Source organism: Pseudomonas sp. B2M1-30, from assembly GCF_025447575.1.
GTDB classification, from domain to species: domain Bacteria; phylum Pseudomonadota; class Gammaproteobacteria; order Pseudomonadales; family Pseudomonadaceae; genus Aquipseudomonas; species Aquipseudomonas botevensis.
This window is the reverse complement of record NZ_JAOEJT010000013.1, coordinates 1-54,383: the sequence shown is the minus strand read 5'-3', so window position 1 is coordinate 54,383 and position 54,383 is coordinate 1. Positions and strand designations below refer to the sequence as shown.

General features: G+C 61.4%; 59 protein-coding genes (1 of these 59 running past the window's edge). 29 read left to right on the top strand and 30 right to left on the bottom strand.

Annotated elements, in window-relative coordinates; genetic code table 11:
- Positions 1-331: the 3' portion of an NUDIX domain-containing protein gene (locus N8H74_RS22645; protein WP_217830428.1), read on the top strand. It extends 260 nt beyond the left edge of the window; the window shows 331 of its 591 coding nt (coding positions 261-591); its start codon lies off the left edge, out of view; it ends in the stop codon at positions 329-331.
- An 80-nt stretch (positions 332-411) separates the two neighbouring features.
- On the opposite strand, the gene N8H74_RS22640 is transcribed toward N8H74_RS22645, so the two are convergent.
- Positions 412-921, bottom strand: coding sequence for a methylated-DNA--[protein]-cysteine S-methyltransferase (locus N8H74_RS22640; protein ID WP_262150450.1), 510 nt, complete (start codon positions 919-921; stop codon positions 412-414).
- A gap of 149 nt (positions 922-1,070) precedes the next feature.
- Here N8H74_RS22640 and ggt point away from each other — a divergent pair, with 149 nt between their 5' ends.
- The 3 genes from ggt to N8H74_RS22625 all read left to right on the top strand — a co-directional run bounded on the left by ggt (position 1,071) and on the right by N8H74_RS22625 (position 4,529).
- Positions 1,071-2,798, top strand: coding sequence for a gamma-glutamyltransferase (ggt, locus tag N8H74_RS22635; RefSeq protein WP_262150448.1), 1,728 nt, complete (start codon positions 1,071-1,073; stop codon positions 2,796-2,798).
- Positions 2,799-2,864: 66 nt separating this feature from the next.
- On the top strand, positions 2,865-3,398 hold the full coding sequence (locus N8H74_RS22630; protein WP_217830425.1) for a cysteine hydrolase family protein: 534 nt from the start codon (positions 2,865-2,867) through the stop codon (positions 3,396-3,398).
- A 111-nt stretch (positions 3,399-3,509) separates the two neighbouring features.
- A complete protein-coding gene (locus tag N8H74_RS22625; protein ID WP_262150446.1) occupies positions 3,510-4,529 on the top strand; it encodes a lysozyme inhibitor LprI family protein in 1,020 nt (339 codons plus the stop codon).
- Positions 4,530-4,559: 30 nt separating this feature from the next.
- On the opposite strand, the gene N8H74_RS22620 is transcribed toward N8H74_RS22625, so the two are convergent.
- Complete coding sequence (locus tag N8H74_RS22620) at positions 4,560-5,201, bottom strand: TetR/AcrR family transcriptional regulator (protein WP_262150444.1); 642 nt, start codon at positions 5,199-5,201, stop codon at positions 4,560-4,562.
- A 143-nt stretch (positions 5,202-5,344) separates the two neighbouring features.
- Here N8H74_RS22620 and N8H74_RS22615 point away from each other — a divergent pair, with 143 nt between their 5' ends.
- Both N8H74_RS22615 and N8H74_RS22610 read left to right on the top strand, forming a co-directional pair.
- The gene (locus N8H74_RS22615; RefSeq protein ID WP_262150442.1) at positions 5,345-5,803 is read left to right on the top strand and encodes a GNAT family N-acetyltransferase; all 459 of its coding nucleotides are present in this window, start codon (positions 5,345-5,347) and stop codon (positions 5,801-5,803) included.
- A 121-nt stretch (positions 5,804-5,924) separates the two neighbouring features.
- On the top strand, positions 5,925-6,539 hold the full coding sequence (locus tag N8H74_RS22610) for a hypothetical protein (RefSeq protein WP_217830419.1): 615 nt from the start codon (positions 5,925-5,927) through the stop codon (positions 6,537-6,539).
- Positions 6,540-6,600: 61 nt separating this feature from the next.
- On the opposite strand, the gene N8H74_RS22605 is transcribed toward N8H74_RS22610, so the two are convergent.
- Positions 6,601-7,146 (bottom strand): hypothetical protein, encoded by a 546-nt coding sequence (locus N8H74_RS22605; protein ID WP_262150438.1) that lies wholly within the window; start codon positions 7,144-7,146, stop codon positions 6,601-6,603.
- Between the two features lie 76 nt (positions 7,147-7,222).
- A complete protein-coding gene (locus tag N8H74_RS22600) occupies positions 7,223-7,519 on the bottom strand; it encodes a hypothetical protein (protein WP_262150436.1) in 297 nt (98 codons plus the stop codon).
- Between the two features lie 160 nt (positions 7,520-7,679).
- Here N8H74_RS22600 and N8H74_RS22595 point away from each other — a divergent pair, with 160 nt between their 5' ends.
- The gene (locus tag N8H74_RS22595; protein ID WP_217830416.1) at positions 7,680-9,125 is read left to right on the top strand and encodes a SulP family inorganic anion transporter; all 1,446 of its coding nucleotides are present in this window, start codon (positions 7,680-7,682) and stop codon (positions 9,123-9,125) included.
- Positions 9,126-9,189: 64 nt separating this feature from the next.
- On the opposite strand, the gene N8H74_RS22590 is transcribed toward N8H74_RS22595, so the two are convergent.
- A complete protein-coding gene (locus N8H74_RS22590) occupies positions 9,190-9,702 on the bottom strand; it encodes a carboxymuconolactone decarboxylase family protein (RefSeq protein WP_262150434.1) in 513 nt (170 codons plus the stop codon).
- A gap of 134 nt (positions 9,703-9,836) precedes the next feature.
- On the opposite strand from N8H74_RS22590, the gene N8H74_RS22585 reads away from it, so the two are divergent.
- On the top strand, positions 9,837-10,658 hold the full coding sequence (locus N8H74_RS22585; RefSeq protein WP_262150432.1) for an AraC family transcriptional regulator: 822 nt from the start codon (positions 9,837-9,839) through the stop codon (positions 10,656-10,658).
- Between the two features lie 3 nt (positions 10,659-10,661).
- Here the strand turns inward: N8H74_RS22585 and N8H74_RS22580 are convergent, their stop codons facing one another.
- Positions 10,662-11,555, bottom strand: a complete 894-nt coding sequence (locus N8H74_RS22580; protein ID WP_262150430.1) for a DMT family transporter — start codon at positions 11,553-11,555, stop codon at positions 10,662-10,664.
- A 90-nt stretch (positions 11,556-11,645) separates the two neighbouring features.
- Here N8H74_RS22580 and N8H74_RS22575 point away from each other — a divergent pair, with 90 nt between their 5' ends.
- The 3 genes from N8H74_RS22575 (at position 11,646) to N8H74_RS22565 (ending at position 14,203) form a co-directional block, all read left to right on the top strand.
- Positions 11,646-12,977: a PLP-dependent aminotransferase family protein gene (locus tag N8H74_RS22575; protein ID WP_262150428.1), complete on the top strand. Its 1,332-nt coding sequence runs from the start codon at positions 11,646-11,648 to the stop codon at positions 12,975-12,977.
- 63 nt (positions 12,978-13,040) lie between these two features.
- Positions 13,041-13,427 carry a cytochrome c family protein gene (locus tag N8H74_RS22570; RefSeq protein WP_262150426.1) on the top strand — a complete coding sequence of 129 codons (387 nt, stop codon included), beginning with the start codon at positions 13,041-13,043 and terminating at the stop codon, positions 13,425-13,427.
- Positions 13,428-13,504: 77 nt separating this feature from the next.
- Positions 13,505-14,203, top strand: coding sequence for a hypothetical protein (locus N8H74_RS22565; protein WP_262150424.1), 699 nt, complete (start codon positions 13,505-13,507; stop codon positions 14,201-14,203).
- Between the two features lie 9 nt (positions 14,204-14,212).
- Here N8H74_RS22565 and N8H74_RS22560 read toward each other — a convergent pair whose 3' ends face one another.
- Positions 14,213-15,856 carry a diguanylate cyclase gene (locus tag N8H74_RS22560; RefSeq protein WP_262150422.1) on the bottom strand — a complete coding sequence of 548 codons (1,644 nt, stop codon included), beginning with the start codon at positions 15,854-15,856 and terminating at the stop codon, positions 14,213-14,215.
- 173 nt (positions 15,857-16,029) lie between these two features.
- On the opposite strand from N8H74_RS22560, the gene N8H74_RS22555 reads away from it, so the two are divergent.
- The gene (locus N8H74_RS22555; protein ID WP_262150421.1) at positions 16,030-16,365 is read left to right on the top strand and encodes a hypothetical protein; all 336 of its coding nucleotides are present in this window, start codon (positions 16,030-16,032) and stop codon (positions 16,363-16,365) included.
- A gap of 73 nt (positions 16,366-16,438) precedes the next feature.
- Here the strand turns inward: N8H74_RS22555 and N8H74_RS22550 are convergent, their stop codons facing one another.
- Together N8H74_RS22550 and N8H74_RS22545 are read right to left on the bottom strand one after the other, a co-directional pair.
- Positions 16,439-16,918, bottom strand: a complete 480-nt coding sequence (locus N8H74_RS22550) for a phage infection protein (protein WP_262150420.1) — start codon at positions 16,916-16,918, stop codon at positions 16,439-16,441.
- 123 nt (positions 16,919-17,041) lie between these two features.
- Entirely contained in the window at positions 17,042-17,605 is a 564-nt protein-coding gene (locus N8H74_RS22545) for a chorismate mutase (RefSeq protein WP_262150418.1), read from the bottom strand.
- Between the two features lie 202 nt (positions 17,606-17,807).
- Here N8H74_RS22545 and N8H74_RS22540 point away from each other — a divergent pair, with 202 nt between their 5' ends.
- Positions 17,808-19,163 carry an MATE family efflux transporter gene (locus N8H74_RS22540; RefSeq protein ID WP_262150416.1) on the top strand — a complete coding sequence of 452 codons (1,356 nt, stop codon included), beginning with the start codon at positions 17,808-17,810 and terminating at the stop codon, positions 19,161-19,163.
- Between the two features lie 69 nt (positions 19,164-19,232).
- Here N8H74_RS22540 and N8H74_RS22535 read toward each other — a convergent pair whose 3' ends face one another.
- On the bottom strand, positions 19,233-20,669 hold the full coding sequence (locus tag N8H74_RS22535) for an amidase (protein WP_262150414.1): 1,437 nt from the start codon (positions 20,667-20,669) through the stop codon (positions 19,233-19,235).
- Between the two features lie 123 nt (positions 20,670-20,792).
- Here N8H74_RS22535 and N8H74_RS22530 point away from each other — a divergent pair, with 123 nt between their 5' ends.
- Both N8H74_RS22530 and N8H74_RS22525 read left to right on the top strand, forming a co-directional pair.
- Positions 20,793-21,686, top strand: coding sequence for a LysR family transcriptional regulator (locus N8H74_RS22530; protein ID WP_262150412.1), 894 nt, complete (start codon positions 20,793-20,795; stop codon positions 21,684-21,686).
- 54 nt (positions 21,687-21,740) lie between these two features.
- Positions 21,741-22,298: a YceI family protein gene (locus tag N8H74_RS22525; protein WP_262150410.1), complete on the top strand. Its 558-nt coding sequence runs from the start codon at positions 21,741-21,743 to the stop codon at positions 22,296-22,298.
- 6 nt (positions 22,299-22,304) lie between these two features.
- Here the strand turns inward: N8H74_RS22525 and N8H74_RS22520 are convergent, their stop codons facing one another.
- The 3 genes from N8H74_RS22520 to N8H74_RS22510 form a co-directional block, all read right to left on the bottom strand.
- Positions 22,305-22,517 carry a YXWGXW repeat-containing protein gene (locus N8H74_RS22520; RefSeq protein ID WP_217830390.1) on the bottom strand — a complete coding sequence of 71 codons (213 nt, stop codon included), beginning with the start codon at positions 22,515-22,517 and terminating at the stop codon, positions 22,305-22,307.
- A 42-nt stretch (positions 22,518-22,559) separates the two neighbouring features.
- Complete coding sequence (locus N8H74_RS22515; protein WP_262150405.1) at positions 22,560-22,871, bottom strand: YXWGXW repeat-containing protein; 312 nt, start codon at positions 22,869-22,871, stop codon at positions 22,560-22,562.
- 128 nt (positions 22,872-22,999) lie between these two features.
- Positions 23,000-23,485 (bottom strand): DUF3592 domain-containing protein, encoded by a 486-nt coding sequence (locus N8H74_RS22510; RefSeq protein ID WP_262150403.1) that lies wholly within the window; start codon positions 23,483-23,485, stop codon positions 23,000-23,002.
- A gap of 157 nt (positions 23,486-23,642) precedes the next feature.
- Here N8H74_RS22510 and N8H74_RS22505 point away from each other — a divergent pair, with 157 nt between their 5' ends.
- Positions 23,643-24,329, top strand: coding sequence for a GNAT family N-acetyltransferase (locus tag N8H74_RS22505; RefSeq protein WP_262150401.1), 687 nt, complete (start codon positions 23,643-23,645; stop codon positions 24,327-24,329).
- Positions 24,330-24,652: 323 nt separating this feature from the next.
- Here N8H74_RS22505 and N8H74_RS22500 read toward each other — a convergent pair whose 3' ends face one another.
- Positions 24,653-25,771, bottom strand: coding sequence for a P1 family peptidase (locus N8H74_RS22500; RefSeq protein ID WP_262150399.1), 1,119 nt, complete (start codon positions 25,769-25,771; stop codon positions 24,653-24,655).
- A gap of 60 nt (positions 25,772-25,831) precedes the next feature.
- Positions 25,832-26,935, bottom strand: coding sequence for an extracellular solute-binding protein (locus tag N8H74_RS22495; protein ID WP_262150397.1), 1,104 nt, complete (start codon positions 26,933-26,935; stop codon positions 25,832-25,834).
- Positions 26,936-27,044: 109 nt separating this feature from the next.
- On the opposite strand from N8H74_RS22495, the gene N8H74_RS22490 reads away from it, so the two are divergent.
- The gene (locus N8H74_RS22490; protein ID WP_262150396.1) at positions 27,045-27,818 is read left to right on the top strand and encodes a helix-turn-helix transcriptional regulator; all 774 of its coding nucleotides are present in this window, start codon (positions 27,045-27,047) and stop codon (positions 27,816-27,818) included.
- Positions 27,819-27,836: 18 nt separating this feature from the next.
- Here N8H74_RS22490 and N8H74_RS22485 read toward each other — a convergent pair whose 3' ends face one another.
- On the bottom strand, positions 27,837-28,784 hold the full coding sequence (locus N8H74_RS22485) for a class I SAM-dependent methyltransferase (protein ID WP_262150393.1): 948 nt from the start codon (positions 28,782-28,784) through the stop codon (positions 27,837-27,839).
- Between the two features lie 187 nt (positions 28,785-28,971).
- Here N8H74_RS22485 and N8H74_RS22480 point away from each other — a divergent pair, with 187 nt between their 5' ends.
- Entirely contained in the window at positions 28,972-29,382 is a 411-nt protein-coding gene (locus N8H74_RS22480) for a response regulator (protein ID WP_217830378.1), read from the top strand.
- Positions 29,383-29,445: 63 nt separating this feature from the next.
- Complete coding sequence (locus N8H74_RS22475; protein WP_262150391.1) at positions 29,446-30,114, top strand: HAD family hydrolase; 669 nt, start codon at positions 29,446-29,448, stop codon at positions 30,112-30,114.
- A gap of 44 nt (positions 30,115-30,158) precedes the next feature.
- On the opposite strand, the gene N8H74_RS22470 is transcribed toward N8H74_RS22475, so the two are convergent.
- Entirely contained in the window at positions 30,159-30,818 is a 660-nt protein-coding gene (locus tag N8H74_RS22470) for an isoprenylcysteine carboxylmethyltransferase family protein (RefSeq protein ID WP_262150389.1), read from the bottom strand.
- A gap of 160 nt (positions 30,819-30,978) precedes the next feature.
- Between N8H74_RS22470 and N8H74_RS22465 the strand changes: the two genes are divergently transcribed.
- Together N8H74_RS22465 and N8H74_RS22460 are read left to right on the top strand one after the other, a co-directional pair.
- A complete protein-coding gene (locus tag N8H74_RS22465; protein ID WP_262150387.1) occupies positions 30,979-31,896 on the top strand; it encodes a pyridoxal-phosphate dependent enzyme in 918 nt (305 codons plus the stop codon).
- 114 nt (positions 31,897-32,010) lie between these two features.
- Positions 32,011-32,610, top strand: coding sequence for a DinB family protein (locus tag N8H74_RS22460; protein ID WP_262150386.1), 600 nt, complete (start codon positions 32,011-32,013; stop codon positions 32,608-32,610).
- Here the strand turns inward: N8H74_RS22460 and N8H74_RS22455 are convergent.
- The 9 genes from N8H74_RS22455 to N8H74_RS22415 form a co-directional block, all read right to left on the bottom strand.
- Positions 32,525-33,451: a LysR substrate-binding domain-containing protein gene (locus N8H74_RS22455; protein WP_262150384.1), complete on the bottom strand. Its 927-nt coding sequence runs from the start codon at positions 33,449-33,451 to the stop codon at positions 32,525-32,527. The two genes, N8H74_RS22460 and N8H74_RS22455, sit on opposite strands and share 86 nt — an antisense overlap.
- An 80-nt stretch (positions 33,452-33,531) precedes the next feature.
- Positions 33,532-34,401: an oxaloacetate decarboxylase gene (locus N8H74_RS22450; RefSeq protein WP_217830370.1), complete on the bottom strand. Its 870-nt coding sequence runs from the start codon at positions 34,399-34,401 to the stop codon at positions 33,532-33,534.
- Positions 34,402-34,572: 171 nt separating this feature from the next.
- A complete protein-coding gene (gene astA / locus N8H74_RS22445) occupies positions 34,573-35,607 on the bottom strand; it encodes an arginine N-succinyltransferase (RefSeq protein WP_262150382.1) in 1,035 nt (344 codons plus the stop codon).
- 55 nt (positions 35,608-35,662) lie between these two features.
- Positions 35,663-36,679 carry an arginine N-succinyltransferase gene (locus N8H74_RS22440; RefSeq protein ID WP_262150381.1) on the bottom strand — a complete coding sequence of 339 codons (1,017 nt, stop codon included), beginning with the start codon at positions 36,677-36,679 and terminating at the stop codon, positions 35,663-35,665.
- A 117-nt stretch (positions 36,680-36,796) separates the two neighbouring features.
- Positions 36,797-38,146: an APC family permease gene (locus N8H74_RS22435; RefSeq protein WP_217830364.1), complete on the bottom strand. Its 1,350-nt coding sequence runs from the start codon at positions 38,144-38,146 to the stop codon at positions 36,797-36,799.
- A gap of 88 nt (positions 38,147-38,234) precedes the next feature.
- Positions 38,235-38,987, bottom strand: coding sequence for an N-formylglutamate amidohydrolase (locus tag N8H74_RS22430; RefSeq protein WP_262150380.1), 753 nt, complete (start codon positions 38,985-38,987; stop codon positions 38,235-38,237).
- Positions 38,971-40,302, bottom strand: a complete 1,332-nt coding sequence (locus tag N8H74_RS22425) for a glutamine synthetase (RefSeq protein ID WP_262150378.1) — start codon at positions 40,300-40,302, stop codon at positions 38,971-38,973. Before N8H74_RS22425 ends, N8H74_RS22430 begins: the two co-directional genes overlap by 17 nt.
- The gene (locus tag N8H74_RS22420; RefSeq protein ID WP_262150376.1) at positions 40,299-40,943 is read right to left on the bottom strand and encodes an isochorismatase family cysteine hydrolase; all 645 of its coding nucleotides are present in this window, start codon (positions 40,941-40,943) and stop codon (positions 40,299-40,301) included. The genes N8H74_RS22425 and N8H74_RS22420 overlap by 4 nt, the downstream gene beginning before the upstream one ends.
- Before the next feature lie 2 nt (positions 40,944-40,945).
- Positions 40,946-41,800: a MurR/RpiR family transcriptional regulator gene (locus N8H74_RS22415; RefSeq protein WP_262150374.1), complete on the bottom strand. Its 855-nt coding sequence runs from the start codon at positions 41,798-41,800 to the stop codon at positions 40,946-40,948.
- 321 nt (positions 41,801-42,121) lie between these two features.
- Here N8H74_RS22415 and N8H74_RS22410 point away from each other — a divergent pair, with 321 nt between their 5' ends.
- Together N8H74_RS22410 and cobF are read left to right on the top strand one after the other, a co-directional pair.
- On the top strand, positions 42,122-42,691 hold the full coding sequence (locus N8H74_RS22410) for a histidine phosphatase family protein (RefSeq protein WP_262150372.1): 570 nt from the start codon (positions 42,122-42,124) through the stop codon (positions 42,689-42,691).
- Positions 42,691-43,446 (top strand): precorrin-6A synthase (deacetylating), encoded by a 756-nt coding sequence (gene cobF / locus N8H74_RS22405; protein WP_262150371.1) that lies wholly within the window; start codon positions 42,691-42,693, stop codon positions 43,444-43,446. The genes N8H74_RS22410 and cobF overlap by 1 nt, the downstream gene beginning before the upstream one ends.
- Positions 43,447-43,564: 118 nt before the next feature.
- Here the strand turns inward: cobF and ftrA are convergent, their stop codons facing one another.
- Positions 43,565-44,539 (bottom strand): transcriptional regulator FtrA, encoded by a 975-nt coding sequence (ftrA, locus tag N8H74_RS22400; RefSeq protein ID WP_262150369.1) that lies wholly within the window; start codon positions 44,537-44,539, stop codon positions 43,565-43,567.
- A gap of 103 nt (positions 44,540-44,642) precedes the next feature.
- Between ftrA and N8H74_RS22395 the strand changes: the two genes are divergently transcribed.
- The 3 genes from N8H74_RS22395 (at position 44,643) to N8H74_RS22385 (ending at position 47,390) form a co-directional block, all read left to right on the top strand.
- Positions 44,643-45,065 carry a rhodanese-like domain-containing protein gene (locus tag N8H74_RS22395; protein ID WP_262150367.1) on the top strand — a complete coding sequence of 141 codons (423 nt, stop codon included), beginning with the start codon at positions 44,643-44,645 and terminating at the stop codon, positions 45,063-45,065.
- 240 nt (positions 45,066-45,305) lie between these two features.
- Complete coding sequence (locus tag N8H74_RS22390; protein WP_262150365.1) at positions 45,306-46,085, top strand: ABC transporter substrate-binding protein; 780 nt, start codon at positions 45,306-45,308, stop codon at positions 46,083-46,085.
- 192 nt (positions 46,086-46,277) lie between these two features.
- On the top strand, positions 46,278-47,390 hold the full coding sequence (locus N8H74_RS22385) for a succinylglutamate desuccinylase/aspartoacylase family protein (RefSeq protein ID WP_262150363.1): 1,113 nt from the start codon (positions 46,278-46,280) through the stop codon (positions 47,388-47,390).
- A 53-nt stretch (positions 47,391-47,443) separates the two neighbouring features.
- Here N8H74_RS22385 and N8H74_RS22380 read toward each other — a convergent pair whose 3' ends face one another.
- The gene (locus N8H74_RS22380; RefSeq protein WP_262150361.1) at positions 47,444-49,723 is read right to left on the bottom strand and encodes a hypothetical protein; all 2,280 of its coding nucleotides are present in this window, start codon (positions 49,721-49,723) and stop codon (positions 47,444-47,446) included.
- A 236-nt stretch (positions 49,724-49,959) separates the two neighbouring features.
- On the opposite strand from N8H74_RS22380, the gene N8H74_RS22375 reads away from it, so the two are divergent.
- Positions 49,960-50,676: a dienelactone hydrolase family protein gene (locus tag N8H74_RS22375; protein WP_262150359.1), complete on the top strand. Its 717-nt coding sequence runs from the start codon at positions 49,960-49,962 to the stop codon at positions 50,674-50,676.
- A gap of 3 nt (positions 50,677-50,679) precedes the next feature.
- Here the strand turns inward: N8H74_RS22375 and N8H74_RS22370 are convergent, their stop codons facing one another.
- Both N8H74_RS22370 and N8H74_RS22365 read right to left on the bottom strand, forming a co-directional pair.
- Positions 50,680-51,246: a hypothetical protein gene (locus N8H74_RS22370; protein WP_262150357.1), complete on the bottom strand. Its 567-nt coding sequence runs from the start codon at positions 51,244-51,246 to the stop codon at positions 50,680-50,682.
- A gap of 86 nt (positions 51,247-51,332) precedes the next feature.
- Entirely contained in the window at positions 51,333-52,109 is a 777-nt protein-coding gene (locus N8H74_RS22365; protein WP_217830327.1) for a hypothetical protein, read from the bottom strand.
- A gap of 147 nt (positions 52,110-52,256) precedes the next feature.
- On the opposite strand from N8H74_RS22365, the gene N8H74_RS22360 reads away from it, so the two are divergent.
- Both N8H74_RS22360 and N8H74_RS22355 read left to right on the top strand, forming a co-directional pair.
- On the top strand, positions 52,257-52,796 hold the full coding sequence (locus N8H74_RS22360) for a chalcone isomerase family protein (RefSeq protein WP_262150355.1): 540 nt from the start codon (positions 52,257-52,259) through the stop codon (positions 52,794-52,796).
- A gap of 112 nt (positions 52,797-52,908) precedes the next feature.
- The gene (locus N8H74_RS22355; RefSeq protein ID WP_217830323.1) at positions 52,909-54,228 is read left to right on the top strand and encodes an Nramp family divalent metal transporter; all 1,320 of its coding nucleotides are present in this window, start codon (positions 52,909-52,911) and stop codon (positions 54,226-54,228) included.
- The last annotated feature ends 155 nt before the right edge of the window (positions 54,229-54,383 follow it).

Below are 54,383 nucleotides of genomic sequence, written 5' to 3'. Positions count from 1 at the left end.
CGGGTTGCTGGAGGGGGCGGCGCCGGAGCAGCGGATTCGTGCCGAGGCCGAGGAAGAAACCGGCTACCGCGTCCATGATGTGAAGAAGGTGTTCGAGTCTTACATGAGCCCTGGCTCCGTGACCGAAAAGCTGCACTTTTTCATTGCTGAATACGATTCGGCGTCGAAGGTCGGCGACGGCGGCGGTCTGGAGGAAGAGACCGAAGAACTGGAAGTGCTGGAGTGGCATTTCGACGAGGCACTGGCGGCGTTCGCGCGTGGCGAGATCTGCGATGCCAAGACCATCATGCTGTTGCAGTACGCGGCGATGAACAAGCTCTTTAACAACTGATTGTCATGCTCCCGCATTGGCATGTGTTGCCTTTGTGGGAGTAGGCCTGCCCACGAGGGCGGCCTGCATCCAGAACGAGATCAGAACAGGTCGCCCGTACGACCTGTTTCGCGAAAACCTTCGAGCGTCAACAATCGCTCCTTGGCCTCAAGCCCACCCGCAAACCCGGTCAGTTTTCCTGACGCCCCAATCACCCGATGACAGGGTGCAACGATCGAAATCGGATTGCGCCCGTTCGCTGCGCCCACCGCACGTACTGCCGTGGGATGACCGATCTGGCGGGCGATTTCGCTGTAGGTCCGGGTTTCACCGAAGGGAATGGTCAGCAACGCCGCCCAGACCTTTTTCTGAAAGTCGGTGCCGACAAAGTCCAGGTCCAGCTCGAAGCCGTTGCGCGTGCCGGCAAAATATTCTGTCAGTTGCCGGGCGGTTTTCAGCAGCACCGGATTGTCCGGCGCCTCGCTCATCGGCCCCAGGCGTACCCGGTTCGGTTTGTCGTTTTCCCAGAGGATGGCCGCCAGTCGTGAACCGTTCGCGACCAGCTTCAGCTCGCCGACCGGCGAGGGCAGGGTGATGAACGTGTAGGCCATGGCGACAGACTCCGGATCGGTACGAAAACAGCCGCCAGCATACTGCCGGATCGGGGAGGCGCAAACCGCAATCCCGACCATACTGCTTGTTGCTCTCAAGTGTTCCCCCTGTGTGTTGCATCAATCCAAAACAAAAAAGAGATCGACTCATGAAGTACGAACCTTTTGCCAAGTCGCTGATAGCGACTTCCCTGATACTCAGTTGCCTCATGGCCCACGCCGCTTCTGTCGCGCCGGTCGCGGCGGAAAACGGCATGGTGGTCACCGCCCAGCACCTGGCCACCCACGTTGGCGTCGATGTATTGAAAAGCGGCGGCAACGCCGTCGATGCAGCGGTTGCAGTGGGGTATGCGCTGGCGGTGGTCTATCCCGCCGCCGGTAACCTCGGTGGTGGCGGTTTCATGACCATTCAACTGGCGGACGGGCGCAAGACCTTCCTCGACTTCCGCGAAAAAGCCCCGCTGGCGGCGACCGCCGACATGTACCTCGACAAACAGGGCAACGTCATTCCCGATCTGAGTACCCGTGGCCATCTCGCGGTGGGCGTGCCGGGCACCGTGTCCGGCATGGAACTGGCGCTGACCAAGTACGGCACCAAGCCGCGCAAGGACATGATTGCCCCGGCGATCAAACTGGCTGAAGACGGCTTTGCACTGGAGCAGGGAGATGTCGATCTGCTGGACTACGCCACCGACGTGTTCAAGAAGGACATGAAGGACTCCGGCTCGATCTTCCTGAGCAACGGCGAACCGATGCAGGTCGGGCAGAAACTGGTGCAGAAAGATCTGGCGAAGACCCTGCGGACCATTTCCGAGAAGGGCGCCGACGGCTTCTACAAAGGTTGGGTGGCCGACGCCATCGTCACTTCGAGCCAGGCCAACAAGGGCATCATCACCCAGGCCGACCTCGACAAATACAAGACCCGCGAACTGGCCCCGGTGGAGTGCGACTATCGCGGTTACCACGTCGTATCGGCGCCGCCACCGAGCTCTGGTGGCGTGGTGATCTGCCAGATCATGAACATCCTTGAGGGCTATCCGATGAAGGATCTGGGCTTCCATTCGGCCCAGGGCATGCACTATCAGATCGAGGCCATGCGTCACGCTTATGTGGATCGCAACAGCTATCTGGGCGACCCGGATTTCGTCAAGAACCCGATCGAGCACCTGCTGGACAAGAACTACGCGACCAAGCTGCGCGACGCCATCGCGCCGCAGAAGGCCGGTGTGTCCGCTGAACTCAAACCCGGGGTCGCGCCCCATGAAGGCAGCAACACCACCCACTATTCGATCGTCGACAAGTGGGGCAACGCGGTGTCGGTGACCTACACCCTCAACGACTGGTTCGGTGCGGGCGTGATGGCCAGCAAGACCGGGGTGATCCTCAACGACGAGATGGACGATTTCACCTCGAAGGTCGGCGTGCCGAACATGTACGGTCTGGTGCAGGGCGAGGCCAATGCCATTGCTCCGGGCAAGGCGCCGCTGTCGTCGATGAGCCCGACCATCGTCACCAAGGACGGCAAGGTGGTGATGGTGGTGGGCACACCGGGCGGCAGTCGGATCATCACCGCGACTTTGCTGACCATGCTCAACGTTATCGACTACGGCATGGGCCTGCAGGAAGCGGTCGACGCGCCACGTTTCCACCAGCAATGGATGCCGGAGCAAACCAATCTCGAAGATTTCGCGGCCAGCCCGGACACGAAGAAAATCCTCGAGAGCTGGGGGCACAAGTTTGCCGGTCCTCAGGACCCCAACCACATCGCTGCGATCCTGGTTGGCGCACCGTCCCTGGGTGGCAAACCGGTCGGCAAGAACCGTTTCTACGGTGCCAATGATCCGCGTCGCAACACCGGGTTGTCATTGGGTTACTGAGAGGCGTAAAAAGGGGGCGGACACGCGTCCGCCCCTGTCTCAAAGTTCGATCAAGGAAGGCACATCATGACCACCGCATTGCTGATCATCGACGTCCAGCGCGCCCTGTGCGCGGGCGAATACGAGTGCTACGACGTCACTCGCGTGATCGACACCATCAACGCTCTCAGTACACGCGCACGCAAGGCCGGGGTTCCGGTTGTGCTGATCCAGCACGAAGAGAAGGACAGTCCGCTGGCCCACGGCGCCGAGGGCTGGCAACTGGCCGAAGGCCTGGTCACGGCATCCAGCGACTTGCGTGTCGGCAAAACTACCCGGGATTCGTTCTACCAGACCAACCTGCAAAAACTGGTGCCGCTGGAAGACTTCGACCGCCTGGTGATCTGCGGCATGCAAACCGACTACTGCGTCAACGCCACCGTGCGCCAGGCCCATCAACTGGGTTACGACGTGGAGCTTGCAGCCGACGCTCACACCACGGTCGACAACGGCAACATGAGCGCCGAAGACATCATCGCCGAACACAACAAGGACCTGGCGCACCTGACCGGTTCGGTGGCGCGGATCGATGTCAAACCGGCTGCCGACATCCTTTTCTGAAGCACACCACACCCCGCTGTCCGGGGGAGCAGGCTTGCTCGCGAAGTCGAATCGTCGCTCCCCCAGAATTTCTGTGTCACTGCGACATCGTTTGAAGAATGGAATCCAGCAATGCCCGCTTTCAAGTGCCGGTACGCCGTCGTACTGGCGTACCTCTCGCTCACCCCGGTGGTCCATGCCAGCAGTTTCGATTGCACCAGTGCCGGCAATCCCGCCGAGAAGGCGATCTGCGCAGATCCCTACACCTCAAGCCTTGATGAAAAGCTTGGTGCACTCTGGCAGACAACGCTCCCCACAGTGTCCGACTCCAAGGCCCTCAAGGCCGATCAGCGCGAGTGGCTCAAGCAGCGCAATCGATGCGCAGAGGATATTTCCTGTTTGCGCCGCCAGTATCTGATGCGTATGAAAGCACTTGAATACGCGGCCAGGCCCTTCACCTGGAATGCGACCTGGCAAATGATTCCGTGGGGCACCTCCACGGCGGCGCAAGTGACCACATCACGTCAGGACGCTACGCACATCGCTTTTGATATCTCGGCGGCAAACGGCGGCAACTCTGGAGACATGGATGGCGTCGCCACGATTGCCGGTGCTGCCGCTCATTACGAAGGCGGGAATTGCACGTTGAAGTTCAGCGCATCCAACGGTCTGCTGGACGTTGAGCAGGAGGGGGGTGAAGGGGCGTGCGGCGGCGGGGTGGGCGTCTATTACGCCGGACGTTATGTCGCGTCAGAGCAACCCATATCGATCGACTACGATTTGCTCAGTCTGGGCGTGCTGCGCACGCCGCAGGAAGATCAAGCGTTGCGTGTTCTGCTCAAGGACGACTATCAAACCCTGCTCAATAACAGTGGTTCGATGGTGACGGGCGAGGCATCGGCCGATGTGCCGGATGGCGCGGTCGATGAGTTCTGGGTACGAGGCCTGGCTTCCAGCAATGCGGCGATTCTGATGCGTGCGCCGGGCAACCGGTTGTGGCTGGTGCTGTTGGTTTTTGACGAGCAGCGCAAAGTCAGGGCGCGCTACTACACCAACGTGGCGAAATGGAAAAAACAGGTGCCCGATGTGCTGCAGGCCTGGCACGTACGAATGACGCACGACGAAGCTCTGCCGCTGGATCTGATGCCGTAATCCATTGTGAGGCGGTGTCGCGTCCCCCGTTCAGGTCGCAAACATCAACATCCGGACATCCCTCACCGGCTCGGCCACCACGCCCTCCAGCACCAGTCGCGTGATGGTCTGCGCCGCGTTCTCATAATCCTCATCCTGCGGCACCTCCCGTCCGGTGATGCGGCCCATTTGCCAGCCGATGTTGGTGTAGGTGCGGGTCGCTGACCAGATGAACAGCATCAGATGCTCAGGGTCGACCGGCGCGAGCAAGCCCCGGTCGATCCAGCTGCGCAGGCAATCGACGTTGCGTCGGGCCTCTGCGTGCAGCAGGTCGCGGCATTCTTCGGGCAGTTGGCGGCCGCCGAGCAGCAATTCGCCGCTGAACACCTTTGCAATTGCCGGATGTTCGCGGGCGATGCGGATGCGGGCGGCGACATAGGCGCGCAGGCCGATCAGCGGGTCGTCGCTTTCGCGCAGCACCGCCGAGGCTTCCAGCAGCGGTTCGACAAAGCCGAGCAGCACTTTGCCGTAGAGGTTTTCCTTGCTCTGGAAGTAGTAATACAGATTGGCCTTGGGCACGCCCGCTCGAGCGGCGATATCGCGGGTCTGGGTCGCGTCGAAGCCGTTGGCGGCGAATTCCTCGCGGGCGGCGGCGAGGATGAGTTGTTGATTGCGTTCGCGGATGCTGCTCATGGAAGTACGGATTTCAGGGACGGCATGGCAAGGTTCTGGCGAATTCGGTTTCGCAATATACAAAACTATATAGCGGTTAAGCCAGCGCACTCGGTCGACAGCGCTATGCTGGTTCCATTATTGAAAGTCATCGGGGAGGGCATATGGGTATTCAGGCATTGCGCGCCAGTGCGGTTCATCTTGAGGCGGTCGCCACACTGTTTGACGCCTATCGCGGCTTTTATGGTCAGCCGCCGAACCTCGCCCAGTCGCGGGCGTTCATCGCCGAGCGCATGGCGGGTGGTGAGTCGGTGATTTTTCTGGCTGAGAACGAAAACGCTGAAGCGCTGGGATTCGTGCAGTTGTACCCGTCGTTTTCGTCCATCGATGCTCATCGCACCTGGCTGCTCAGCGACTTGTTCACTGCGCCTGCGGCCCGTGGGCGTGGCGTCGGCAGGCTATTGATGAACACCGCGCGGGACTTTGCGTTGGCGAGCGGCGCCAAGGGGCTGGTGCTGGAAACCGCCATCGACAATTTCACCGCGCAGGGTCTGTATGAATCGCTGGGTTATGTGCGCGATACCGGTTACTACACCTACAACCTCGATTTGCGAGGCGATTGATCGACTCTGACTTTTTTCGGGTTTTTCTGTTGTTTGGTCTTTTCCCGCAGACGGGCGATCACTAGAATCCGCCCCGGCTCTCCGCAATGGAGGCTCTTTGCTATCACTTAGGGAAGACATCATGCAATTCGGGAAAATCCTGGCGCTGGGCCTGGTGCTGACACTGGGCGGTTGCGCCAGTTTTACCAAGGACGAAGTGGCGCCGGTCACGCTGCCGTCGATGGCAAGCTATGCCAACAAGCCTAATGTCTATGTCGATTTCGATTTCTATCAGGGCGAGCCGAAAAGCGCTTCCGCCGTGGAGTTGCCGCAAGCGCGGGACATGCTCAAGCCGCAACTGCAAAAAGCCCTGACGGACTCCGGCCTGTTCGGTCGCGTCACGCTGGACGAATTCGAGAAGCAACCGGGCGACTACAGTCTGCGCCTGAAGATGTACAACCATCCGCCAAATGGTGGTGAGTTGGCGCTGGCGTTCATCAGTGGTCTGAGCATGACGATCATTCCGGCCTACGCCACCGACCAGTACACCCTGAGCCTGGAAACCCTCGATCAGCAAGGGCAGCCTCTGACCACAGCGAGCAATCATGACTCGGTCGGCACCTGGATGGGCATCTGGTTCATTCCACTGGCGTTCAATACGCCCAAGGCTGCGGTGAGCGATACTTTCACTCGTCAGGTTAATGCGTTGCTCAAAGAATGGGCTGACAGCAACCGCCCGAAATACTCGGCCCTCTGATCCGCGTTGCGCGGGTAAGCAGCCAAAAAAAGAGCCGCAATCGCGGCTCTTTTTTTTACCCTTATTTCAGGGCCTGAATGAATTGCGGATCGCTGTACAGATCCTTCAGCAAATCTTTCAGCATCGGGTTGTAGGCGTTGGCGGCGTTGGGAATGGCGATGAAACCGAAGAAGCTGCTGTTCCACTCGTGGCTGACATCCTTGGTCGTGTCGTACACCACGTCGTTGCCGTTGAGCAGCGTGAAGCGTGCGGCGATTTTGCCGTCACCGGTGCCCATGCCGGCATTCAACTGGTTTTTCACCACCAGCACTTGCAGGTGGCGGGCGGCGTTCGGGTCAAGCAGGCCGGCCTTGCGCAGTTCCTCGGTGATTGCGTCCTGAATGTGCGCCGGGATGCTGCCGGTTGGCGAGCTGATCGGGTTGGCCCGGACCATCAGCGAGCCTTCGCCGGAAGCGGCCGTCACTTGTGGATTGCTGATCGCGTGCAGCGGTGGCGTCTGCTTGAGCTTCTGAACGTTGTCGTAACTTGGCTCGTAGCGGGTCATGGTCACGCCACAACCTTGAAGCAGCAGGGCCAGCAGCGGGACGAACAGCAGAGATTTTTTCACGGCATTTCCTTGCGCGTAGAATAGGGGGGCGAATTATGGGCAGAGTGCCATCATCGAGCAAGGATGTTCGCCCGCCTCATTCGGCCCGGCGCAACAAACCCTCGATCTGCGCCAATTCCCAGGTGCTCAGCAGGCTGACCGGATCGGTGCCGAAACGTTGTCGGCTGTCGAGCGCCCATTCGCGGCCGTCCGGGCAGCAGCAATGGCCGCAGTGATGCAGATGCTTGCCGTCAAATTCGAGTTGCAGGCGCCAGCCTTCGATGTCGACCGATACCTGGCCCGTTCCCGTACCGATCACCTGCAACGGGCGAACGCCCAGCGCCGCGTCGCGCAAGTGCTGACAGACTTCGCGGCTGGTCAATTCGGTCGACATGCGGATTTCCCTCGATAAAAGCAGCGCGCAAGCATAGTGCGCGAGTCATTGGCTGTCAGCGATGACTGGCCCGATCCCGGACATTTCCGTAACATCCGCAACCCTTCTTTTCCCGCGAATATCAGCGGCCGTGCCCGTCGGCCGCTCTGTCAGGTATGCCATGAAACCGATTCGTCTGCGCGCCGATGTCCTGGCCGGACTCACCACCTCGTTTGCCCTGTTGCCCGAATGCATTGCGTTTGCGCTGGTGGCGCATCTCAATCCGCTGATGGGCCTGTATGGCGCGTTCATCATCTGTACGCTGACGGCGCTGTTCGGCGGCCGGCCGGGGATGATTTCCGGGGCGGCCGGTTCGATGGCGGTGGTGATCGTGGCGCTGGTGGTGCAACACGGCGTGCAGTACCTGTTGGCGACGGTGTTGCTCGGCGGGTTGATCATGGTGGCCTTCGGTGTGTTGCGCCTGGGCAAACTGGTGCGGATGGTGCCGCATCCGGTGATGCTCGGCTTCGTCAACGGTCTGGCGATCATCATTGCGCTGGCGCAACTGGAGCATTTCAAGAGCGGCGAACACTGGCTCAGCGGCACGCCGTTGTACCTGATGACCGGGCTGGTGCTGTTGACCATGGCCATCGTCTACATCCTGCCGCGCCTGACCCGCGCGGTGCCGCCGGCACTGGTGGCGATCCTCGGCGTGGGCCTGCTGGTCTATCTGCTCGGTCTGCCGACCCGCACCCTCGGCGACATGGCGCACATTGCCGGCGGTCTGCCGACCTTCGCCCTGCCGGACATCCCGTGGAATCTGCAAACCCTGGGCATCATCGCCCCGTACGCGATTCTGATGGCGCTGGTCGGGCTGCTGGAAACCCTGCTGACCCTCAACCTTACCGATGAAATCACCGAAACGCGCGGCTACCCGGATCGCGAGTGCGTGGCACTGGGGGCGGCGAACATGGTTTCGGGTGTGTTCGGTGGCATGGGCGGCTGCGCGATGATCGGGCAGACCGTGATCAACCTCAGCTCCGGCGGGCGCGGGCGTTTGTCCGGCGTGGTGGCCGGGATGCTGATTCTGCTGTTCATTCTGTTTCTGTCGCCGCTGATCGAGCGCATTCCTCTGGCGGCGCTGGTGGGGGTGATGTTCGTGGTGTCGCAGCAGACGTTCGCCTGGGCGTCGTTGCGGGTGCTGAACAAAGTGCCGTTCAACGATGTGCTGGTCATCATCGCGGTGACCACCATCACCGTGTTCACCGACCTGGCGACGGCGGTGCTGTGCGGGATCGTCATCGCGGCGCTGAACTTCGCCTGGCAGCAGGCCCGTGAGTTGTACGCCGATGAGCATCAGGAAGCGGACGGCAGCAAACTCTATCGCCTGCACGGTACGCTGTTTTTCGCCTCGACCACGCCGTTCCTGAACCAGTTCGACCCGGCCAACGATCCGCAGCGGGTCACCCTCGATTGCCGGCATCTGATCTTTGTCGACTATTCGGCCATCGCCGCACTGAAAACCCTGCGTGAACGCTATGCCAAGGCGGGCAAGCATCTGCAGGTGTTTCATCTGTCCGAGCGCTGCAAGAAACTGCTCAAACGCGCGGGCGTCGATCACGACTGAAGGCGTCTTCCTTCAACAACGTGGGAGCGGGGTGCCCGCTCCCACGATTGTTTGTGGTGTCTGTTCAGATGGCCGGGAAGTCGATGTCGGTCAGAGCGACGTTGTTCAGGTAGTTGGTCAGGGTCTGCACGGCGACGAGGGCGATGACTTCGATGATTTTCTTGTCATCGATGCCGGCGGCGCGGGCAATGGCGATCTGCTCGTCGCTCAGGTGACCACGGGTTTCGGTCAGTTCCCGGGCGAGGGCGGCGAACGCGTTGAGGCGGCCGTGGCGGGCCTCGCCAATTTCCAGCGCCGAGAGTCCGGCCTTGCTGGCGAACAGCGAGTGCGCCGTCAGGCAATAGTCGCAACCGTTGACCTGCGAGGTGGCGAGGTACACCGCTTCTTTTTCCTTGGCGCTCAGCGAGGTCTTGCCGAGTATGGCCGAGGCTTGCAGGTAGGTATCCAGCGCGACCGGAGCCTTGGCCAGGGTGGTGAACAGATTGGGCAGGAAGCCGATTTTCTTCTGCACGCCTTCAAGCGATGGGCGGGTGGCGTCGGTGGTGGTATCGAGGCTGAGGGGGGCGATGCGGCTCATGGTGATTCTCCGAAAGTCCGTCGCGAAGTGCGCCGGGGATGGAGTTCATGCTAATCAGCGCGGCTGGTGCTTTGGGTGCAAATCGTCGAGGATATGCAACAGATCGTCCAAATCTGTCACCGAGAACATCCCCCATGGATCGCCTTTCTACTTTGCTCAGCCATTTCGGCGTCAATGCCGGCACGTTCCATAGCGGCACTTTCTGCGGCATCAGCGCCTACGGTGGCGAGCAGGCGGAAGGTCATGTGCATCTGTTGCAGGCCGGTCAATTGCGGCTCAAACCGGGGAATGAGCCTGAAGTCATCCTCAGCGAACCAACGCTGATTTTCTTCCCCCGACCGTTTGCCCATCGTCTGTTTGCTGACGAAACCATGGACACGCAACTGGTGTGCGCCTCGCTGACCTTCGACGGCGGCGCGGGGAATGCCTTGGCGGCGGCGCTGCCGGACTACCTGATACTGAAACTCGGCGAGCTGCCGGAGATGGCCAACACTCTGGAATGGTTGTTCAAGGAAGCGTTCGACGGCCACTGCGGGCGCGTGGCGGTGATGGATCGTCTGTTCGAATTGTTGGTGATTCTGCTGCTGCGTCACCTCATCGGCAGTCGCGACCAGCAACCGGGGATGATGGCGGGGCTGGCGGACCCACGATTGTCCCGCGCCCTGAACCTGATGCACGAACAACCGGCCAAAGCCTGGAGCGTCGCCGAGCTGGCGGCTGCCGCGAGCATGTCCCGGGCCGCTTTCGCCGAACACTTCCGGCAGGTGGTGGGGCAGACGCCAGCGGATTATCTGGTGAACTGGCGGGTCAGCCTCGCGCAGAAACGCCTGCGCGAGGGTCGGCCGATTGCCTTGATCGCCGAGGAGGTCGGCTATGAAAGTCCTTCGGCGCTGGCCCGGGCGTTTCGGCGCAAGACCGGGCTCAGTCCGAGGGAGTGGAAGGCGGGCGCCCGTTGAAGATTACCGGGCAAATTTCTTCGCCCCGGCCACGCACAGAATCACCCCCAGCGTCACGGCGAGCATGCCGATACTGACCTTTTCATGCAGCAGCGTCGCCGCCAGCGCCAGGCCGAAAAACGGCTGCAACAACTGCAACTGCCCGACCGCCGCAATCCCGCCCTGGGCCAGGCCGCGATACCAGAACACAAACCCGATCAGCATGCTGAACAGCGACACGTATGCCAGGCACGTCCAGGCCGAAACACTGATGCCGTGCAGCGAGGCGGGCATCCGCCAGACGCTCAGCAACGCCATTACCGGCAGCGACAGCACCAGCGCCCAGCAGATCACCTGCCAGCCACCGAGGGCTCGCGACAGCTTTGCGCCTTCGGCGTAACCGAGCCCGCAGGCGAGGATGGCCGCCAGCATCAGCAGATCGCCGATGGGCGAAGCACTCAGGCCCTGGGAAATAGCGAAACCGACCACCAGCGCACTGCCCAGCACCGAGAAGATCCAGAACACCGGACGCGGCCGTTCGCCACCGCGCAATACACCGAAAATCGCCGTAGCCAGCGGCAACAATCCTACAAAGACAATCGAATGGGCCGACGTCACGTACTGCAGCGCCAGCGCGGTAAGCAAGGGAAAACCCAGTACCACGCCCAGCGCCACGATCAACAACGAAAACCACTGGTCCCGCGCCGGACGCCGCTCGCGAAACAGCCACAACAGGCATAGCGCCAACACTCCGGCAATGGTCGCGCGGACGACGGTGAGGAACAGCGGATCGAACTCCAGCACCGCGAGGCGCGTGGCCGGCAACGAGCCGCTGAAGATCACGACGCCGATGAAACCGTTGATCCAGCCACTGGTTTTTTCCAGGGCCGGGCTGGGCAGATGAGAAGTGCGTTCCATACGAGTTGCGCTCTGAAGTGGGGTTGCGTCGGATAAATCCTATGGCTGAGAATCAGCACAATCAAAGAATTGTCATGGATACATCCCGACATGCCACGTTCCCGCTACAAGACCCTCGTTGACCGCTACGCGGCGGACATCCGATCCGGTCGACTGCTGCCCGGTACACGCCTGCCGACCCATCGGCAACTGGCCGCCAGCGAAGGGCTGGCGCTGGTCACGGCATCGCGGGTGTATGCCGAACTGGAGGCTATGGGTCTGGTCAGCGGCGAAACCGGGCGTGGCACCTATGTGCGTGAAATTGCCTTGCCGCCGGGGCACAGCATCGATCAGAAAGATGTCGCGGTCGGCATGGTCGACCTCAATTTCAACTACCCGTCATTGCCCGGTCAGGCTGAGCTGCTGCGCACCGCGCTGCGGCAATTGGCGCTGTCGGGCGACCTCGAAGCACTGCTGCGTTATCAGCCCCACGCCGGGCGTCAGCACGAGCGGGCCTCGGTTGCGCGATATCTGCAAACTCGCGGTGTGAATGTCGAGGCCGAGCAGGTGCTGATCGTCAATGGTGCGCAACAAGGGCTGGCGGTGGCGCTGATGGCATTACTCAAACCCGGCGATGTGATTGCCGCCGATGCATTGACCTACTCAGGCTTCAAGGTGTTGGCCGAAGCGCTGCATCTGGAGGTGGTGGCGATTCCCGTGACCGCGCAGGGACCGGATCTGTCGGCACTGGAAAAACTCTGTCGCAGCCGTTCGGTGCGCGCCGTCTACAGCATGCCGACCCTGCACAATCCTCTTGGCTGGGTGATGCCGCTTGAGGCGCGGGAGCAACTGGTGGCGATTGCCCGGACGCATGATCTGACGCTCATTGAAGACGCGGCCTACGCCTTTCTGGTCGATAACCCACCGCCACCTTTGGCTGAACTGGCGCCGGAGCGAACGATTCATGTCTCGGGTCTTTCAAAAAACATCGCCACCGGCCTGCGCGTCGGTTTCATTGCAGCGCCCGTGCCCATGGTTCCGGCGCTGGAGCGCATCATCCGCGCGACAACCTGGAACACCCCAGGCGTGATGACGGCCATCGCCTGCGGCTGGCTCGACGATGGCACCGTCACGTTGCTCGAAGCGCAAAAGCGCCGTGATGCCCAGGCGCGTCAGGCGCTGGCGGCCGAGATCCTCAAGGATTTGCCTTGCATCGGCCATCCATCCTCCTATTTCCTCTGGCTGCCACTGCCGGAAGATGCCCGCGCCGATCAAGTGGTGGTCGAGTTGATGCAGCAGCAGATCGCGGTGTCGATTGCCGAGCCGTTCGTGGTTTCGGCCCATGTACCCCATGCGATCCGGCTGGCGCTGGGTTCGGTGAGCATGGAGGTGTTGCGTCAGGCGCTGATCAAGGTTCGGCAGGTGGTCGGTGCCTTCCTGTAACTGCGCTGCTGTGCCGCAAAATTGCTACCCTGTGGCCCGCCGAATTTCTGCTCCGGAACCCTGATGAAAAACATCACCGCACTGACCTTGTTGATCCTCAACGCCAGCCTGCTCAGCATGCCCGCCCTTGCAGCCGGCGACGCCGAGGTGGGCGGCAAAATCTTCCCGCGCCTATGCGGTGGCTGCCATCAGGTGGGTGAGTCCGCCCGTCCCGGCTTCGGCCCTCAACTCAACGGTATTTTCGGCCGGCCCGCCGGCACCTCGGCGAATTACGTGTATTCCGATGCGATGAAAAACTCGGGCGTGACCTGGAATCGCGAAACCCTGACGGCGTACCTGAAAGACCCGAAAGGCGTAGTGCCGGGGACGCGGATGATCTTCTGGGGATTGAGTGACGAGGAAAAGATCGACGACCTGTTGGCCTATCTGCAGACGTTCCCGGCGCCGTGATCGCATCAACAGGGCGCTCAAGGATCGGCCGTCGCGGGCGATAAGTCCCCTGTCATTTCCTCGAAAACCTTCTCGCCATGAAAAAGCTATTCGCTGTTATCTGTGGGCTCCTGCTGCTGTCGGGCTGCGTGACCAAGAATCTGAGCACGGAAGATCGCCAGCAGATCAAGACGCTGAAGATCCTGCCGGTGTTTGTCGCCGTCGATAACTTCAAGTACACGAGCATGACCCAGGCCTGGAGCGCCGGGCTTGGCGCCGGTGCGGGTGCGGCCAGCGGCATGGCTGCCGGGGCGTCGACAGCCGGGACCAATGCGCTGGCGGGCGCAGGCTCCGTGGCCGGGACGAAGGCGGGGGATGTGGTGACCGGGGATATTTCCCGAGCGATCCGCAATAACATGCAGGCCCATGACATTGACCTGAGCAAATTGATCCGGCAGAGCTTTGCTGACCGGGTCAGGCAGGAGCGTCTGTTCACCATCGTCGGTGAAGGCGAGCAGGCCGATGCCGAGGTGGAAATCATGGTGTCGCAGTGGGGGCTGTGCCTGAAGAACTTCAGCACCGTGCTGTATCCGGTGATCGGCGCCAACGCTTCGATCAAGCGTCAGGGTTCGTCGGTGTGGCGCAATTTCGAGACGATTTCCGTGTTCAACGATGCCAACACCATTGCCTATTTGCCCGAGCAGTACGCCACGGATGGGGAGGCGCTACGCAAGGCGTTCACTCACGTCACGGATCTGCTCGTCAACAAGCTGGTGGATGACTTGAAACAGCCGTGACGGATTGAATCACGCCACCTGGTTCCGGCCCGCTGCCTTCGCCTGATAGAGCTGTTGGTCGGCGCGTTTGATCAGGGGGGTGTGATGATTGTCCGCCGGATCGGCCAGGCCCACGCCGATGCTCACCGTGACATCGCCCACCGCCGGGAAGAGCGCGTCGGCCACCGCCGTGCGGATCTTTTCGGCGACCACTTCGGGCGTATCGGGTTTGGCGATTTCCGGCAGCAGCACGGCGAACTCTTCACCGCCATAACGCGCGACGAAGTCGGTGGCGCGGGTGCTGAGCTGAATCAGCTGCGCCAGTTGCCGCAGCACGTCATCGCCGACGGCGTGGCCGTGGGTATCGTTGATGCGCTTGAAGTGATCGGCGTCGATCAGCAGCAGGGCGAACGGTCGGCCGGTGCGGCGGAACAGCAGGCTGTACTCCGTGAGCTTTTCGTCGAAGCGGCGGCGGTTGTAGACGCCGGTCAGGGCGTCGTGGGTCGCCAGGTTCATCAGTTCGGCGTTGGCCTGGGTGAGGGCGGCGGTGCGCTGGGCGACGGTGGCTTCGAGTGAGGCATTGGCGTCCTGCAATTCGCGCTCCTTGGCCAGCAGCGATTGGGTCATGGCGTCGATGGACTGGCCGAGCTGGGCGATTTCCTGCACCGGATGTTGCAGCGCGAAGTGCGCGCCGGGCTGGTTGTTCTGCACCTGTTTGGCCGAATGCGCCAGTTGTTCGATCGGACGGCTCAGGTACAGCGCGAGGTAATACGCCACCAGCGCAAAGACCACGGCGGCAAACACGCCCAACAGCAGCAATTTGTAGAGCAGCAGGCGTGCCGGTTGCAGCGCGGTGTCCAGCGGCTGGCGCACGGCGATCGACCACGACAGCGCCGTGCTTGAGGGCGTTGGCACCGTCACTACGCTAGTCAGGTAACCGTTGCCGGCGGTCCAGCCCGGCGACGCCGGATCATTGGCGGCCAGTTGCTGGCCGACCAGCGCTTCCGGATACAGCACCTTGCCGTCGTGATCGATGATCAAGGCTTCGATATCCGGCGCCACACCCTTGTGCGACATGGCCGCCGATTCGACGATGCGTGTCACCCAGTTCCAGTGCGCATGGGCGCCGAGCACGCCGATCACCTGACCTTCGGCATTACGGATCGGCGCGGCGAAATCGATGAAACGCAGCGGCTCGCCGTTGGGCAACCCCGGGAGCAACTTCGCCAGCAGCACCGCTTCGTGCGGATCGCCGGTGTACTCACCGCGCAGGCCGGCCTGGAACCAGGGCCGTGCCTGAACCGACTGGCCGACCAGCAAGCCGTTGACCGCCTGATGCACCTGGCCCGAGGCATCCGTCACGCCCATCCACGCATACTCGGTGCGGGCCTGGGTGCGCAACTGCATCGACCGCAGAATCAACGGATTGTCCAGGTCGCCACGTTCCAGATGCGGCGCGCGGCTGAGCAGGTAGACCTCCAGTTGCCGCTCGCGCAATTGTTCGCCCAACAACACTGCTGCCGACCGCGCGGTGCTCAACAGGGCATTGCCGCTGGCCTGTTTCATTTGTTCGGTGGCGATGTGGCCGACGTAAAAGCCCACGCTCAACAGCGTCAGCAGGGACAAACCGGCGAACCACAGGGTCAGGTGACTGCGCAGACTGGCTTTGAGCATGGGCGATGTCTGTCTTTATTGGAGTGGCGTCATGGTATGCGACATCGCCGAGTGGCGAACAGAGAACGGGTTCATGAAACTTGTCGAGAGATGATACTAATGAGCCATCATTTTGCGTAAAGTGTGCACCGCCCGAGAGATGGATCCCGGGCGTTTACCCATGGAGTCTTGCAGTGAAATACCTCAGCAAAGTAGTCGCCGCCGCACTGTTCGGTGTGGTTCTGGCAGGTTGCACCGGCACCCCGATGAACACCAAACAATATGACAGCAGCCAATACACCGTGGTTGGCCACAGCGAAGCCAGCGCTACCGGTCTGCTGCTGTTCGGCGTTATCCCGATCCGCCAGAACAACCGTTTCGTCCGCGCTCAGGACGCTGCGATCAAGGCCAAGGGCGGCGACGCGATGATCAACACCCAGGTTCAGGAAAACTGGTTCTGGGCATGGGTCCTGACCGGTTACACCACCAAGATCTCCGGTGACGTGGTCAAGCTGAAAACCGTGCAGTAACTGGCGGCTGGATGCAAAAAAGCCCGGCTGATCAGGCCGGGCTTTTTATGGGTGTTGCAGTGCAGCGGTTGATTCAGGCGACGCGGCGTTCCAGCAGACGATCAGAACCACCTTCGGCTACACGGCGTTCCAGCAGACGATCCGCACCACCTTCGGCGACGCGACGTTCCAGCAGACGATCAGAACCACCTTCGGCTACACGGCGTTCCAGCAGACGATCAGAACCGCCTTCGGCTACACGGCGTTCTTGCAGACGATCCGAACCACCTTCGGCTACACGGCGTTCCAGCAGACGATCCGAACCACCTTCGGCTACACGGCGTTCCAGCAGACGATCCGCACCACCTTCGGCAACGCGGCGTTCCAGCAGACGATCCGAGCCACCTTCGGCTACGCGGCGTTCTTGCAGACGATCCGAACCACCTTCAGCCACGCGGCTTTCAATCAACCGGTCAGAACCGCCTTCGGCGATCATCGTGTGAGCGGGAGTAGCGGCAAAAGCGTTAACTGCAAAAACCGAGAAAGCGATGCTGAGGAGGGTTTGGCGTTTCATGATCGTGTGCTCCGGGGTGTTTTTGGTTGGTATGGAGCAGATGTTACGCCCGGGATTTTTTATGAGAACTTCATTGACGTGATGGTGACTATCGACGTCAGCGATGTATACCGTCACCCCGATTCACGGGGCCGTCGCACGAATGCACAACTCCCCGGTGGCGCGGGTCAGGGCCAGTTCATGCAGCGCATCATGGGCCAGGCCATTGCGCGCCCTGGCCAGCCAGGCGGGGCAATTCGGATCGTGGCGATAGGGCGTGAAGTCGGCGTATTGCTGCAACAGACGGGTTTGCAGTTCATCCAGTCGTGGGCGAATCTGCTTGCCCAGATCCGGACGCGGCGTGTCCGGCGCCGCGCCTGCCGCTTGCCACTGCGCCAGCAAACCGTACTGCACCAGTTTGTTGGCCTCCATCTGCGCCGCGATCAACTGGGCGACATCCTCCGCATCGAGCTTTCGCCCGGCGGCGAGCGTCCGGGCATTGGCGATCACCTGAGCCTCACGCGGACTGTCCTGGATCGGCTTGCCGCTGTCCCATTTGGTCAGGGCCACGAGGTCGCCGATGTTCAGGCGTTCGTTCAGGGTAACCAGCAAGGGTTGCAGGGCGTCCGGCGCCGGGGCGGCTGCCTGGGCGGCACTGGCAAACAGGGCGAAGAGGGTGCAGGTGAGCAGGCGTGGAGAGAGGTGCATGAACAAGAGCCTTGATGGATATCCTGAGAGTGGCTTGTTTATCACAGCGGCGAGCGGACACCTATCGCGTCATTGATAAAAGATTCAACGCCCCGGCTGGAAATAAATACTCATACCTGAGATGTTCATTTGCACCTCGGATCCAACTCACCGAAGCTATCCTCCATCAGTCCCCCCAGTCGTCGAGACGGACCGCCAGTCAATGCAAAACCCCGCGCAATCCCCGCTCTGGAAAACCTACTTCCTGTTCCTGGCCCCGATGGTCCTGTCGAACTTCCTGCAGTCGATGTCAGGCACGGTCAACAGTATCTACATTGGCCAGATGCTCGGCACCCAGGCGCTGGCGGCGGTGTCGGGGATGTTTCCGATCATCTTTTTCTTCATCGCCCTGGTCATCGGTCTTGGCGCCGGTGCCGGGGTGTTGATCGGGCAGGCGTGGGGTGCGCGCGAGGGGCATATGGTGAAGGCCATTGCCGGGGCGACGTTGTTGCTGGGGGTGTTGATCGGCCTGGTGGCAGCGGTGTTGGGCAGCGTGTTCGCGCGGCAGGCGTTGCAAGGACTGGGGACGCCCGCAGATGTGCTGGACGATGCGGTGGCGTATGCCCACGTGATGATGTGGACGTTGCCGTTTGTGCTGGTGTACGTGCTGTTCACGCAACTGCTGCGCGGGGTCAGCGATACGTTTTCGCCGATGCTGGCGCTGTTGCTCTCGACCGTGGTCGGGCTGGCGCTGACGCCGGCGTTCATTCGCGGCTGGCTCGGGCTGCCGCAACTGGGCATTCAGAGCGCCGCTTTTGCCGGGCTGTTCGGGACGCTGGCGGCGATGGCGTGGCTGGCCTGGAGTCTGATTCGCAAGAACCATCCGCTGGCGCCGGATCGCGAGTTCTTTGCAGCGCTGCGCCTGGACCGCGAGATCCTCGGCAAAGTGCTGCGCATCGGCCTGCCCACCGGGGTGCAGATGATTGTCCTGTCGCTGTCGGAGCTGGTGATTCTGGCGCTGGTCAACCAGCACGGCTCACAGGCGACGGCGGCTTACGGTGCGGTGACGCAGATCGTCAACTACGTGCAGTTTCCGGCGCTGTCGATTGCGATCACCGCGTCGATCCTCGGCGCCCAGGCGATTGGCGCCGGACGGCTGGAGCGGATGGGGCCGATCCTGCGCACCGGGCTGTGGATCAACGTCTGCCTGACCGGTGGCTTGATCGTGCTCGGTTATCTGTTGTCGCATTGGCTGCTGGGGCTGTTCCTGACCGAAGACTCGACCCGGGCGATGGCCGAACACTTGCTGCACATCATGCTGTGGAGCCTGTTGATATTCGGTTTCCAGGCGATCATCGGCGGCATCATGCGCGCCAGCGGCACGGTACTGGTGCCGGTGGGGATCGCGATCGTCTGCGTGCTCGGCGTGCAGTTGCCGGCGGCGTACTGGCTGGATGGCCAATTCGGTTTGCAAGGCGTGTGGATGGCATTCCCGGTGGCCTACCTCGGCATGCTGGTGTTGCAGACGCTGTATTACCGGATGGTTTGGCAGCATCAGAAGATCGAGCGGCTGGTTTGATTGTCTGGACGAGCGGAGCGGAGGGCTGCCCTGTCGGGGCAGCCTTTTTTATGGCATCCGGATTGATCGTCAGCCCGAATGCCCCACCCGGATTGGCGGCTGGCGGTGTTGCCACGGCAGCGCCTGTTCCAGCTGCCCGGCCAGACGCAACAGCACGTCCTCGGCACCAAACCGCGCGGCGAATTGCAGGCCGATCGGCAGCCCGGCGCCGGACATCCCCAGTGGCAGCGAAATCGCCGGTGTCCCTGCGACATTGAATACCGGCGTGAACGGCGAATGTTCGAACACCCGCGCCGTCCACTGCCGGCCGTCCATGTGTTCGGCGCCCAGGTTGTAAGTGCCGATGGCTTGCGGCAGATACGGCAGGGTCGGGGTCAGCAGCACGTCAATTTCTTCGAACCACCCGGCGACCTGGCGGGCGATGCTGTTGCGTACCTCCAGCGCGGCGGCGAAATCAGTGCCACGGGAGCGCTGGCCAAAGGCGTAGCAGGCGAGGGTGGCAGGCTCCAGCGTGCGCTCATCGATCGGCCGACCGGTGGCGGCAGCGAGATGACCGATCCAGCGCACCAGACTCGCACACCAGATGTGCGCGTTGGCCTCGACGAAGGCGTCCCAGGACAGACCCAGTGGCGCTTGTACTGATTCCACTTGATGGCCGAGGGTGTCCAGTTCCCGGGCGATGCGCGAGGTGGCGTCGAGAATTTCGCCATCGACGGCGGCGCCGTTCCACGGCGTGTCGAGCAGGCCAATGCGCAGCCGCCCCGGATCGCGGCCGACCTGGGCGAGGAAACCCTCGGCCGGCGCGGCGGTGTGATACGGATCACCGGGCGCGTGGCCCTGCACGATATCCATCAGCGCGGCGCTGTCGCGCACCGAACGGGACAGGCCCAACTGCACGCCGAGCCCGGCGAACACTTCATCCATCACCGGCCCATGGGAACAGCGGCCTCGGGTCGGTTTGAGGCCGACCAGACCGTTGAACGCCGCCGGCACGCGGATCGAGCCGGCGGCGTCGGTCGCATGGGCGATCGGCACGATCCCCGCCGCCACGGCGGCACCGGCGCCACCGCTTGAGCCACCGGCCGACAGCCGCGTGTCCCAGGGATTGCGCGTCGGCCCTTGCAGGATGGAATCGGTTTCCGTGCTGAAGGCCATTTCCGGGGTCGTGGTGCGGCCAACCGTGCTCAACCCGGCGGCGTTGAAGCGTTGCATCAGGTAGGAATCGTGTTCCGCGACCAGACCGGCGGCCAGGCGGCTGCCCAGTTCATTGCGCCGGCCAGCGGCAGTGATCGCCAGATCCTTGATCAGAAACGGCACCCCGGCGAGCGGGCCGCTGCCGGTGGAAATACCCGGCGTCCAGTGTTCGATCACGGCGTTGATCGACGGATTGACCTGCTGCACGGCTTCGATGGCCAGCGCTGCAACTTCTTGGGTGCTGACGTCGCCCGCCGCGATCAGTTGCGCCAGAGCGATGCCGTCGTGGGCGGCGTATTCGTTGAGATTCATCGTGGAGACTCCAGGTGAGAAGTCTCGATCTTAGGTCGCGTGCCTCGTCGTGATTAGCCCATAATCACGGCATGCAATGTGCCGTCAGTGGCACAATCCTGTGCCTCTCGGGAAGGGCCTCGAATGATCCGCGATTTGAATGACACGCTGGTATTTGTGCGGGTGGTGCGCCTCGGCAGTTTCACCGCCGCCGCCCATGCGTTGCAGATCCCCAAGACTACGGTCAGCCGACGGGTGCGCGAGCTGGAACAGGCGATCGGCGTCCAGTTGCTGCGCCGCACCACCCGCCAGTTGAGCCTGACCGAGGCCGGCGCGGTGTATTACGAGCAGTGCCGGGCCATCGCCGACACCCTGGAACACGCCGAGCGCGCGGTGCATCAGTTGCGCGACGGCCCGCGTGGCTGGTTGCGGGTCACGGTGCCGTTTTCTTTTGGCGCCCATTGGTTTGCGCCGATGCTGGCGGGGTTTCGCCGGGCGTACCCGGAAATTCGTCTGGAGATTCTTGCGTCCCATGTGCCGCTGGATCTGGTCGCGGAAGAAATCGACGTCGCCCTGCGCCTCGGCAGCCTGCCGGATTCGAGCCTGATCGCCCGGCGTCTGGCGAGTTTCCCCACGGGCATTTTTGCCGCGCCGGATTACCTCGCGCGCCACGGTCAGCCGGCCAGCCCCGAGGAACTGTTGCAGCATCAAACGTTGACCCTGCATCAGGCCCGGCGCGATGTCGGCTATGTCTGGCCGCTGCGTCGGGGCGGTGCGCGGCTGAAGGATTACCGGGTCGAACCGTCGATTCTCGCCAACGATCCGGCGCTGTTGCACGACGCGCTGCTGGCCGGGGAAGGGTTGAGCCTGGCGATGGAGCAGAGCATGGATGCCGATGTCCGGGCCGGGCGGCTGGTGCGGGTGCTGCCGGAGTGGATCGGCCCGCCCCAGGACCTCAATGCGGTGACCGCCCGCGAGCATTTGCCATCCCCCAAGGTCACCGCGCTGATCGATTACTTGAAGGCGCGGATGGCATAATCGGCGGTTGTTTGCTTAAGTCAATCGAGGCCCATTCCGGCGCCGGAGAATCCCATGTCGATCCGATGGTTGTTGGCTGCCGCGTGTTGCCTGATCGTGATGCCGGCGGCGCAGGCGGTCGAGTACACCCGAGTCAACACCACTGCCAGCCAGATCAGTTTCACCTACAACCAGATGGGCTCGCGGATGTACGGCACGTTCGGCAAGTTCGAAGCCACCCTCGAGTTCGACACCGCCAACCTCGCCGGCGCCCGTACCACGCTGCACATCGACCTCACCAGCATCGACGCCGGCAGTGAAGATGCCAACACCGAGCTGGTGAAACCGGCGTGGTTCGACACCGCGCAGTTTCCGGTGGCGCTGTTCGAGTCGACCCGTTTCAGTCAGGTCGGCGACAACCAATACCTGATTGCCGGCCGGCTCACCCTCAAAGGCATCACCCGCGACGTGCAGGTGCCGGTGCGGCTCAAGCCTGGCAACGGCATCGGCATCTTCGACGGTGAACTGGTGCTCAAGCGTGACGAGTTCAGCCTCGGCGCGGGAGAGTGGGCGGACACCGTGGTGTCGAAGGACATCGACATCAAGTTCAAAGTGGTGGCGCCCCAGCAGTGACGGGCCTCAATAGGCGCGCCAGTGCCCCGGCACCCAGCGCCATTCGCCACCGCCCCAGCGGTAGTGGCCGGCGACCCAGTGATAGCCCGGCGCAGGCATGACCGGCACCACTTCCACCGGCGGCGGTGGCCGGTGCGGACGGGCCGGGGCGACGATGCAGCCGGACAGGGTGATTGCCACCAGCGTGGCGCCAAGCAGGGTTTTCAAGGTTCGCGACATGATTGGATTCCTGGTCGATGAGAGGGATTGGCGGATGGGCGATCAACGCACCCAATGGCCTTCAATCCAGTACCAGTTCGGCCCGCGTGCCTGCCAATGGCCCGGCTCCCAGCGCGCGCCGTAACGCACCGGCTGCCAGTGCCCCGGCACCCAGGCGTAACCGCGTCCTTCCCAGCGCCAGTGGCCGCGATCCCAGGCATAACCGGGCCGTGCGCCGGGCATGGGTTCCATGCGCATCGGCGGTGGCGCTTCGCGGATGATGACTTCGGGCTGGGCAAATGCCGGCGCACTCGACAGGGCGGCGAGCGTCAACGGCACCAGCAGCAATTTGAACAGGGAACGCAAAACGTTCATGACAACTCCTCAGGGCCTGCGTCGGGAATTGAACGCAGCTGAAGAATTGGACGCCGGATTGGCGAAAGATCCGGCGTCGGGCAGATGAAATTTTCTTCAGGGAGAATTTGAGGGAGGCGGGCGAGGGCTCAGTAGTAGCGGTCCTGGTCTTTCATCGCCTGAATCTGCCAGAACGTGCGTCCCGAGATCAGCAGGAACAGCACCGCGAGCAGTATGCCGCCGGTCATGATGTAGAAGCCCGGACGATAGCTGTGCAGTTCGCTGGCGATGGCGTTCTGTTTCGGCAACCAGCGCGACACCAGCAACGCAATCGATCCGCCGACTTCATATTGGGTGTGCTCGGCGTAGCGCTCGTCGGCGTATTGATCGTCGTGGCTGAGGCCCTGCTCATCGGTGTAGCGGTAGTGAATGATTTTGCCGTTGTCGTTCATCAGGATCTCTTCCAGCGCCGTGACGGTGCCGCTGACCGGCATCGCATTGAACTGCAACGCGCCATAGCGGATGCCCTGGTGACGGGCCATCCCGGCCAGCAGCAAGACCACGCAGCAGGCCACGGTGAGCATGACGATACGGTTGTAGAGGTGATCTCGCTGGGCTTCGCGCGGGTAGAACATCGGACGATCCTTCGTTTTTCGGAATAAGGGGAGACGTTGCATCGGCGCGACGCCGGGCAACTTTAGCCAGTGTCCGGGCCGCCGCGGGGTATGATGGCGCCGTTCGCCAGCGGCCAGGTCGTCGGCAACCCGTTTTCAGCGTTGGAGTTCACCCGCCATGCCCCGCATCACCCACTACAAATCCCCATGCCCCGAAGGCGTCAACAGCCAGATCCTGCAAATGGTGGTCGACTACCTGACCGACATCAGCGCGGTCGGACTTGGCCCGAGCAATCTGCTCTACAACGTCTATCAGTACGCGGTCGGCTACGAGGTGCATCTGTACCTGGAGGCCTTGAACGGCGAGAAGGGCACGGAAGTGGAGCTGCTGGTCGCCACCGACGAGGACGACCCGGAGAAAGTGATCGGTTTCCTGTTGTACCTGCCGGTGCAGGGCGATTGGGAGGCGTGCAACGTCGCCTATCTGGCGGTGCGCGAGGGGTATCGGCGTCAGGGTGTGGCGCGGGCGATGATTGGCGAGATGCTTGCGCGTTTCCCGCATGCGGAGCTGACTTGCAGCGTCGGCAAGGTCGCGTATTTCGAAGCGCTGGGCTTTGAGGTGATCGGCCAGCGTGAAACCCAGGTGCTGATGAGCACCCGGCATTACCGCAGCAACGGCCTGCGCGGATTCATCGACACGACACCGATCTACCGTTCGCTGGAGGTGCAGCAGATCCACACCTACCTGCTGCAAAAGCACGGCAAGCGGGCGATGCTCGATGCCGAGAAGCAGCGGGACCGGCATCTGGATCAGGTGACCCGCCAGACCGAAGCCTTTGTCCGCCAGCGAATGACCCTGCACTGAGCCTTTCGCACAGACAAAAAAAGAGCCTCAAGACTCTTCGATGGGGAGGAAGTGGAGCCCGTGAGGCTCAAGATGCGCATGAAGCCAGACGCGGGCTTGATTGGGGTTCAGTACACCCGCGTCTACGCGGCGATTGGGCGAACCCAATGACTGCGTAACTCCATCGTAGGAAGGTGCGAGGAGGCGCTCAAGTACCGTCAGTCAGCTGTTTTCTGGTGCTTTCGAGCACCCATCCCGCCCAGGGTTTTGCGTCACACAGCCGTGTCGGTAACAGCCCAAAACAGTGTGGGAGTGGCTTGCTCCCACAATGAGGTGGCGTGTTGTTACAAAGCCCCGCGCCAGCCAGCCTTTTCCAGTGCGCTCAACAGCGTCGCACCCTCCAGCCCCGGCACTGAATGGCCATTGCCTTCGGTGCTGTCGCTGGCGAGCAAGGCGTTGATGATCGCCTCTTCCACCGCTTCGGTCGCGGCCAGGAACAGCTCGCTGATATGGTCGTTGTTGACCATGCGCAAACTGTCGCAGGTCGGTGCGCCCTGGCTTTCGTAGGCGGCGGGCGGGATCTGCGCGTTACCGGTGGAGAACGCGATGAAAATGTCGCCGCTATGGTCTTCGTTACCGCCGCCGGTACGCGCCAGGCCGAGGCTGGCCCGTTGTGCCAGGCGGGTGCATTGGTGCGGCAGCAGCGGTGCGTCGGTAGCCAGGCAGATCACGATCGAGCCCATCCCCGGATGCGGCAACGCAGCGCGCAGAAAGGGCGAATCCTCACGCTCCATGTAACGCCCGACCGGATAGCCATCGACCCGCAATTCGCGACGAACACCATGGTTGGCCTGGACGATGGCGCCCACCGTCCAGCCGCCCCGGGCGCTGTTCAACCGGCGTGAAGCGGTGCCGATGCCGCCCTTGAACTCATGGCAGATCATTCCGCTGCCGCCGCCCACTGCGCCTTCCTGTACCGGGCCATCAGCGGCGTTGCGTGACGCTTCGGCAACATGCTCGGCGGTTACGTGAAAACCATTGATATCGTTGAGCAGGCCGTCGAAGGTTTCCAGCACCACCGGCATGTTCCAGTAGAGCCGCCCGTCATCCGGTTGCTGCGCACGATCCAGCGCAATCAAGGCATCGCGCACCACGCCCAGGCTATGGGTGTTGGTGAAGGCGATCGGGCTGGTCAGTAGTCCGGCTTCACGAATCCATTCCAGCCCGGTGGCATCACCGTTGCCGTTGAGCACATGGACCCCGGCGAAGCACGGTTGCCGGTTGGTCGAGCCGGCGCGGGGTTCGATCAGGGTGACGCCGGTGCAGATGTCGCGGCCGGCGGCGCTGCGCCCCCGGACATTGCTGTGGCCGACCCGCACGCCGGGCACGTCGGTGATGGCGTTGAGCGGGCCGGGTGACAGTTGGCCGATGCGGATATCGAGGTCGCGGGCACGTGGTTTCATCGATGGTTCTCTCAATGGAAATCTGACGGGTTGCTCATCCCCTCTGTGGGGGCGGTGTGTTTACTGGCCGTTCTTGACCTTGCTCCACACCCGGGTGCGTACCCGCTCGGTGGTTTTGGGCAACGGCTCGAGGGTGTACAGCGTGGCCATCGCCGCTGCTGGCGGATACACCGCCGGATTGTCGCGAGTGGCCGCAGCGACCAGCGCGGTGGCGGCGCGGTTGCCGTTCGGATAGGACAGGTGATCGCTGACCGGTGCGATCACCTCCGGGCGCAGCAGATAGTCGATGAACGCCAGGCCCTGGGGGCGGTTCGGTGCATCCTTGAGCAGCACCAGCGTGTCGAACCACACCGGCGCGCCTTCCTTCGGCAGGCTGTAGGCGATCTTCACGCCGTTGCCGGCCTGCTCGGCGTTGGTCTTGGCTTCAAGCATCGCCCCGGACCAGCCGACCGCCACGCAGATATTGCCGTTGGACAGGTCGCTGATGAATTTCGACGAGTTGAAGTAGGCAATGTGCGGGCGCAGTTTCAGCAGCAGCGCCTCGGCCTTCTTGTAGTCCTCGGGATCAGTGCTGTTGGGCGGCAGGCCTAGGTAATGCAGGGCCACCGGCAGCATTTCCGAGGGCGAGTCGAGCATCGCCACGCCGCACTCGCCAAGTTTTGCGAGGTTCTCTTCCTTGAACACCAAATCCCAGGAGTCCACCGGCGCCTGGTCGCCGAGGGCGGCGCGCACCTTGTCGACGTTGTAGCCGATGCCGTTGGTGCCCCACAGATAGGGCACGGCGTATTGGTTGCCGGGGTCGTTGTTGGCGAGTTTGCCCAGCAGGTCACTGTCGAGGTTTTTCCAGCCCGGCAGTTGCTCGCGCGGCAACGGGGCGAGGGCGCCGGCCTTGATCAGGGTCGGCAGGCTGTAGTTGCTTGCCACCACCACGTCGTAGCCGCTGCGGCTGGTGAGCAGTTTGCCTTCCAGCACTTCGGCGCTGTCGAAGGTGTCGTACACCGGCTGGATGCCGCTGTCGCGCTTGAAGTCGTGCAGGGTATCGGGGCCGATGTAGTCATACCAGTTGTAGACATGCACGCTCGGCGCATCGGCCGCCATGGCGATTGATCCACTGGCCAGACAGGCCGCCAGGCCCAGGTTGATATACCCACGATGACGACGCATGATGCGGCACTCCTGGCCTGTGCGGCCGGTGATGAACAGGAGTGGTCAGCCTATCGGCGCGACCGCGCCTGACCCATTCCCATCATGGGTTACACAAAAGGGGTAGAGCGTGGACGCGTTGTTGCAGGAGTTGCCGGTTCATCAGAGTCTGGCGCGGGTGTTCGCCGCCGTCGGCCAGGACGGTTTCTGGCGCGCGCTGGTGGACACCGTGCGCCTGCTGGTGCCGCTGGACAACGCTCTGGTGGCGCTGATGACCGGCGGGCAGGCGCCACGATTGCTCATCGACTTCGACAGCAAGGGCGGCGCCGACGAGCAGGAAGACCTGGCCGGCTACAGCGCCGGGATGTACCTGCTCGATCCGTTCTATCAGGCCGCCACCGCCGGGATCGCCGATGGCTTGCACAGCCTGGCGTCGGTCGCGCCGGACCAGTTTCTGCACAGCGAGTATTACCAGAGCTACTTCCGCTCGGTGGTCGGTGCGGACGAGTTGCAGTTCATGGTCAATGTCGATGGCGGCGTGCTGGGTCTGTCGCTGGGGCGGAGGACGGCGTTCGAGCTACAGGAGCAGGGGCGTTTGCTCTGCGTGCGGGACTGGGTGCTGGCGGCGATGCGCCGGCATGTGCAACTGCTGCCGCCACAAGGCCCGGCCACCGAAGCGGGTGTCGGTGATCTGGCGGCGTTGCTGGATCGTTTCGATGCGCGGCTGACCGTGCGGGAAATCGACACCGCGCGGCTGATCCTGCAAGGCTTTTCCAGCAAGGCCATCGCCCAGCGGATGAACATCTCGCCGGAGACCGTGAAGGTCCATCGGCGCAACCTATATCACAAGCTCAATGTCACCGGGCATGGCGAATTGTTCGCGCTGGTGTTGCGTCCGCGTTGACCACTGGGGGGAGTGGGGTCAGAGGGTTTCGGTGCGCTTGAACACCAGCGCTTTCAAGCCGCTTTGTGGATCGATGTCCGCAAACTCCGGCGGGTTCTCCAGGCGCTGTTCGAAGCGCAGGCCCGGCGCCTCGCGGGTCACGCCATCAATCAAAAAGTCCGACCCGAACGACGGATCGTTCATGCACGCCAGCACCGTGCCTTGCGGCGTCAGCAGCTCCGGCAGACGGCGCAGCACGCGCTGGTAATCCTTGGTCAGCAGGAAGCTGCCTTTCTGGAACGATGGTGGATCGATGATGACCAGATCATACGGGCCGCTGTTGATTACCTTGCCCCAGGACTTGAACAGGTCGTGGCCGAGAAAACTCACCTTGCTCAAGTCATGGCCGTTCAAACGGTGATTGTCGCGACCCCGGCTCAACGCGGCGCGGGACATATCGAGATTGACCACATGGCTGGCGCCGCCCTCGATCGCCGCCACCGAGAAACCGCAGGTGTAGGCAAACAGGTTCAACACCCGTTGACCTGCCGCCTGATCGCGCACCCAGTTGCGCCCGTAGCGCATGTCGAGAAACAGCCCGGCGTTTTGCTTGCGACCCAGGTCGACCCGGTATTTCAGGCCGCCCTCGACGATGGTCATTTCGTCGATTTCCTCGCCCAGCAACCATTCGGCAGTGCTTTGCGGCAGATAACGGTGCTGGATCAGCAGGGTGTGGGCACCGGAGTCTTTCCATTGCGCGCTGTCACCGAGGGCCAGCAACAGACGCTTGAGGTCGTCCAGTTGATCCGCCGCCGGCTCCTTGAACAGCGACACCAGCACCACGCCTTGCAGCCAGTCGACGGTGAGCTGCTCCAGTCCCGGCCAGCAGCGTCCGCGCCCATGGAACAGGCGCCGGGTTTCGGCCGGTGCCGAGGTCAGCGCGGTCAGCAGGTGAGCTTGGAGAGTGGCAAGGGCTTGAGGGTTCATCAATCGGGATCGGCCGGCAAAAGGGCCGGCATTTTAACCATAAATGGGCGGGTGCGATGGGTCGCCGATCAGGCACTTCGGAAAAGACCTGTATCAAAAATGAATTTCTGTACAAGTCGCCGCTCATACCAGATAAGCAGCGGGTCAAGCCGCTAAAACGTACACGTAATTCAGGGAGTGCCAGTTCATGAGTCCAATTCCGTCGAGTACGCACCTTCATGACGGGTTGATTCTGGTGGTCGAGGATGATCCGTTGATTCTGGAGTTTCTGTGCGAAATTCTTCAGGAGGAAGGCTTCAAGGTCGAACCGCAGACCAGCGCCGATGCGGCCTCGCAATATCTGGAGGAACACGCGCCGGAAGTGGCGCTGTTGCTCACCGATATCACCATGCCCGGCACCCTCAACGGCGCGGATCTGGCGAATCTGGTCGGCGAGCGCTGGCCGGAAAAACCGGTGATGGTGATGTCCGGTTATGAGACACCGGAGACGTCCGGGGTCAAGCGTCCGGTGGCGTTCATCAAAAAGCCCTGGGCCATCGGCCAGTTGCTCGACTGCGTGGACGGCGCGTTCAAATCCAGGGCCCCGCGCCTGCACTGAGGCCTGCGCAAGTGCTACATTGCCGGGCACATTTGCCCGGCCCCTGCCAGAGGATGCGACCCCTTGTCTGCTCTCGATGCTGTTTTCAACCGCGCGTTCGGCGCCTTCCTGTTCGACATGGACGGCACCGTCCTCAACTCCATCGCCGCCGCCGAGCGGATCTGGTCGGCCTGGGCGGTGCGTCATGGCGTCGACGTCGAAACCTTTCTGCCCACCATTCATGGTGCGCGGGCCATCGATACCATCAATCGGCTGAACCTGCCGGGCGTGGATGCCCAGGCCCAGGCAGCGTTCATCACCGAAGCGGAAATCGAAGATGTCGAAGGCATCGTGCCGATCCCCGGTGCGGCGGCGTTTCTCGACGCATTGCCGGCGGATCGCTGGGCCATGGTGACCTCGGCGCCGCGGGATCTGGCGCTGCGACGGATGGCGGCGGCCGGGATTCCCGAGCCTGCGGTGATGATTACCGCCGAGGACGTGACCGCCGGCAAACCGGATCCGACGGGCTATCGCCTGGCGGCGAAACGCTTGGGGCTTGAACCGGCCGATTGCCTGATCTTCGAAGACGCCACCGTCGGCATCCTTGCAGCGGAGGCGGCGGGCTCGGCGCTGATGATTATCACCGCGACCCACCAGCACCCGCTCGAAACCGCCCACGCGACCATCGCCAGCTACGATGCGCTCCGGGTCAAGGTCGGCAGCGACGGCCAACTGCGCCTGCAAGCCATCTGAACCATCGCCCCTCGTGGGAGCGGGCATGTTCGGCGGTTTCAGGATCAGTAGACGCCCGGCAGCAGCCGCCAACTGCGGGTGCAGTAGGCGTCGTACTCTGCGCCAAACTGCCCGCGCAGCAGCGCTTCTTCAGAATGAATACGGGCGATCAGCGGGATCAGGGTCAGCGCCGCGAGCAAAATCCCGACCACTGAACGAAACGCCAGCGCCCAGCCCAGCGCATTGATCACCAGCCCCAGGTAACTGGGATTGCGCAGGTGCCGGTAGATGCCTTCGGTGACCAGTCGATGCCCCGGCTGGATCGCCACCAGCCCGCTGAAGCGATGCCCGAGCACAAACACCGGCCACAACCGTAACGCGCCGCCGACGATGAACAGCAGCGCTCCGAGCCAGCGCACGCCTTCGCCGCCAAACGTCCAGAAGTTGATCCGGTCGCAATAGGCCGGGAGAAATCCACTGATGACGCCAATCACGGCGAAGGCCGGAATCACCCAGCGATTGGCCCGATCCTCGCGTTCGCCGGCACTCAGGTTCACTTCGGTGAACAGCGACGCCACCACCATCGCCAGGGTCGCCAGCGCCACCAGCACCAGCGCGTCGTGAGAAAAGAACACCGCCACGCCACCCATACCCCAGACCGCCAGACCCAGATAGGCGAGGGTGGCGAGCACCGCGACGACGGTCATTTGCGCAGACATTTTCATGGGCACCTCTGAGCTGATGCTGTTCAGTGTAGATCCCGGCACGATCTCCGGCGTTTACCCGATGCAAGGGCCGTGGACTAAGCTTGAACGTGGGACGTTTTGATTCACTCGCCACGATCCGACCCGGATGATGCCGGTCGTGGCGTCGTCAGGAGCCGTCATGTTGCACATCCGCACGCCTTTGATCCTGCACCCGACTTTATCGAGCGCCACCCGGCGCATCTGGTTGAAACTGGAAAACCTGCAACCCGGAGGATCGTTCAAGATTCGCGGCATCGGCCTGCTGTGCAGCCAGGCCATGGCGCAGGGCAAACGCAAAGTCGTCTGTCCGTCCGGTGGCAATGCCGGGCTGGCAACGGCGGTGGCGGCGACCCGTCTGGGCCTGCAAGCCTGCGTCGTGGTGCCGAACACCACGCCGGAAGCGACCCGTGATCGCATCCGCCGCACCGGCGCCGAGGTCATCGTCCACGGCAAGGTCTGGGATGAGGCCAATCAACGCGCGCAGGCGCTGGCGAGCGCGGCGGACAGCGAATACGTGCCGGCCTTCGACCATCCCGTGTTGTGGGAAGGGCACAGCTCGATGGTCGATGAAATTCTCGAAGATTGTCCGCAGGTCGATGTTCTGGTGACCTCGGTCGGCGGCGGTGGTTTGCTTGCCGGGCTGTTGGTCGGGCTGTTGCGCCATGATCGGCGGGACTGCCGGATCGTCGCCTGCGAAACCCGGGGCGCCGCTTCGTTTGCCGCCGCCCTGCAGGCCGGTCATCCGGTGCGCCTGGGCAAGATCGACAGCGTTGCCACGTCCCTTGGCGCCAGTCAGGTGGCGGCGTGGCCGGTCGAGCATATCGGCGAATTTACCCATGAGTGCCTGGTGCTGTCCGATGACGACGCGATCATGGGTGTGGTGCGTTTCGCCAATGATCTGCGGCAACTGGTGGAACCGGCGTGCGGGGTGTCGCTGGCGACGGCATACCTCGACCATCCGGCGCTGGCCGGGGCGCATGATGTGGTGATCATTGTTTGCGGCGGGGTCAGCATCAGTGCACAACGGGTGGCGGGGTGGGCGAGCCTTGGGGCCTGAGCGACGATCGTGCCCCCTCCCAGCAGTCCAGAGAACCGACAGTCGGCCCGACGCCCATCCCGCCAGTCAACGTCTATGCTGGACGCAGCCCTTTTGTGCCTACGGTGACCCGCGATGATCAACTTAGCCACTGCCCATCTGCTCGCTGACTACAAGACCTGGGCTAATCAGCGCCTGTTCGACAGCCTGCAAGCGCTGCCGTCCGGGGAGGTCACCCGAGAACGCAAAACCGTTTTCCATAACATGCTCGGCACGCTTAACCATATCTACGTGGTCGACCGGATCTGGCAGGCGCATCTTGAAGGCCGTGACCATGGTTTCAAAACCTCCCACGATCTGGTGCATGACGACCTCGGGGAACTGCGCCAGGCACAGCAGGAGGTCGATAGCTGGTATCGCACCTGGAGCGCACGACAGACCGAGGCTTCGTTGACCCGCGAGATCGATTTCAAGTTCGTTTCCGGTGACGGCGGCACGATGAACGCCGGGGCGATCCTCATGCATGTGATCAACCACAACAACTATCACCGGGGCTGGGTGGTGCAGATGTATTTCGAGATCCCGCAGATGCCGCCGATGACTGATCTGCCGGTGTACCTGCGCGAGGCCGATTCCGGGTTCAGGCCGGTCAGTGCGCCTGCGACGGTAGCGGAGCCGACATGTGATGGGCAATCAGCGAGCGCAGCCAGCGTTCCGCCGGGTCGTTGTCGTTGACCCCGTTCCAGACCATCGACAACTCCGACGGCACGATCTGGAACGGCGGTTCGTCGGCGCGCAACACCGTACTGCCGTCGACCAGCGCGCAAGCGGCAAAATCCGGCACGGTGGCGAGCAGGTCGGTGCCGGCCAGGATTGCCCGCAACGGGGCAAATTGCGGCACCGCCAGCACAACGTTGCGGGTGCGGTTGACCCGCGCCAGATCGTTGTCGATAGAACCGTCCAGGCTGCCGGAAAACGACACCAGTGCATGGGGCCGCTCGCAGTAGTCGTCGAGGGTCAGAGCGCCGGGGCGATCGTCGCCGCGCAGGATCTTGCAGTGCAGATCCCGCAGTTTTTTGCGTTTGGCATTGGCCGGCAGTTCGGTGGTGTAGCTGACGCCAACGGAGATCTCCCCGGAGCCGAGCATCGACGACATCAGCAGAAAATTCACCCGGCGAATCACCACCACCACGTTCGGCGCTTCTTCGCGCAATTGCTTGAGCAAGGGCGGCAGCAGACCGAATTCGGCGTCATCCGACAGACCGATGCGGAACACGTCGCGGCTGCTCAGCGGGTCGAAGTCCTTGGCCCGGCTGACGGCACCGGAGATCGTGTCCATCGCCGGCTGCAATTCCCTGAGGATCGCCAGCGCCCGCTGGGTCGGTTCCAGGACCCGGCCATTGCGTACCAGCAGCGGGTCATCAAACAGGTCACGCAGACGAGCGAGGGCGGCGCTCACCGCCGGCTGGCCGAGGAACAGCTTTTCCCCGGCGCGGGTCAGGTTCTTTTCGAACATCAACGTTTCGAAAATCACCAGCAGGTTCATGTCGACGCGGCGCAAGTCGTTGCGATTCATGCCGGAAGGCTCGTTCGGGTTCGGGAGCCTTCAGTGTAGGAGCTGACGACGTCTTTGCGAGCCGTTCGTCTGCGTCCTCGTTACTCCTTGACGCTCATGTATTCCTTCGCCCAGCGGATGTAATCCTCCGGCAGGGTGTAGGTGTGCGTCAGTTCGGTGGCGCTGAGGTCGGAGGCCTGGGTGAAGATCTGCCGTTGTTCGCGCAGGCTGTCGTAAGTGGCCTTGATCGCGGCGAAATAGGCGCCGTGGCCGTCGATGGTCACGCGCACGCCCAGCTCGGCCAGGCGTTTGTCGTCACGCAGCGCCGGGTTGCCATAGGTGACCAGCATCAGCGGGACGCTCAGGTGTTCGGCGATCTGCTCGAGCTGATCGAAGTCCTGCACGCCAACCATGCAGATACCGTCAGCACCGGCAGCCTGGTATTGGCGGGTGCGGCTGATGATTTCCTGGACCGGCAGGATGCCGGCGTTGGTCCGGGCGATGATCGCCATTTCCGCATCGACCCGGGCCTCGAGTGCCGCACGGATCTTGCCGACACCTTCGGCCACAGTGATCAGGTCGGTGGATTTGCGCCCGAACTGGGCCGGCAGCAGGGTGTCTTCGATGGTCAGCGCGGCGACACCGGCGCGTTCCAGCTCAACGATGGTGCGCATCACGTTGAGGGCGTTGCCATAGCCGTGGTCGGCGTCGGCGATCACCGGCAATTGGGCGACGCGGCCGATGCGGGTGGCTTGCTCGGCGAACTCGCTGAGGGTGATCAGGGCGAAGTCCGGGGCGCCCAGTACCTGCAGGGAGGCGACCGAACCGCCGAGAATGCCGACTTCAAACCCCAGGTCAGCGGCGATGCGGGCGGACATCGGATCGAACACGGAGGCTGTGTGATAGCAGGTGTCGGACGCCAGCAGCTGACGGAAATTACGGCGCAAATCTTGATGAGAAAGCCTGGACATACGAGTTCCACCATACAAAGGAATGGAAAGGCTTGAGCAAAGGTGTCAACGCCGAAGGATGAAAAGGCTATCACGCGAATGGGTCAAGGATCATGACGAATTTGCGAGGGAGGCTGACCGGGCGCGCTGGTGCGTCCGCCCTCGCCACGGGAAGCGAGTGTTCCCGTGGGTTCAGGCGGCGGCGATTTGTTGCTGCCGGTTGGGCAGCATGACCGCGCGTACCGAGTTGCCCGGCTGCAATTGCAGGCGTTTGGCGGTGAGGCGGTCGACCACCAGGCTGCCGCCGACGCGACGTCCACGGGCGGCAGTGATGCGGCAGTTTTCCAGGCGCCGGTTGTGAATCAGCCAGAGCGGCGCCTGATCGTCCGGCGTGCCGAGGCTCAGGGTCAGTTCCAGGCTGTCGCGCACGGTGCGGATGCTGCGCACCGGGGCTTCGATCACCGGGCCGCCATCGAAAATATCGATGTAGCCTTTGTGGGCGAAACCTTCGCCCTGGAGGATTTTCAGCGCAGGCTCGGTGTTGGGGTGCGGCTGGCCGATCACCGCCTGGGCCTGTTCGGTGAGCAGGCAGGTGTACAGCGGCTGGCGTGGCATCAGTTCGGCGATGAATGCCTTGTTACCCAGCCCCGACAGATGATCGGCGTGGCTGAAATCCATCTGGAAGAAGTGCCGTCCCAGGCTGTCCCAGAACGGCGAGCAGCCCTGTTCGTCGGCACTGCCGCGCAGTTCGGCGATCATCTTCTCGCCGAACAGATGCGGGAACTCGGCGACGAACAGCAGTCGCCCCAGCGACAGCAGGCGACCATTGCTGCCGTGGCGCTGATCGTGGCCGAGGAACAGTGAGCACAGCTCCGATTGGCCGGTCAGTTCATTGTTGAGAAACAGGGTCGGAATCTGCCGTTGAATCCCCAGGTCCGGAGCCGAGCTGACGGTCACGCCCACCCGGTAGTTGTACCAGGGCTCACGCAGACCGATCCCGCCGGTCAGGGCGCTGACCCCGACCAGCCGTTGCTCGTCGTCTTCGAGTACGAACAGATAATCGGCGTCGGCCCGCTCGACCTGTTCGACGAAGGCCCGGCGAGCCCAGCGTACCCGGTGAGCCAGGCGCTCTTCGTTGGCCGGCAGGGTGGTGAACCCCGGGCCGGCCTGCTGGACCAGTGCCATCAAGGCGGGCAGATCGTTGATGTGAACCGGACGGACAATCATGCTGCAACTCCTTTTGCGCGCCTGCTCGGGCACTGTCGTGGGGTAGGGGCGCGGTTCACAGGGCTGTCAGCCGTACGCTGGCGCCATCGCTGACCTGCAACGCCGCGCACATGGCCGGGGTGAGCGCCAGGGATTGACCAGGCTGGTAATCCAGTTCAGCGACGATGGCGCGGAATCCGTGCAGCGCGTCGTTGCTCAGCAGGTAGCGACCCCGGGCATCGATCTGGGCCTGCCGGCAGACGGTGACGGTCTGGCTGCGGGCGATCGAACGGATGTTCGCGGTGCGTGCATACAGGGTCGGGCCGGCATCGAACAGGTCGATGTAGCTGTTGGTTTCAAAGCCTTCGCGCTCGAGGATGTCGAACGCTTCCTGGCCATCGGGGTGGATGCGGCCGATGCAGTCCTGCGCCGCCTGGGACAGCATCGGTACGTAAATCGGGTATTGCGGCATCAGTTCGGCGAGAAACGTGCGGCTCTGCAAGCCGCACAGGCGTTCGGCCTCGGCGTAGGGCAGATCGAAGAAGTGCTTGCCCAGGGCATCCCAGAACGGCGAATGGCCCTGTTCATCGCTGTAACCGACGATTTCGGTGATCACCGCTTCGGCGAAACGTTGCCCGTGGGCGGCGATGAACAGCAGCCGCGCCCGCGACAGCAATTCGGAAAACGGCGTGCGCACCAGCGCCGCGTCGATGTGGAAACCACGCAGCAGCGTGTGGCCGCTGAGGTCATGACACAACGACAGCGCCGGCACGCCGTGCTCGATGTTCAGCTCACGCGAGGCGCTGGTGAAATGGCGGTTGCGCAGGCTGTAGAACGGCTCGTCGTACCCGGCGGTGGCAAGAATCTCCGAGCAGCCGACCAGGCACCGGTTGTCGAGGTCTTCCAGGACGAAGAAATAGTTCTCCGGGCCATGGGCGCTGCCTTCGCTGTCGAACGAATCGCGGGAGCCGGCGATCTTCTCGCCCAGGCGTTCGCTGTCGTCCGGCAGGGACGTCACGCCGACCAGGCTGTCGCGGGCCAATTGTTGCAGTTGAGGCAGGTCGGTTGGCTCGACTGGGCGTAAGACCAGCATGGATGCACTCCTGTATCAAAAGGTTCGACGAATCGCCGAACCTGACTATCACTGTCGGTTTCCACGCGTTAAATCGGCGGTCGCCTGATTTGTTGTCAGACGCCGCTCTTTTTCTTGTCAGCCATTGCTCGGGTCAGGCAGCGCGGTACTGGCGCCGAGCTTGTTCAGGAAGAACAGGTACACCAGGCCCAGCGCGATCCAGATCAGGCCGAGTTTTTGCGCATCGACACCCATGTTGTACATGATGGCCGCGACGATGACGAAGCCGATCACCGGGCAGATCAGGTGACGGATCACCTGACCGGACTTCTGCCGACGCCAGTAGTAGTTGATGACAGTCAGGTGCAGCAGCATGAAACCGCTCAGCGCGCCGAAGTTGACCAGCGAGGTCAGGGTGTCCACCGAATTGATGAACAGGTAGCAGATCACCAGCGACAGCACCGCCACCAGGTAAATGCTCAGGTACGGCGTGTTGTGCTTGGGATGAACCTTGGCCAGCACTTTCGGCAGCTTGCCGTCACGGGCCATGCCGAACAGCAGGCGCGAGACGGCGGCTTGCGAGGTGATGGCCACTGCCACGCCCCAGGCCAGGGCGGTGGCGACACCGGTCAGGGTCGCCAGCCAGCTGCCGGCGGCGATTTCGGCGATTTCATAGAACGCGGTGTCGGCGGATTTGAAACCCATGCCCGCCGCCAGATCGGTGGCGATCCAGGTTTGCACCACGAAAATCACCCCCATCACCACCAGCGTGATCAGCGCTGCCTTGCCGACGCTGCGGCCCGGATCGCCCTTGATCTCTTCGGCGAGGGTGGAGATCGCATCGAAACCGAGGAACGACAGCACGGCAATCGACACCGCTTGCATCAGCAGGGCGAAGTTGAAGGTTTCCGGGTGATACAGCGGCGCCAGGGTCAACTGGCCATTGCCGCCACCGTTGTGCAGGGCATTCCAGGCGTAGAACAGGAAAATCCCCAGCACCACCAGTTGCGCCAGCAGGAACAGGATGTTCATCCGCGCGGTGAACGTGATGCCGCGCAGGTTGACGAAGGTTGCGCTGACCAGGAACGCCAGGATGAACCCGACTTTCGGGATGTCCGGGTACAGGTGGTTGAGCGCCATCGCCGCATAAACGTAGAGCAGCGGTGGAATCAGCAGGTAATCGAGAAGCATCAGCCAGCCGGCGATGAAGCCGACATGCTGATTCAGGCCCCGCTGCGCGTAGGAGTACACGGAACCGGCAATCGGAAACGCCCGGGCCATGCTGCCGTAGCTCAGCGCGGTGAAGACCATCGCCACCATGCCTATGATGTAGGCCAGCGGCACCATCCCCGGTGCCTCGGCGTTGACGTAGCCGTACACGCCGAACGGGGCGATGGGGATCATGAAGATCATGCCGTACACCACCAGATCGGTCAGCGTCAGGCTGCGTTTAAGCTCCTGCTTGTAGCCGAATTCTTCTATTTCCATGAAGCGCAACTCCTTGTCAGCCAATCGGTCGTTTTAGTTGTTATATCGGTCCGTCGTTTACCGCGTCAGCAGCCTTTCAAAACAGTCTTTACAGCAGTGGAGCAAGGTATCCGGTCCAGCGTGACACCGCTTCGGGGCTGCGCAGCAGATCGTTGCGGACCTCGATCAGCACCGATTCCAGGCCGCGGGCATCGCCGTGTACCGGTACGGTCATGTCGCCCAGCGGGTCAATCCGGTACGGCTGGTTGCCAGCGACTTTCAACGGGTGTCGTTCGAGGCCGTCGAGCAGGCGTCGGGCGTAATCCTGCGCCTGACCGAACAGCACGCCCACTTCCAGATCGCGCGGCTGGCCGTAATACACCGGGGTGAAACTGTGAATCCCCACCACCCGCACCGGCAAGCCCCGGGCCAGGCGTTCATCGATCAATTGCTGCAGCCGTGTGTGAAACGGCTTGAACAGGCACTGGCGACGGTATTCGCGGGTCACTTCGTCCAGATCGCGGTTGCCCGGAACCTGATAGATCTCGCTCTGCGCCGGGATGCTGTCGGGGGCATGCCGTGGGCGGTTGAGGTCGATCAGCAGCCGCGAATAATTGGCGCTGAGCAATGTTGCACCGAGGTTTTCGGACAATTGTCCGGCCAGCTCCAGCGCTCCGATGTCCCAGGCGATGTGTTCGCGCGCAGCGGCGTCATCCAGGCCCAGGTTGTTCAGGGCGGCGGGGATGTAGCGGCTGGCGTGTTCGCACACCAGGATCAGCGGATGCGTCGAGTCTTCGCGACTCAGGTTGTAGACCGGCCGGGTGTACAGCCCCAGCTCGGCGGATTCAGTACAGGCGTGCATAGTGCTCACACAAGTCAGCGGGCGAGAGCTGTTCCGTCAGCGCCAGTTCCTCGGTTTTAAGGGCGAAAAAGGTTTCGAGCAGCGCGCTCGGCAGCGCTTCGATCAGCGCTTCGCTGCGGCGCAGGCAATCCAGTGCCTGAGCCAGGGAGGCGGGCAGGGCAACGATGCCCCGGGCCTTGCGTTGCTCGTCGTTGAGTGAGTCGGGAATGTCATCGGTGATCGCATTCAGTGCCAGGCGCTGTTCGATGCCCAGGCGTCCGGCGATCAGCAGCGCAGCCATCGCCAGGTGTGGCGAGGCGGTGGCGTCCATGGCGCGGAACTCGAGGTTGTACTGCGCCGCCACGGATTTGCTGCTCAGGCTCACGGTCGGGCAGATGCGCAGTGCCGCCTCGCGGTTCTGTTGGCCGAGGCAGGCATAGGACGCGCTCCAGTGATGCGGTTGCAAACGTTCGTAGGACACGGGTGTCGGCGCGGTCAACGCACACAGCGCCGGCAAGTAATGCAGTACGCCCGCCGCCCAGTGCTGGCCGAGGGTCGACAGGCCGTTGCTGGTGCCGGCGTCATAGAGCATCGGCTGACCGCCCAGATCGAGCAGACTGACGTGCAGGTGTACGCCATTGCACACCGCATCGGCGGCGGTCTTCGGGGCGAAACTCAGGTCCAGGCCCATCTGCCGGGCAATCTCGCGGGTGATCTCGCGCACGTTCACCGCGCGATCCGCCGCCGCCACGCCGAGGGCCGGACGGCAGGTGATTTCGTATTGATGTTTGCCGTATTCGGGCAGGAACATTTCTGGCTCGACACCGCCGGCGCGCAGCGCACTGAGCAGCCAGCCACCGAATTCGGCGCCCTGGCGCTGGGCCTCGAGGGAGAACGCCAGGTGTTCGGCAAAACCTGCATGCAGATTGAATTCGTGTTCGAACGCCGCGTTGACCTGCAAGCCGAGTTCATCGCGATAACGCTCGACTTCATCGCGCAACAGCGTGCGCGGGCAGGCCGCCCATGCGCGGCCATCGGTCTCGCGGATGTCGCCGTGGATGAAGTCCAGCGCCGGGGCCTGCGGATCCGGGCCATTGCCGACGGTGACGCGGCTCGACAGGTCGGGAATCAGCCGCAAGTCGCCATAGGCGCCCCACGGGTTGCTCGAGGCAATGATGTCCTGCGGCGTCAGCGCGCTGTTGGCCGGCACCCAGCCGCAACCGGCGGCCTGATAGTGCTCCAGCTCGTCGGTGGGAAACGAGCGGCCCCGGGTGATGCCGATCAGGTCAGTGGTGACGATGGTGGTCATCGGCAGCGGCGACAGGCGTTCGCTCATGGCTGCATCTCCCGCAGGCGACCGAGCACGGTGTCGGTGTCGGTGATCCAGCAATAGCCCTTGATCGCGTTGAGGCAGGCGTCGTGTCGTTCGGCGGTGTAAGTGGCGCAGGCGTCGGCGACCAGCGTGACCAGGTAGCCACGGTCGGCGGCATCGCGCACGGCCATGTCGACGCACTGATCGGTGACGATGCCGGCAATGATCAGGTGGCGGGTTTCAAGGTTGCGCAGCACGTAGTCGATGTTGGTCGAGTTGAAGACCCCGGACGAGGTCTTGGGCAGGACGATTTCGTTCTCCACCGGGGTCAGCTCGGCAATCACCTGGGCCTGCGGGCTGCCCTTGGGCAGGTGCATGTCCGACAGCTTGTGATCGAGGGAGCGGTCGCGACCGTCGGCGGTCAGGCTTTCGATGATCGTGTGCAGCACGTTCTGCCGTGCCTGGCGAAATGCCTCGAGCAGCCGGCGTTGATTGGGCACCACTTGCGTGCGGGCACGGTTCAGGAAGTACGTCGCCTGCGGGCCTTCGAGATGCGCGTCGAACTGCGGTTCGAGCCAGGCGCGCTGCATGTCCACCAGCAGCAACGCGGTGTGGTCGGTGACAAACGGCAGATCCCGCGGCGAGCGGTGGGGAAGGCTGAACATCCTTATTTATCCTCCAGCAAGTGGGTGTCGAAGTCGTTGCGCAGGGCATCGATGCCTTCCAGGCGATCGGCCAGATCGGGGTTGCGCAGCGCCAGGCAGGCGATCAGCGCCTCGATCTGCGCCATTGCCGGCACCAAAGTGTCGAACGGTGAGGCCCATTCCACCGGGGCGCTGATGATCAGGTCCGCCAGCTCACGCAGCGGCGAGGCATAGATGTCGGTAAACAGCACCACCCGTGCGTTGCTGTTCTTCGCCGCGCTGGCTACGCGCAGGGCCTGGCTCTGGTAGCGGCGATAGTCGAATACCAGCACCACGTCCTGGCGTTGCAGGTCGAACAGCCGGTCCGGCAGTTGCGCGTTGTCTTCCAGAGTGAAGCAGCCGGGGCGCAGCAGGCGCAGGTGATTGAGCAGGTAAGTCGACAGCAGGCTGCTGAAACGCCCGCCAAAGCAGTACACCTGATGCCGGGCGTCGAGCAGCCAGTCGGCAAGGATCCGCACATCTTCCGGTTGGGTCAGTGCCTGGGTTTCGACCAGCAGACGATGACTGTCCGCCAGATAATGACTCCAGGCGTCGTCGTTGCTCTGGTGCGAGCGGGGCTGCAACAGGGTGCGCGGCGAGCGCAGGCGATGGTCCATGTCACTGAGAAGGGCGTCCTGGAACTCGGCATAACCGCCGAAACCCAGCTTTTTTACCAGGCGCACGATGGTCGGATCGCTGACGCCGGCGTGTTCCGCCAGGCGTGCCATGGGACCAAGGCCATTGCGTGGATACTGATCGAGCAAGGCGCGAACGACTTTGCGCTCCGACGGCGTAAGATCCAGGCCGGGATCGGTGATCAGGTCTCTGAGAGGGGGCATCCGGGCTCCTGCTGGATGGGTATGTAGAATTCGCTTCACAATCCGTTAAAACAGTATTTATGTAATTTACGTTACATGTCTAGTGAATTTTTGGCGGTTGAATGAACGCCCCAAAATGGAGCGAGACGCCCGTGTAACGGGGGCTACACGGATGCCGACAGGGTTTGTAGTCCATTGCCCATAACGGTGTCAGACATTGCCGCCGGATTGTGGCATAGCCACTATCACCGACTGCCTGCAACCCGGCTGTTTACGGCACAATTGCCGCCACATTGGCATTTCGCCGATAACCTTGATGGCTTTCCTAGCGAGTGATTGACCGTGCAGGCCACGCGTTTGACATTGATTTGCCATGCCAGAACCGTCGCACAAAAATTGGCGTGTTTTCCTACGAACGAACCTGTTGAAGAGACCGGACTGGCGTCCGCGTCCCTGAGCGCCCGATTCATTGCGCCGCGCCGTCTGATTTGTGGCCCGGAATGGCGTACCCGGCAGACCGCCGAGTGGTTTGGCCGCGATGCGCAGATTGATCCGGCCCTGCGCGATTGCGATTGGGGCCGCTGGCAAGGCCAGTCGATCAAGGCGCTGCAACGGGACGAACCCGAGGCGTTGCAGGCCTGGCTCGATGATCCTCATGCAGCGCCCCACGGCGGTGAATCCGTGGCACAACTGGGCGAGCGCGTGGCCGCGTGGCTGGCTTCCCTGCAAAACACGCCGGGCCATGTCGTGGCGGTCACCCATCCGTTTTTCATTCGCGCGGCGCTGATGCAGGTGATGCAAGGGGAGGCGTTGCACAGTATCGATGTCGAGCCGCTGGCGGCGGTCGAGTTGCGTTTCGCCGGGCGCTGGCGGCTACGCTTGTGTGCGATCGAACCTGAAGGAGTTCTTTGATGAAGCGATTGCTGGTCATCGGCATTGGCGCCGGCAACCCGGACTACATCACGATGCAGGCGGTGAAGGCGCTGAATCGGGTGGACGTGTTTTTCCTGATGGACAAGGGCCAGAGCAAAGACAAGTTGATCGACCTGCGCCGGGACATCTGCGAGCGCTACATCACCGATCACCCTTATCGTTTCGCCGAAGCCCACAGCCCGGAGCGCGAGCGTGGCGAAGTGGACTACACCACCAGCGTCGATGATCTGAACCGCGCCAAGCAGCAGACCTTCGAACGCCTGATCGATGACGAATTGGCTGACGGCCAGTGCGGCGGTTTTCTGGTGTGGGGCGATCCGGCGTTGTACGACAGCACCGTTCGCATCCTGCAAGCGATTCTGGCGGACGGGCACTGTCAGTTCCAGTTCGAGGTGATCCCCGGCATCACCAGCGTGCAAGCCCTGGCGGCGCAGCATAAGGTGCCGCTGAACACGATCGGGCGTTCGATTGAAATCACCACCGGCCGGCGTCTGGCGGCGGGGCAGGTGAGTGACACGGACAGCCTGGTGGTGATGCTCGATGCCGAAGATTCCTACCATCAGGTGGCGGACCCGGAGACCGAGATTTACTGGGGCGCCTACCTCGGCACGCCGGACGAGATCCTGATCAGCGGCAAGCTGGGCGAGGTCGCCGATGAGATCGAGCGGGTGCGCAAGGCGGCCCGGCTGGCGCATGGGTGGATCATGGATACCTATCTGTTGCGCAAGCCTTGAGTCAGGGGTTGATCGGGCCGGCCTCTTCGCGGGCAAGCCCGGCCCCCACAGCAATGATGTGATCTCTGATTTTCATGTGGGAGCAGGGCTTGCCCGCGAAGGCGTCCGCTCAGGCACCTCAGGAAATCACCCTGGCCTCGCGTCCGAACCGCTCGCGATACACCGACGGCGGCACGCCGACCACGCTGCGAAACGCCACGCGAAAACTTTCCACCGAACGGTAACCACAGCGCAGGGCGATCTGCTCGGTGTTGAGCGGACTGCTTTCGAGCAGTTCCCGTGCGCGGGCCAGGCGCTCGTGTTGCAGCCAGGTCTTGGGCGACTGGCCGCTGGCCTCGGTGAATCTTCGTAAAAAGGTCCGCTCGCTCATCGCGGCTTCACTGGCCAGATCGCGCACTTCCAGTGGTTCATGCAAACGCTCGCGCGCCCATTGCATGACCCGCGACAGATCGCTGCGCGGTGTCGGGCTGACCGGGGTGGGAATGAATTGCGCCTGGCCGCCCGTGCGCTGCGGCGACATCACCAGCCGCCGCGCCACCGCGTTGGCGATCTGCGTGCCGAAATCCCGCGCCACCAGATGCAGGCAGGCGTCGATCCCGGCCGCGCTGCCCGCCGACGTAATCAACTGCCCGGCGTCGACATAGAGCACATCCGGATCCACCGCAATCTCTGGAAACCGCTCGGCCAGTTCCGCTGCGTAGCGCCAATGGGTGGTGGCGCCGTGTCCGTTGAGCAAGCCGCTGGCCGCCAGTACAAACACCCCGGAGCAGATCGACAGCAGGCGTGCGCCGCGTGCGTGGGCCTGGCGCAATGCATCGAGCAACGGTTCCGGCACCGGGGCGCTGCGGTCGCGCCAGCCGGGAATGATGATGGTGCGCGCCTCGGCCAGCAATTCCAGACCACCGTCGGCCAGCACTTGAATCCCGCCCATGGCGCGCATCGGGCCTTGATCGACCGCCGCGATGCGATGCGTGTACCAAGGGAAATCGAACTCTGGCCGAGCGAGGCCGAAGACCTCCACGGCGATGCCGAATTCGAAGGTGCAGAGGCCATCGTAGGCCAGGATCGCGACCAATCCAGGGGAGGCAGGCATTTGGCGGAAAATTCCCGGTGAGTGTCTTGTGCGCCACTGTAGCGGCAAGCGGCAGCTCGATAAAGTCTGTTCACACCCACACAGACGTAGGAGCAACACCCCCATGACCAGCCTGGTTCGCGAAATTTCTGCTGCCCCCTCCGCCATTGCCCTGATGCATTTCAGCAACCGTCTGACTTTCGAAACCGATTGTTCCGACGTCTTCAGCAGCCAGGAGGCGGGTGAGCTGGATTTTGTGCTGCTGGATGTACGCGGGCCGGTGGCCTTTGAGCGCGGGCACGTACCGGGGGCGATCAACCTGCCGGGGCGTCTGCTGAATGCCGAGACGCTGGCGGCATACCCGAAAACCACGCTGTTCGTGGTCTATTGCGCCGGCCCCCATTGCAACGGCGCCAACAAGGCAGCGGTGAAACTGGCGGCGCTGGGGTATCCGGTCAAGGAGATGATCGGCGGCGTGACCGGGTGGCTGGATGAGGGCTTCACATTGAGCGTGCCGGTGACCACTCCGATCAGTTGCGCCTGCTGAAACCGGCAGCCAATGTGATCGCTTGCAGGTCTTGTCCTACAGCTTTCGCACCGACATGGCGCACTCTTTTCCGATGCTGAAAGGTGCGCCGATTTTCTATAAGTATTTGTCGCTTAAAAACAATTTGCCCCGTGCGCGCCGCCATAGACTCCGGCCACTTCGGTTTTTGCTTTGAAAAAGCCATGACCGGACGCTGAATCCAAAGCTGCCAATAAAAGCCTCCGCACACGGGAGTAATAAATGAAAAAGCTGGTTATGTTCGGTGCCCTGGCACTGTCGATGTTGTCCCTGACGGCCGTGGCCGAAGACGCCAAGCCGATCCGCATCGGTATCGAAGCGGGTTACCCGCCATTCTCGATGAAAACCCCTGACGGCAAACTGACCGGTTTCGACGTGGACATCGGCGATGCGCTGTGTGAGCAGATGAAAGTCAAATGCACCTGGGTCGAGCAGGAGTTCGACGGCCTGATCCCGGCGCTGAAAGTGAAGAAGATCGACGCGATCCTGTCGTCCATGACCATCACTGACGACCGCAAGAAAAACGTCGACTTCACCATCAAGTACTACCACACCCCGGCGCGCTTCGTGATGAAGGAAGGCTCGGGCGTCAAAGACCCGCTGACCGAACTCAAGGGCAAGAAAGTCGGCGTGCTGCGTGCCAGTACCCATGACCGCTACGCCACCGAAGTGCTGGTCCCGGCCGGGATCGACCTGGTGCGTTACGGCTCGCAACAGGAAGCCAACCTGGACATGGTGGCCGGGCGTATCGACGCGATGCTGGCCGACTCGGTCAACCTGAGCGACGGTTTCCTGAAAACCGACGCCGGCAAAGGCTTCGAATTCGTCGGCCCGACCTACGAAGACGCCAAGTACTTCGGCGGTGGCGCCGGTATCGCCGTGCGCAAAGGCGACACGGAGCTGGCGGACAAATTCAACACCGCCATCGGCGAAATCCGCGCCAACGGCAAGTACAAGGCCGTGCAGGACAAGTATTTCGACTTTGATGTTTACGGCCATTGATACGCCGTAAAAAATAAGTGGTCGCCCGCCGAGGGCGACCACTTTTTTCATCCAGACGAAATACCTGTGGAAGCGGGCTTGCTCGCGAATGCGGTCAGACATTCAACCTCTTCGTTGACCGTTAAATCTCATTCGCGAGCAAGCCCGCTCCCACAGGTGATTTTCGCCGTTCAAGCATTCTGGAGAACGCCCATGCAACGCATCGATCATCTTCTGCCGTGGAGCCACCTGGGCAGCGAACGCTCCCTCAGCGTGTTCCGTTACGGCGCCGGCCCGCGCAAGGTTTACATCCAGGCCAGCCTGCACGCCGATGAACTGCCGGGGATGCGTACCGCCTGGGAGCTGAAAAAGCGCCTTGCCGAACTCGAACAACAGGGCCGTCTGCAAGGGGTGATCGAACTGGTGCCGGTGGCCAACCCGATTGGCCTCGACCAGCATTTGCAGGGCAGCCACATGGGCCGTTTCGAGCTGGGCAGCGGCAAGAATTTCAACCGTGCCTTCGTTGAACTCAGCGCGCCGGTCGCGGCATTGATCGGTGAGCGCCTGGGCGCCGATGCCGAGGCCAACATCGTCCTGATTCGCCAGACCATGGGCCAGGTGCTCGACGACCTGCCGGCACCGGCCTCGCAACTGGAAGCGCTGCATCGTTTGTTGCTGCGTCACGCCTGCGATGCCGACATCACGCTGGATCTGCATTGCGATTTCGACGCGGCGATTCATATCTATGCGCTGCCGCAACACTGGCCGCAGTGGCAATCCCTGGCCGCACGTCTGAAGGCTGGCGTGGCGCTGCTGTGCGAGGATTCCGGCGGCAGTTCGTTCGACGAGTCGTGTTCGTCGCCCTGGCTGCGGCTGGCGCGGGCGTTCCCGAACGCGGCAATCCCGGCGGCCAACCTGGCGACCACGCTTGAGCTGGGCAGCATGGGCGACACCCGTGTCGATCAGGCCCAGGCCAATTGCGAAGCGATTCTGGGTTTCCTGGCCGAGCAGGGTTTCATCAGCGGTGAATGGCCGGCGGCACCGGGCGAATGCTGCGAAGGCATGCCGTTCGAAGGCACCGAGTACCTGTTCGCGCCGCACCATGGCGTGGTGAGTTTCCTGCGTGATGCCGGGGAATGGGTGGAGAAGGGCGATGCCCTGTTTGAAGTGGTCGATCCGTTGAATGACCGGGTGACCACCGTGCGCGCCGGCACCAGCGGAGTGCTGTTTGCCATCGATCGCGGGCGTTACACGCAGCCGGGGATCTGGCAGGCGAAAGTGGCCGGGCGCGAGCCGATCCGGGTGGGCAAGCTGATCAACGACTGAAGTTCGTTAGCCAGCGACTCATGAGTTATTACTATGAGTCGCTGGTTTGATCTTTATTGATCGATATCATCAAAGATAGATCGGGAATCACTCGTTGGTAGTTTGTAATGGTCGCGATATTCGTAATCAAGCTCTTGTTCTCCATAATGGTTTTTTCTTAATTCATAAATTGATTCATCTATAAGGTCGAAAGCCTTCTCAATTAACTCATAAGCCTCTTCGTCATCTTCTAGTGCTTTTTGATAATCCCTTAGTGCAGATGTAAGAGTGTTGAAATGACTTGCTGGGTCTTCAGACTCGTTGTGATCACTATGCCAGTCATTGATTGTTTCCTCTAGATTTGGAAGTAAAGCAATTTTTACCTCTTTAAGTATGTCGTCAAGTTCGTTTTTTTCGAAAATTTTTATAATGTTTTTACTTAAAAAATCTGAATCTGGTATTGATATGGCTAGTTTTTTTATTTTTTCTATATGTTTTATTCGCAGCGTTTCTGGAAGTATTTTGCATGTGTGGAGTCTTGTAATTAAACTTACGTCTGAAACTGCAGACATGTAGGATCTAATGTTTAATCCTTCAAGGTGTTGAGGGTTTTTTGAAAAAAAATCGTTGAGAAAGTCTGCGTCACATCGATGAGCTAAAAAACGATTTAAAGAGTCGCGGTTTGTATGGTCATTTATAAGTTTTTGCATCCTGTTGATGAGATCGGTGTATCTGCTCTTTGGAATAATTACCTTGACACCTTGGATTTCCATATTTCCGCAGGATACTTCGCGAAAGATTTGTGGAAGCGGCGTCCCAGCGATGTATATATCCATTAGCTCTCGGTCTTCAGCAACCATGGAGGCAAAAACGTCTCGTATCGTTGGGTGTTTGAATCTCCATTCGTAGTTTCCGTCTTGGTTGATATTTGCGATTAGACTCCCGTCAAGGGCTGTCAGTGAGCTTCGTAATAGTCCTTCATTCCCTCCCATACGAAAAATTGCACGCGCTTCCTTTTCGTCAAGATTTACAGGGCTTGCAATAGCCCCGCCCCTCATAAATATGAGTGCTATTGCTGCGCGGCTGTTGATATCTAAAGTCTCAATAACCTCTTTCAGGAATTCCATCGGTCTATCAACGAAGTCTGCTAACCCTGAAGGAGATATGACCAGTTTCTTCGTAAACTCTTTACCTCCTAATCTGCGTGCTATTTCTGGAGTGAATGACTTTAGCTTGGCAACTTCCTTGAGATAAGGCTTTATGGTTTTTTTGAATTCTAAGGTCTGTGAGCCGAGTTTTATATGATTGTATAATATTTGCTCTCTCTCGCTTGTAGATATTTGTTCCACATTAATAACCACTTGCGATTCTTTAAATACAGGAAGAGCGGACTGCTTTAATAGATTTTTTGCAGCATGAAAAATATAGCTACGTGATGTAAAAATTATTTTTGATCCACGATTGATAGCAGCTTGGATGTGGGGGAAGGTGTTGTTCCATGCTATAGTTTTTTGAATGTCTAGTTGAGTTGCGCCGAATGCGTCATCAACCCAGAAAAATTGATCTTTTTCGTGTGGGTTTGAGTGTTGTATAAAGCTATCGGCGTCTGTGATTTTGATAGTTGAACATCTCCACTCATCAGCTGCCCCTAGAGCAAGAGCAGCTGCGATTGTGGATTTCCCACATGCAGGCTCACCGAGTAAAAGAACAAAGCCATGGCTTACTAATGCGCGAGCACTGCGTTGATAGGCATCAGTAATGACAAATTTTTTTAAGTCGTCTCCTAACGAGCTTAAAATTTCAACTCCTTGTGCATAAGCACGCTCATCTAAAATTTGACTTAAATCGCCCAAGCCATAGACTCGAGGAACTAGCATTCGAAGTCGAGGGTTTTCATGGATTAAAGCGGTGATTTTCTCTTCTCCGTAAATTACAAAATTATTTATTCCGGTTATGGCTTCAAATGCCTCCTTTATTTTTTCTTCGTTATTTCCAGTTAATTTTGCATTTGAAAAAATAAAATAATTATTTGCGAGGTTTTTGGCTGCTAGTCGCTGGGCTTTATCTAATTCGTCTGTTAAATTACTAATTTTTAAGATTGTGGCTGAGTTTGAGGTGAATTTACATTGAACTGCGAAGCTTCCAGAGTAATTTTCTCCAGATTTATTTTGCCAGCTTCCACTAAAAGCTCCATCTCTTCCTCCGTCATTGGTGTCAGAGAAGATCTGAAATGTTTGCCCCCAAATATCTCCCAATATTGTTGAGCAAAGCTGCTGGAATGCTTTCCAACCTAGAGAGTGTAGTTGATAAGAAACTGCTGTAGATTGGGCTTTTGAATTATGAGGTGTGACCATTTTTATTCTCTTTAAAAATAACCTGATTTTGCGATCGATTTTTGAAACGTTATTGTAAGGAAGGGTGAAGTTTATTTAGAAAATATTAAGTGAGTCTAGATGATTTGTTTTTGAGTGCGACGTTTTTCTGATCAAATTTCTGAGGTAGTGTTGGCTTTTCACAATTGCTTTTTTTTGATTGATCGCAACAGTGTTAGGCTCTGCCCCGAACCCTGCACCTCTGTGAAGGAAGGCTTATGTTGAAGGTGTTTGCTCTGCTGACCCTCCTGGCGTCCAGCGCCGTCCAGGCTCAAACCTCGCTGCAAAGCGATCTGCCGCTCAACTACCTGGCACAGGTTCATCCTGATGCCGAGTCGCGGCCACTGGTGATTTTCCTGCACGGCTACGGCAGTAACGAAGCCGATCTGATCGGTATGAAATTTCAGCTACCCCCGCAGTACAACTACCTGTCGGTGCAGGCGCCGATGGCGCTGGGCGAAGGGCGTTTCCAGTGGTTTCGCAAGAAGGGCGACGGTGCCTACAACGGCGAGAGCGATGATCTGAAGGCCAGCAGCCAGAAACTGCGGGCATTCATCGCGGCAGCAGCGCAGAAGTATCACGCCCGGCCGGACAAGGTGTACCTGATCGGCTTCAGCCAGGGCGCGATGATGACGTATGAGGTGGGGTTGCGGCAGCCGGCGGCGGTCGGTGGCATCGCGGCATTGAGCGGGCGTGTGTTGCCGGTACTCAAGAATGAGCTGAAGACCGATCCGCCACCGGCGTCGCTGGCGATCTTCATCGGCCATGGCACCGCCGACGACCGCGTGCCTTACAGTGGCGGCACCGAGGCCGATACGCTGTTGCAACGCCTGGCCTACCAGCCGCAGTTCCATGCCTATCCGGGTGTCGGCCACAGCATCAGCGCGGCCGAATTGCGGGATTTGAACGGCTGGTTGCAGACGCTCAATCCCTGACGGTCACTGACCGGAAACGATCCGGTTGACCAATTCGTCGTGACCTTTGGTGTCGGTCGGGCGCGAGATGATCTGCACGATCGCCATGCGGTTGCCCGAGCCGGCCATCAGCGTGGTGGTGAGGGTCAAACCGCCGCCCTGGGTCACGGTGCTGTCGACCTGACGCACGCCCAGCCCGGATTTTTTCAGGGTCAGGCTCTTTTCGCTGAGCTTGTTGAAGTCCGACAGGCCCTTGCGTTGTTCCTTGACGAACGAGTCGACGGTGTCATCGAGGAATGCGCTGTCGTTGTCCTTGAGGTTGGGTTGGCCCGGCAGATCGTTCTCGGCGGCGATCACCACGGTTTTGGTCGTCTGGTTGGTGTACATGTTGCCGTTGGCACCGGTCGGTCCCGGAGGGATCGGGTCACCGATAAAGCCTTTGGGCAGGGTGAAGATGAATTTGCCGCCGAGCATCGATACGCTGGCGGCGACGGCTTTTTCCTTGGCCTTGGCCGCCTGGGCGTTGATGGCGCCGAAACCGGCAACCGCCGCCAGCAACAGGACGACGGCTTTCTTGGACAGCAATGACATTTGAAACTCCGAAGGGTGATCGCGCTTGGGCGGCGATCATCCCACGGAGCATGTCTGACACTCCAGCGCGATTCGTCTGTCAGCTTTTACTGAGGCAGGCTCTGTTTCGGGGCCGGGCGGGCGAGCAACTGCCGGGTGACGCCCAGCATCGCCACGGACACCGCCACGCCAACGGCAAACCCGCCGAGGCCCAGGCTTGGCAAGGTCAGCGCCGTCACCAGGCAGAACGCGGAAAACGAGTACATCCCGATGGCCGTCGCCCGCAGCAAGGCGGCGGTGAAGGCCGGGCCGCGAGTCTGCTGGGAGAACACCGCCATCACGCTGCCGAGCACCGGGAACACCGCGAGCAGACCGCTCCAGCGTTCGCCGACGGTGCTGGCGAGCATTGTCACCACCAGGGTCAACGCTGCGCCGGCGATCATCCGCCAGATCAGCCTGTCCGACTTCGGCGCCGGGCCGCCGATCACCGGTTGCACGTTGGGAAACAGGTGGGGCGCGGCGAGCAGCGCCGTTGCCGCTGCAGCGACCGAGAAGGGCAGCGACGCTGGAATCAGCGACAACACCAGCGCGATCACGGCCCACACCGTCAGCGAAATCATCAACGCCCACGGCCAGTTCGCCCGTTGCGCCACCTGCGCGTAGGTGATGCAGAACGCGATCATCGCAAACATGGCTGAAAGCGCGGCCACTGCCGATTGCGCGGCAAATGTCGGGCCTTGCTCGATGGCGAGAAAAAACAGAATCGGCCCGACCACCACCGGCAACCCCGACAGCCACCCGGCGACACTCGGCCCCCAGCGTTTTCCCGCCAGGGAAATCAGTAGCAGAAAACCGGGAATCAGCAGCAACTTGAGGATCAGCACGCGGGGAGTCTCCGTGGTGTGAGAGGCGGTCACGGTAGCACTGCTGGTAACTGATTGCTGCATGTGTCTGCAATTTTTGTATACAAAGTGCCCGGTGCAATCGCCGACTATGCTCTGACTATCAGGGTTTCCCGGAGTCGATACGCAATGAACAGGGCGCCGAGGGTGTTTCGTGGATGTTGCGGAATCGGCTTGTGGGCCTTGTTGCTGACGCCGACCTGGGCGAGTTGGCAGGACGCGGTGCCCGGTGCGCAAATCATCGGCAGCGGTGACTTCAGTGTGTTCGGGTTCGATGTTTACAACGCTCGCCTTTGGAGTTCCGCGCGACCCTTGGCGGAGGGCCAGCCGTTCGCGCTGGAACTGATTTATCGGCGCACTATTTCCCGGGACGATCTGGTCAAGGCCAGCGTCGATGAAATCAAGCGTCTGGCCGGTGCCAGTGTCAGCCCTGCGCAATTGGCCGGGTGGCAAACGCAGATGCAACAGTCGTTTGTCGATGTGCAGGCCGGTACGCGGATCACCGGCGTTTATCTGCCAGGCCAGGGCGCGCGGTTTTTCGTCGGGCAGCGATTGCAGCATGAAATTGATGATCCGCTGTTTGCCCGCGCGTTTTTCGATATCTGGTTTGACCCGCGTACGCGCAGTCCGCAGTTGCGTCAGCAGTTGCTGGGTGGCGGTCGGCCTTAGCCGCAATCGTTCGAGTGCCGTGGCAGTTGCTGGCGTTGTTGCCCTTTGCGCGCTACACGACACAAGTCGAAACGTCTAAGCTGCGTCTTTCGACTTGTTTCTGGATGTGTGCGTGAAATTCAGTTTGCCCAAAATCGCCACGGCGCCGTTCTGTCCGCCGGAAGTGGCCGGCAGTGTTCCGGTTGATCCCAACGCCTCGTTCTTCAAGCGCGTGCTGCGCTTTGCCGGTCCCGGTTTGCTGGTGTCGATCGGCTACATGGACCCGGGCAATTGGGCGACGGCCATCGAGGCCGGTTCGCGCTTCGGTTACAGCCTGTTGTTCGTGGTGTTGCTGGCGAGTCTGGCGGGGATGGTCGTGCAATGCCTGTGCTCGCGCCTGGGCATCGCCACCGGGCGCGATCTGGCGCAACTGTGCCGCGAGCGCTACAGCACGCCGACCGCACGCCTGCAATGGGTGCTGGCGGAGATCTCGATCATCGCCACCGACCTGGCCGAAGTGCTCGGTTGCGCCCTGGCGTTTCACTTGTTATTGGGCTGTTCGCTGACCTTCGGCATCGCCCTGACCGCGTTCGACACCTTGCTGGTGCTGGCCTTGCAGAACCGTGGTTTTCGGCGGCTGGAGGCGATCATGCTGGTGCTGGTCGCCACCATTGGCGCCTGTTTCTTCGTCGAGCTGCTGTTGATCAAACCGTTCTGGCCGGACGTCGCCCAGGGCTTCAAACCTTCGCTGTCGGCCATCAGCGATGCCGCGCCGTTGTACCTGGCCATCGGCATCCTCGGCGCCACGGTGATGCCGCACAACCTGTACTTGCACACTTCGATCGTGCAGACCCGGCTGATCGGCAAGGATCTGCCGAGCAAGCAGGACGCGGTGAAACTGGCGCGCATCGACACCATCGGTTCGCTGGCGCTGGCGTTGCTGGTCAACGCGGCGATCCTGATTCTGGCGGCGGCTGCGTTTCATCAGTCCGGGCATACCGATGTGGTGGACATTCAGGACGCGTATCACTTGCTCGACCCGCTGGTGGGCGGGGCGCTGGCTAGTGTGTTGTTTGGCGTGGCGTTGCTGGCGTCGGGGCAGAGTTCGACCTTTACCGGGACCATTGCCGGGCAGGTGATCATGGAGGGCTATCTCAATCTGCGGATTCCTTGCTGGCAGCGGCGTTTGATTACGCGTGGGCTGGCGCTGATCCCGGCGTTCATTGGCGTTTGGCTGATGGGGGATGGGGCGGTGGGCAAGTTGTTGGTGTTGAGTCAGGTGGTGTTGAGTCTGCAGTTGCCGTTTGCGCTTTATCCGTTGATCCGGATGACCAATGATCGGCGGTTGATGGGTGGTTTTGTGAATCGGTTGCCGACGCGGGTTTTGGCCTGGGGGTTGTTCGGGGTGATCAGTGGGGCTAATGGGTGGTTGATTTTGCAGTTGATGGGGTGAGGGTTGGGGATTGGGGTTGGGATTGGGGTCGTGTGAATATCCGTTGCTGCGGGTGTTTTTGCTGGCGGTTTCGCCCTGACGGCGAGTCACCTTTTTCAGACGCCAAAAAGGTAACCCAAAAGGCTTTGCCCCGGCGTTCGGCCCCTCGCTGTGGC

Excerpts from the sequence above, each read along its gene's own strand:
- N8H74_RS22640 (WP_262150450.1), bottom strand. The coding sequence starts at position 921 with ATGGCCTACACGTTCATCACCCTGCCCTCGCCGGTCGGCGAGCTGAAG.
- ggt (WP_262150448.1), top strand. The coding sequence starts at position 1,071 with ATGAAGTACGAACCTTTTGCCAAGTCGCTGATAGCGACTTCCCTGATA.
- N8H74_RS22630 (WP_217830425.1), top strand. The coding sequence starts at position 2,865 with ATGACCACCGCATTGCTGATCATCGACGTCCAGCGCGCCCTGTGCGCG.
- N8H74_RS22625 (WP_262150446.1), top strand. The coding sequence starts at position 3,510 with ATGCCCGCTTTCAAGTGCCGGTACGCCGTCGTACTGGCGTACCTCTCG.
- N8H74_RS22620 (WP_262150444.1), bottom strand. The coding sequence starts at position 5,201 with ATGAGCAGCATCCGCGAACGCAATCAACAACTCATCCTCGCCGCCGCC.
- N8H74_RS22615 (WP_262150442.1), top strand. The coding sequence starts at position 5,345 with ATGGGTATTCAGGCATTGCGCGCCAGTGCGGTTCATCTTGAGGCGGTC.
- N8H74_RS22610 (WP_217830419.1), top strand. The coding sequence starts at position 5,925 with ATGCAATTCGGGAAAATCCTGGCGCTGGGCCTGGTGCTGACACTGGGC.
- N8H74_RS22600 (WP_262150436.1), bottom strand. The coding sequence starts at position 7,519 with ATGTCGACCGAATTGACCAGCCGCGAAGTCTGTCAGCACTTGCGCGAC.
- N8H74_RS22595 (WP_217830416.1), top strand. The coding sequence starts at position 7,680 with ATGAAACCGATTCGTCTGCGCGCCGATGTCCTGGCCGGACTCACCACC.
- N8H74_RS22590 (WP_262150434.1), bottom strand. The coding sequence starts at position 9,702 with ATGAGCCGCATCGCCCCCCTCAGCCTCGATACCACCACCGACGCCACC.
- N8H74_RS22585 (WP_262150432.1), top strand. The coding sequence starts at position 9,837 with ATGGATCGCCTTTCTACTTTGCTCAGCCATTTCGGCGTCAATGCCGGC.
- N8H74_RS22580 (WP_262150430.1), bottom strand. The coding sequence starts at position 11,555 with ATGGAACGCACTTCTCATCTGCCCAGCCCGGCCCTGGAAAAAACCAGT.
- N8H74_RS22575 (WP_262150428.1), top strand. The coding sequence starts at position 11,646 with ATGCCACGTTCCCGCTACAAGACCCTCGTTGACCGCTACGCGGCGGAC.
- N8H74_RS22570 (WP_262150426.1), top strand. The coding sequence starts at position 13,041 with ATGAAAAACATCACCGCACTGACCTTGTTGATCCTCAACGCCAGCCTG.
- N8H74_RS22565 (WP_262150424.1), top strand. The coding sequence starts at position 13,505 with ATGAAAAAGCTATTCGCTGTTATCTGTGGGCTCCTGCTGCTGTCGGGC.
- N8H74_RS22560 (WP_262150422.1), bottom strand. The coding sequence starts at position 15,856 with ATGCTCAAAGCCAGTCTGCGCAGTCACCTGACCCTGTGGTTCGCCGGT.
- N8H74_RS22550 (WP_262150420.1), bottom strand. The coding sequence starts at position 16,918 with ATGAAACGCCAAACCCTCCTCAGCATCGCTTTCTCGGTTTTTGCAGTT.
- N8H74_RS22545 (WP_262150418.1), bottom strand. The coding sequence starts at position 17,605 with ATGCACCTCTCTCCACGCCTGCTCACCTGCACCCTCTTCGCCCTGTTT.
- N8H74_RS22540 (WP_262150416.1), top strand. The coding sequence starts at position 17,808 with ATGCAAAACCCCGCGCAATCCCCGCTCTGGAAAACCTACTTCCTGTTC.
- N8H74_RS22535 (WP_262150414.1), bottom strand. The coding sequence starts at position 20,669 with ATGAATCTCAACGAATACGCCGCCCACGACGGCATCGCTCTGGCGCAA.
- N8H74_RS22530 (WP_262150412.1), top strand. The coding sequence starts at position 20,793 with ATGATCCGCGATTTGAATGACACGCTGGTATTTGTGCGGGTGGTGCGC.
- N8H74_RS22525 (WP_262150410.1), top strand. The coding sequence starts at position 21,741 with ATGTCGATCCGATGGTTGTTGGCTGCCGCGTGTTGCCTGATCGTGATG.
- N8H74_RS22520 (WP_217830390.1), bottom strand. The coding sequence starts at position 22,517 with ATGTCGCGAACCTTGAAAACCCTGCTTGGCGCCACGCTGGTGGCAATC.
- N8H74_RS22515 (WP_262150405.1), bottom strand. The coding sequence starts at position 22,871 with ATGAACGTTTTGCGTTCCCTGTTCAAATTGCTGCTGGTGCCGTTGACG.
- N8H74_RS22510 (WP_262150403.1), bottom strand. The coding sequence starts at position 23,485 with ATGTTCTACCCGCGCGAAGCCCAGCGAGATCACCTCTACAACCGTATC.
- N8H74_RS22505 (WP_262150401.1), top strand. The coding sequence starts at position 23,643 with ATGCCCCGCATCACCCACTACAAATCCCCATGCCCCGAAGGCGTCAAC.
- N8H74_RS22500 (WP_262150399.1), bottom strand. The coding sequence starts at position 25,771 with ATGAAACCACGTGCCCGCGACCTCGATATCCGCATCGGCCAACTGTCA.
- N8H74_RS22495 (WP_262150397.1), bottom strand. The coding sequence starts at position 26,935 with ATGCGTCGTCATCGTGGGTATATCAACCTGGGCCTGGCGGCCTGTCTG.
- N8H74_RS22485 (WP_262150393.1), bottom strand. The coding sequence starts at position 28,784 with ATGAACCCTCAAGCCCTTGCCACTCTCCAAGCTCACCTGCTGACCGCG.
- N8H74_RS22480 (WP_217830378.1), top strand. The coding sequence starts at position 28,972 with ATGAGTCCAATTCCGTCGAGTACGCACCTTCATGACGGGTTGATTCTG.
- N8H74_RS22470 (WP_262150389.1), bottom strand. The coding sequence starts at position 30,818 with ATGAAAATGTCTGCGCAAATGACCGTCGTCGCGGTGCTCGCCACCCTC.
- N8H74_RS22465 (WP_262150387.1), top strand. The coding sequence starts at position 30,979 with ATGTTGCACATCCGCACGCCTTTGATCCTGCACCCGACTTTATCGAGC.
- N8H74_RS22460 (WP_262150386.1), top strand. The coding sequence starts at position 32,011 with ATGATCAACTTAGCCACTGCCCATCTGCTCGCTGACTACAAGACCTGG.
- N8H74_RS22455 (WP_262150384.1), bottom strand. The coding sequence starts at position 33,451 with ATGAATCGCAACGACTTGCGCCGCGTCGACATGAACCTGCTGGTGATT.
- N8H74_RS22450 (WP_217830370.1), bottom strand. The coding sequence starts at position 34,401 with ATGTCCAGGCTTTCTCATCAAGATTTGCGCCGTAATTTCCGTCAGCTG.
- astA (WP_262150382.1), bottom strand. The coding sequence starts at position 35,607 with ATGATTGTCCGTCCGGTTCACATCAACGATCTGCCCGCCTTGATGGCA.
- N8H74_RS22440 (WP_262150381.1), bottom strand. The coding sequence starts at position 36,679 with ATGCTGGTCTTACGCCCAGTCGAGCCAACCGACCTGCCTCAACTGCAA.
- N8H74_RS22435 (WP_217830364.1), bottom strand. The coding sequence starts at position 38,146 with ATGGAAATAGAAGAATTCGGCTACAAGCAGGAGCTTAAACGCAGCCTG.
- N8H74_RS22430 (WP_262150380.1), bottom strand. The coding sequence starts at position 38,987 with ATGCACGCCTGTACTGAATCCGCCGAGCTGGGGCTGTACACCCGGCCG.
- N8H74_RS22425 (WP_262150378.1), bottom strand. The coding sequence starts at position 40,302 with ATGAGCGAACGCCTGTCGCCGCTGCCGATGACCACCATCGTCACCACT.
- N8H74_RS22420 (WP_262150376.1), bottom strand. The coding sequence starts at position 40,943 with ATGTTCAGCCTTCCCCACCGCTCGCCGCGGGATCTGCCGTTTGTCACC.
- N8H74_RS22415 (WP_262150374.1), bottom strand. The coding sequence starts at position 41,800 with ATGCCCCCTCTCAGAGACCTGATCACCGATCCCGGCCTGGATCTTACG.
- cobF (WP_262150371.1), top strand. The coding sequence starts at position 42,691 with ATGAAGCGATTGCTGGTCATCGGCATTGGCGCCGGCAACCCGGACTAC.
- ftrA (WP_262150369.1), bottom strand. The coding sequence starts at position 44,539 with ATGCCTGCCTCCCCTGGATTGGTCGCGATCCTGGCCTACGATGGCCTC.
- N8H74_RS22395 (WP_262150367.1), top strand. The coding sequence starts at position 44,643 with ATGACCAGCCTGGTTCGCGAAATTTCTGCTGCCCCCTCCGCCATTGCC.
- N8H74_RS22390 (WP_262150365.1), top strand. The coding sequence starts at position 45,306 with ATGAAAAAGCTGGTTATGTTCGGTGCCCTGGCACTGTCGATGTTGTCC.
- N8H74_RS22385 (WP_262150363.1), top strand. The coding sequence starts at position 46,278 with ATGCAACGCATCGATCATCTTCTGCCGTGGAGCCACCTGGGCAGCGAA.
- N8H74_RS22380 (WP_262150361.1), bottom strand. The coding sequence starts at position 49,723 with ATGGTCACACCTCATAATTCAAAAGCCCAATCTACAGCAGTTTCTTAT.
- N8H74_RS22375 (WP_262150359.1), top strand. The coding sequence starts at position 49,960 with ATGTTGAAGGTGTTTGCTCTGCTGACCCTCCTGGCGTCCAGCGCCGTC.
- N8H74_RS22370 (WP_262150357.1), bottom strand. The coding sequence starts at position 51,246 with ATGTCATTGCTGTCCAAGAAAGCCGTCGTCCTGTTGCTGGCGGCGGTT.
- N8H74_RS22360 (WP_262150355.1), top strand. The coding sequence starts at position 52,257 with ATGAACAGGGCGCCGAGGGTGTTTCGTGGATGTTGCGGAATCGGCTTG.